Origin of the sequence: Prevotella disiens, from assembly GCF_900454955.1 — a bacterium.
Taxonomy (GTDB): domain Bacteria; phylum Bacteroidota; class Bacteroidia; order Bacteroidales; family Bacteroidaceae; genus Prevotella; species Prevotella disiens.
This window is the reverse complement of record NZ_UGTL01000002.1, coordinates 346029-403699: the sequence shown is the minus strand read 5'-3', so window position 1 is coordinate 403699 and position 57671 is coordinate 346029. Positions and strand designations below refer to the sequence as shown.

Annotated in this window: 47 protein-coding genes and 1 pseudogene (2 of these 48 cut by a window edge); 10 read left to right on the top strand and 38 right to left on the bottom strand. The window is 41.4% G+C overall.

The features are described 5' to 3' along the window. The 5 genes and pseudogenes from DYI03_RS12185 to DYI03_RS12165 form a co-directional block, all read right to left on the bottom strand. Nucleotides 1-747, bottom strand: partial view of an McrB family protein gene (locus DYI03_RS12185; protein WP_244916363.1) — the beginning only. 858 nt of this gene lie to the left of the window's left edge; only the first 747 of its 1605 coding nucleotides appear in the window; its start codon is at nucleotides 745-747; the stop codon falls past the left edge of the window. Between the two features lie 2 nt (nucleotides 748-749). Next, nucleotides 750-1466, bottom strand: coding sequence for a hypothetical protein (locus DYI03_RS12180; protein ID WP_021668217.1), 717 nt, complete (start codon nucleotides 1464-1466; stop codon nucleotides 750-752). Continuing rightward, complete coding sequence (locus DYI03_RS12175) at nucleotides 1466-2704, bottom strand: DNA cytosine methyltransferase (RefSeq protein WP_021668218.1); 1239 nt, start codon at nucleotides 2702-2704, stop codon at nucleotides 1466-1468. Before DYI03_RS12175 ends, DYI03_RS12180 begins: the two co-directional genes overlap by 1 nt. Before the next feature lie 47 nt (nucleotides 2705-2751). After that, nucleotides 2752-3090, bottom strand: a pseudogene (locus DYI03_RS12170) (BRO family protein); the annotation flags it as partial. Beyond that, a complete protein-coding gene (locus tag DYI03_RS12165) occupies nucleotides 3087-3311 on the bottom strand; it encodes a helix-turn-helix transcriptional regulator (RefSeq protein WP_004337895.1) in 225 nt (74 codons plus the stop codon). The pseudogene DYI03_RS12170 and the gene DYI03_RS12165, both read right to left, overlap by 4 nt. Before the next feature lie 418 nt (nucleotides 3312-3729). Here DYI03_RS12165 and dapA point away from each other — a divergent pair, with 418 nt between their 5' ends. Together dapA and DYI03_RS12155 are read left to right on the top strand one after the other, a co-directional pair. Then, a complete protein-coding gene (gene dapA, locus DYI03_RS12160) occupies nucleotides 3730-4617 on the top strand; it encodes a 4-hydroxy-tetrahydrodipicolinate synthase (protein WP_004356187.1) in 888 nt (295 codons plus the stop codon). A 174-nt stretch (nucleotides 4618-4791) separates the two neighbouring features. Beyond that, nucleotides 4792-5133, top strand: coding sequence for a hypothetical protein (locus DYI03_RS12155; protein ID WP_025064714.1), 342 nt, complete (start codon nucleotides 4792-4794; stop codon nucleotides 5131-5133). A gap of 159 nt (nucleotides 5134-5292) precedes the next feature. Here the strand turns inward: DYI03_RS12155 and DYI03_RS12150 are convergent, their stop codons facing one another. The 5 genes from DYI03_RS12150 to rho form a co-directional block, all read right to left on the bottom strand. Further along, the gene (locus tag DYI03_RS12150; RefSeq protein ID WP_004356218.1) at nucleotides 5293-5673 is read right to left on the bottom strand and encodes a hypothetical protein; all 381 of its coding nucleotides are present in this window, start codon (nucleotides 5671-5673) and stop codon (nucleotides 5293-5295) included. Between the two features lie 23 nt (nucleotides 5674-5696). Further along, a complete protein-coding gene (gene ribH, locus DYI03_RS12145; RefSeq protein ID WP_004356200.1) occupies nucleotides 5697-6173 on the bottom strand; it encodes a 6,7-dimethyl-8-ribityllumazine synthase in 477 nt (158 codons plus the stop codon). Nucleotides 6174-6184: 11 nt separating this feature from the next. Further along, entirely contained in the window at nucleotides 6185-6859 is a 675-nt protein-coding gene (locus tag DYI03_RS12140; RefSeq protein WP_004356198.1) for a YfgM family protein, read from the bottom strand. Nucleotides 6860-7103: 244 nt separating this feature from the next. After that, nucleotides 7104-10193: a thiol protease/hemagglutinin PrtT gene (locus DYI03_RS12135; RefSeq protein WP_172462605.1), complete on the bottom strand. Its 3090-nt coding sequence runs from the start codon at nucleotides 10191-10193 to the stop codon at nucleotides 7104-7106. A 1199-nt stretch (nucleotides 10194-11392) separates the two neighbouring features. Then, the gene (gene rho / locus DYI03_RS12125; protein ID WP_025064716.1) at nucleotides 11393-13465 is read right to left on the bottom strand and encodes a transcription termination factor Rho; all 2073 of its coding nucleotides are present in this window, start codon (nucleotides 13463-13465) and stop codon (nucleotides 11393-11395) included. A 761-nt stretch (nucleotides 13466-14226) separates the two neighbouring features. Here rho and DYI03_RS12120 point away from each other — a divergent pair. Continuing rightward, a complete protein-coding gene (locus DYI03_RS12120) occupies nucleotides 14227-15174 on the top strand; it encodes an IS30 family transposase (protein ID WP_115367873.1) in 948 nt (315 codons plus the stop codon). Nucleotides 15175-15677: 503 nt separating this feature from the next. On the opposite strand, the gene DYI03_RS12115 is transcribed toward DYI03_RS12120, so the two are convergent. The 4 genes from DYI03_RS12115 to DYI03_RS12100 form a co-directional block, all read right to left on the bottom strand. After that, entirely contained in the window at nucleotides 15678-16379 is a 702-nt protein-coding gene (locus DYI03_RS12115; protein ID WP_021670197.1) for an ABC transporter ATP-binding protein, read from the bottom strand. Nucleotides 16380-16704: 325 nt separating this feature from the next. Further along, nucleotides 16705-18093, bottom strand: coding sequence for a DUF5687 family protein (locus DYI03_RS12110; protein ID WP_021669815.1), 1389 nt, complete (start codon nucleotides 18091-18093; stop codon nucleotides 16705-16707). A gap of 7 nt (nucleotides 18094-18100) precedes the next feature. Continuing rightward, nucleotides 18101-18475 carry a hypothetical protein gene (locus DYI03_RS12105; protein WP_004356196.1) on the bottom strand — a complete coding sequence of 125 codons (375 nt, stop codon included), beginning with the start codon at nucleotides 18473-18475 and terminating at the stop codon, nucleotides 18101-18103. A gap of 186 nt (nucleotides 18476-18661) precedes the next feature. Then, nucleotides 18662-20404, bottom strand: a complete 1743-nt coding sequence (locus DYI03_RS12100) for a phospho-sugar mutase (protein WP_004356215.1) — start codon at nucleotides 20402-20404, stop codon at nucleotides 18662-18664. Between the two features lie 136 nt (nucleotides 20405-20540). Here DYI03_RS12100 and DYI03_RS12095 point away from each other — a divergent pair, with 136 nt between their 5' ends. Continuing rightward, entirely contained in the window at nucleotides 20541-20831 is a 291-nt protein-coding gene (locus DYI03_RS12095; RefSeq protein ID WP_021669813.1) for a DUF4491 family protein, read from the top strand. A 112-nt stretch (nucleotides 20832-20943) separates the two neighbouring features. Beyond that, on the top strand, nucleotides 20944-21414 hold the full coding sequence (rlmH, locus tag DYI03_RS12090) for a 23S rRNA (pseudouridine(1915)-N(3))-methyltransferase RlmH (RefSeq protein WP_004356208.1): 471 nt from the start codon (nucleotides 20944-20946) through the stop codon (nucleotides 21412-21414). Nucleotides 21415-21499: 85 nt separating this feature from the next. Here the strand turns inward: rlmH and hemG are convergent, their stop codons facing one another. The 16 genes from hemG to DYI03_RS12010 form a co-directional block, all read right to left on the bottom strand. Further along, nucleotides 21500-22867 (bottom strand): protoporphyrinogen oxidase, encoded by a 1368-nt coding sequence (gene hemG, locus DYI03_RS12085; RefSeq protein ID WP_025064609.1) that lies wholly within the window; start codon nucleotides 22865-22867, stop codon nucleotides 21500-21502. Nucleotides 22868-22926: 59 nt separating this feature from the next. Next, on the bottom strand, nucleotides 22927-24294 hold the full coding sequence (gene hemN / locus DYI03_RS12080) for an oxygen-independent coproporphyrinogen III oxidase (RefSeq protein ID WP_025064608.1): 1368 nt from the start codon (nucleotides 24292-24294) through the stop codon (nucleotides 22927-22929). Then, nucleotides 24266-25513, bottom strand: a complete 1248-nt coding sequence (locus DYI03_RS12075; RefSeq protein ID WP_021669810.1) for an MFS transporter — start codon at nucleotides 25511-25513, stop codon at nucleotides 24266-24268. The genes hemN and DYI03_RS12075 overlap by 29 nt, the downstream gene beginning before the upstream one ends. Nucleotides 25514-25567: 54 nt before the next feature. After that, nucleotides 25568-27631 (bottom strand): TonB-dependent receptor, encoded by a 2064-nt coding sequence (locus tag DYI03_RS12070; RefSeq protein ID WP_021669809.1) that lies wholly within the window; start codon nucleotides 27629-27631, stop codon nucleotides 25568-25570. A gap of 295 nt (nucleotides 27632-27926) precedes the next feature. After that, nucleotides 27927-28871: a hypothetical protein gene (locus DYI03_RS12065; RefSeq protein WP_004356201.1), complete on the bottom strand. Its 945-nt coding sequence runs from the start codon at nucleotides 28869-28871 to the stop codon at nucleotides 27927-27929. Between the two features lie 119 nt (nucleotides 28872-28990). Then, nucleotides 28991-30259 carry a phosphoribosylamine--glycine ligase gene (gene purD / locus DYI03_RS12060; RefSeq protein WP_021669806.1) on the bottom strand — a complete coding sequence of 423 codons (1269 nt, stop codon included), beginning with the start codon at nucleotides 30257-30259 and terminating at the stop codon, nucleotides 28991-28993. A gap of 161 nt (nucleotides 30260-30420) precedes the next feature. Continuing rightward, nucleotides 30421-32634: a S9 family peptidase gene (locus tag DYI03_RS12055; protein WP_036870428.1), complete on the bottom strand. Its 2214-nt coding sequence runs from the start codon at nucleotides 32632-32634 to the stop codon at nucleotides 30421-30423. Continuing rightward, nucleotides 32624-34111, bottom strand: coding sequence for a THUMP domain-containing class I SAM-dependent RNA methyltransferase (locus tag DYI03_RS12050; protein WP_025064607.1), 1488 nt, complete (start codon nucleotides 34109-34111; stop codon nucleotides 32624-32626). The genes DYI03_RS12055 and DYI03_RS12050 overlap by 11 nt, the downstream gene beginning before the upstream one ends. Before the next feature lie 269 nt (nucleotides 34112-34380). After that, complete coding sequence (locus DYI03_RS12045) at nucleotides 34381-34851, bottom strand: hypothetical protein (RefSeq protein ID WP_021669803.1); 471 nt, start codon at nucleotides 34849-34851, stop codon at nucleotides 34381-34383. After that, on the bottom strand, nucleotides 34838-35050 hold the full coding sequence (locus DYI03_RS12040) for a type II toxin-antitoxin system antitoxin (RefSeq protein WP_021669802.1): 213 nt from the start codon (nucleotides 35048-35050) through the stop codon (nucleotides 34838-34840). Before DYI03_RS12040 ends, DYI03_RS12045 begins: the two co-directional genes overlap by 14 nt. Before the next feature lie 2 nt (nucleotides 35051-35052). Beyond that, nucleotides 35053-36024, bottom strand: coding sequence for an SPFH domain-containing protein (locus DYI03_RS12035; protein WP_021669801.1), 972 nt, complete (start codon nucleotides 36022-36024; stop codon nucleotides 35053-35055). 241 nt (nucleotides 36025-36265) lie between these two features. After that, nucleotides 36266-36814, bottom strand: coding sequence for a CinA family protein (locus DYI03_RS12030; RefSeq protein WP_021669800.1), 549 nt, complete (start codon nucleotides 36812-36814; stop codon nucleotides 36266-36268). Between the two features lie 39 nt (nucleotides 36815-36853). Continuing rightward, nucleotides 36854-37876 carry a tRNA (adenosine(37)-N6)-threonylcarbamoyltransferase complex transferase subunit TsaD gene (gene tsaD, locus DYI03_RS12025; RefSeq protein ID WP_004357626.1) on the bottom strand — a complete coding sequence of 341 codons (1023 nt, stop codon included), beginning with the start codon at nucleotides 37874-37876 and terminating at the stop codon, nucleotides 36854-36856. Between the two features lie 207 nt (nucleotides 37877-38083). Then, nucleotides 38084-38944: a type I methionyl aminopeptidase gene (gene map, locus DYI03_RS12020; RefSeq protein WP_021669799.1), complete on the bottom strand. Its 861-nt coding sequence runs from the start codon at nucleotides 38942-38944 to the stop codon at nucleotides 38084-38086. Between the two features lie 150 nt (nucleotides 38945-39094). Next, complete coding sequence (glmM, locus tag DYI03_RS12015) at nucleotides 39095-40486, bottom strand: phosphoglucosamine mutase (RefSeq protein ID WP_021668283.1); 1392 nt, start codon at nucleotides 40484-40486, stop codon at nucleotides 39095-39097. Nucleotides 40487-40545: 59 nt separating this feature from the next. Beyond that, nucleotides 40546-41184 (bottom strand): DUF4827 domain-containing protein, encoded by a 639-nt coding sequence (locus DYI03_RS12010; protein ID WP_021668284.1) that lies wholly within the window; start codon nucleotides 41182-41184, stop codon nucleotides 40546-40548. A 112-nt stretch (nucleotides 41185-41296) separates the two neighbouring features. Here DYI03_RS12010 and DYI03_RS12005 point away from each other — a divergent pair, with 112 nt between their 5' ends. Further along, the gene (locus DYI03_RS12005) at nucleotides 41297-43684 is read left to right on the top strand and encodes a TonB-dependent receptor (protein ID WP_115367979.1); all 2388 of its coding nucleotides are present in this window, start codon (nucleotides 41297-41299) and stop codon (nucleotides 43682-43684) included. Between the two features lie 339 nt (nucleotides 43685-44023). Here DYI03_RS12005 and DYI03_RS12000 read toward each other — a convergent pair whose 3' ends face one another. Then, nucleotides 44024-44827: an MBL fold metallo-hydrolase gene (locus tag DYI03_RS12000; RefSeq protein ID WP_021668403.1), complete on the bottom strand. Its 804-nt coding sequence runs from the start codon at nucleotides 44825-44827 to the stop codon at nucleotides 44024-44026. 266 nt (nucleotides 44828-45093) lie between these two features. Between DYI03_RS12000 and DYI03_RS11995 the strand changes: the two genes are divergently transcribed. After that, on the top strand, nucleotides 45094-46131 hold the full coding sequence (locus tag DYI03_RS11995) for a YeiH family protein (protein WP_004357620.1): 1038 nt from the start codon (nucleotides 45094-45096) through the stop codon (nucleotides 46129-46131). A 338-nt stretch (nucleotides 46132-46469) separates the two neighbouring features. On the opposite strand, the gene rpmA is transcribed toward DYI03_RS11995, so the two are convergent. Beyond that, nucleotides 46470-46760, bottom strand: coding sequence for a 50S ribosomal protein L27 (rpmA, locus tag DYI03_RS11990; protein ID WP_004357646.1), 291 nt, complete (start codon nucleotides 46758-46760; stop codon nucleotides 46470-46472). A 17-nt stretch (nucleotides 46761-46777) separates the two neighbouring features. Continuing rightward, complete coding sequence (gene rplU, locus DYI03_RS11985) at nucleotides 46778-47095, bottom strand: 50S ribosomal protein L21 (RefSeq protein WP_004357680.1); 318 nt, start codon at nucleotides 47093-47095, stop codon at nucleotides 46778-46780. A 683-nt stretch (nucleotides 47096-47778) separates the two neighbouring features. Between rplU and DYI03_RS11980 the strand changes: the two genes are divergently transcribed. Next, complete coding sequence (locus DYI03_RS11980) at nucleotides 47779-48315, top strand: cob(I)yrinic acid a,c-diamide adenosyltransferase (RefSeq protein ID WP_021668400.1); 537 nt, start codon at nucleotides 47779-47781, stop codon at nucleotides 48313-48315. A 478-nt stretch (nucleotides 48316-48793) separates the two neighbouring features. Here DYI03_RS11980 and DYI03_RS11975 read toward each other — a convergent pair whose 3' ends face one another. Further along, nucleotides 48794-49474: an OmpA family protein gene (locus DYI03_RS11975; RefSeq protein ID WP_021668398.1), complete on the bottom strand. Its 681-nt coding sequence runs from the start codon at nucleotides 49472-49474 to the stop codon at nucleotides 48794-48796. A gap of 265 nt (nucleotides 49475-49739) precedes the next feature. Here DYI03_RS11975 and proS point away from each other — a divergent pair, with 265 nt between their 5' ends. Next, the gene (gene proS / locus DYI03_RS11970) at nucleotides 49740-51221 is read left to right on the top strand and encodes a proline--tRNA ligase (protein WP_025064604.1); all 1482 of its coding nucleotides are present in this window, start codon (nucleotides 49740-49742) and stop codon (nucleotides 51219-51221) included. Between the two features lie 1595 nt (nucleotides 51222-52816). After that, complete coding sequence (locus DYI03_RS11965) at nucleotides 52817-53299, top strand: hypothetical protein (RefSeq protein WP_021670139.1); 483 nt, start codon at nucleotides 52817-52819, stop codon at nucleotides 53297-53299. Between the two features lie 142 nt (nucleotides 53300-53441). On the opposite strand, the gene DYI03_RS11960 is transcribed toward DYI03_RS11965, so the two are convergent. The 4 genes from DYI03_RS11960 to DYI03_RS11935 all read right to left on the bottom strand — a co-directional run. Further along, nucleotides 53442-54785: an MATE family efflux transporter gene (locus tag DYI03_RS11960; protein WP_021670138.1), complete on the bottom strand. Its 1344-nt coding sequence runs from the start codon at nucleotides 54783-54785 to the stop codon at nucleotides 53442-53444. 1199 nt (nucleotides 54786-55984) lie between these two features. Next, nucleotides 55985-56638, bottom strand: coding sequence for a DUF4230 domain-containing protein (locus DYI03_RS11945; protein WP_021668424.1), 654 nt, complete (start codon nucleotides 56636-56638; stop codon nucleotides 55985-55987). After that, complete coding sequence (locus DYI03_RS11940; protein WP_036869805.1) at nucleotides 56622-57302, bottom strand: DUF4230 domain-containing protein; 681 nt, start codon at nucleotides 57300-57302, stop codon at nucleotides 56622-56624. Before DYI03_RS11940 ends, DYI03_RS11945 begins: the two co-directional genes overlap by 17 nt. A 50-nt stretch (nucleotides 57303-57352) precedes the next feature. Further along, nucleotides 57353-57671: the final stretch of a peptidylprolyl isomerase gene (locus DYI03_RS11935; protein WP_025064797.1), read on the bottom strand. It continues 365 nt past the right edge of the window; 319 of the gene's 684 nt are visible here — the last part of the coding sequence; its start codon lies off the right edge, out of view — the gene reads right to left on this strand; the stop codon is at nucleotides 57353-57355.

The following is a 57671-nucleotide window of genomic DNA, read 5'->3' as shown; positions in this document are numbered from 1 at the left end:
GAATTTCAAGAACTCACCTGCCACGAACTCCGCCTTTCCACTGACACGGCTCACATAACCAATCAAGTCACTTGAGTCATGCCAATTTGGCTTCACCTGCACCATCTGGAAGTTCTTTGGCTTTTGTGCCTTATATTCATCTGTGCCTTCTTCCCAACATGCTCTTGCCAGCTCTCGTACTATTCGGCTTTTACCTGTTCCGGATATTCCGGCAAGCAGGAGAAAAGGTTTGGACTTGATGGCGGTGATATAGGGGCGATAATAATTATATATAGAATCTGCTAAGTCAAATCCTTTTCGAGAATTTTCTTGGTAGGATATTTCTAATCCATTGTTAAACAAACAAATAAAGTTGTCATATAACAACTTAGGAACATAATACAAGTTATATTCTTTTGAATTCTTTTTGTATAGAGCAAAATAATCTGTCAGATTAGATGTGGTTAAATGTAATTTGTTGATAAAGAAGTCTTTTATCTGCGAATGACCATTTTCTCCATTTGCATAAGCTTTTCTATCACCACGAGTATTGACGTCTGACAATTTAAGTTCAATTTTAGTATTATCAAGGGATTGTTGAGAATTACTCAAAGCCTTAAAGGTTAATTGTAAAGTTATCTCTTCAATAGAATTATCTATTTCAAAGAACTCTTGACACCAACCTTTGCCCATTTCGAATTGTTTGCCACCATTATCAACTAAATCATTAGCTCTAAAACGTTGTGTCTTTAAAGAATTTGCATTCATATTTATAATAATTTGCCCCATTGTTCTGCCACAGCTTTGGCAAAACCAGGGAATGTTTTACTTCTAAGCCTTCTTCTTTCTTCTGTAGATATTTTGGTGTTAAAAGAATCAGAATACCACTTGGGCAAAGAACGCCCACTTGACAGTACGACACGCTCACCCGGGTCAACTATGTCCGTTGGCACCAATGGCGGAAGATTGTGTAGCCATAAACAAGTCTTTTTGGAAGCGGAATCGCCAAACCAAAAAGGTTGAACAATTTGGTCTGGCTTACGATAAACTGTATTCATGCAACCTACAGGGTTTTCGATAGCCCAACGCTTTACGTTCGTTTTTGTAAATTGCATAAAGAACTCTTCTGCTTCCGTTTTCATCTTTCTTCTACCTAAATGATGTGGATGCTCCCTTCGTTGATCTATAGGCAAATCTGCATCATCTGGATGGTATAGCCATCGAGCACCACTTACAGATAAATATGTACAAGGTGGATGAGCTATCATCAAGTCCCATTCTTCACCATTTGGCAAAAAATATTCCTCCCCATTTTCTAATTTTCCACCATGATTTGGAATTACCAATAAAACATCTTGCATAAAATGCCATTCTGGATGTCCACCGCTGCATTCCAAAATATCACAACTGTACGCATTATGTCCTTTTTCTCTGAAAGCTTTACATATTGCTTGGCTTTCTTCACATGCTATTAATATATTTGCCATTATTGACTAATTACCGTATATATAGATTCTGCTATTGCTTTTGCAAAATTGACAGGCACTGCATTACCTATCATTTTATAGCAATATGCCTTATTTCCAATAAACTCAAAATCCTTTGGAAAAGACATCAACATTGCAGCCTCTCGTATTGTTATAAATCTTGCTTGTTTAATATCTGGATGGATGAACATAAATCCATCCTTTTGTAGATGAGCTACTACAGTTGGAGAAGGTTTGTTCCACTCTAAATTTCTATATTTCCGATACAAGGTTTTTTTTTCTGTAACCTTTTCATAGAAATCTATAGCCTCTTTTTGAGAACATTTATTCATATCATTTGCAATCCATTCTCGAAATACATTGATGTCCCGAGAACTACAATGCCGTGGCATATGAAATATATCGGAGCTATCTGTAGCATAATGAGAAACATTTTTTCCTTTAACCTTTTCTATTTTGTCCATAGGATAAATAGGAGGGAGATTGCCTATTGCATCTCTTACTGTATAATGTTTTGAACTCTTATTCTTTGATAAAGCCTTATAGAATTTCTCTATCGAGAAATCTGAATCTATCTTAACACCACATAATATAACCCTCTTCCTGTTTTGTGGCACAGAAAAATCATATGCATTATAAACAGCTTCTTTGAATTTATCAGGGCTTAGAATTAAATATCCTATATCTGTAACAGCTTTATAAATACGCTCAACAACAGGTTTTCCTCCTGGTTTTGCACTTAGCATACCTGTCACGTTTTCGAAGATAAAAGCTTTTGGTTTTATTTCATCCACAACTTTAACAAAACTCTCAAACAAATAATTTCTATAGTCATCTTGCATAGAGTTTTTGTCAGTTGCTCGTCCGTGAATAGAATATGCTTGACAAGGAGGACCTCCAATTATTAAATCAATAGTCTTTTCATTAAGCATATGTTTTAATCCCTTTTGAGTTTCTTCCGAATTATACTTTGCATATTGTTTTATGGATTCTTGTGTCCAATTGCCATATAGTAATTCATCAGTTCTTTGAATGTCAAAAAGGATTACCCTCTTTTGTGCTTGCTCACAGGTTTCATTCCATTTTTTGACAAGGCGATTTCGCAGAGTCTGTACCATAGGATATTCCCATTCTATATGAGCCAATCCCTTAAAATGTCCAGATTCCAAAAAGCCTTCAGACAAGCCACCACAGCCTGCGAATAAGTCTATAAATGTATATTGCCTTTTTTTTACCATTATTATTATTCAGCCCAATCTTTAAATTTATCTCTCACTACCGGCAAAAAATTGGTTTGTGCAAATGCGATTTGTGGTTTACGAGGGTCGCCATTTTGAGCGACAAGGTAGCAAGCATAGCGTGTTAGCATAATGTCATCTATCTGACGCTCAGCACCAGAACCGATAACAACCATTTTATTGACGTCAATAAAATGGTCTTCTACATTTTGTCCTACATTTACACACGCTTCTTTGGCTTTGTTTATTACCTTTGTGAAATTTTGCCAAAGTTTATATCCTAACAGAGAACACAAATCTCTTGCACTCCAACATTCTACATCATTGAGAGCGCATGACACTTGTTCAAACTGAGAGAACAATGCTTGTATTTCTTCTTTTTTCATTTTGTTTCGTTCTTGAATTCTTCGAACCGCACTAAGTCGGTCAGTTCCACGTCTAATATTTTGGCAATCTGCATTAGATTACCTAAATCAGGCTGACTTGAATTGGTGCACCATTTTGATATGGTTGTTTGGTCTTTACCTAATTGTTCAGCCAACCATTTGTTTGTCCGCTGCTTTTCTGCAAGAACTACTTTTAGCCTATTTAAATTTTTACTTGCCATATAGTAATCATTTCTCTTGGCAAAGATACTGCTAATTTCTTTATATAAAGAAAATCTAAATAAAATTTATAGCTTATTTGCAACAAAATGAATTAAATTCTATTATTAAGCATAGGTAAAAGGCGAAAAGGTGCAATCCTTACGTCCATTGTCCTAATTGAATGTGCTGAGTTTGGATAGATTATGCAGGAGGTGAATTGGATATGTTTGAAGTTGGTGTTGCTTTTGGTTGCCTGGGATATTTGATAGGGTGAATATTAGTCAAATATTTTGTTAAAAAAATTATTAATCTAAAGTAAAAACTTTGCAGATTAAGCTTTATTTGTTATTTTTGCATTATAATAGAGTAGCTTGATTTTTTTGAGTTTGCTCTCAAAAAAGAGTATATTTGGCTGTAAAGCCTTAACGCATAACATTTATGAACAATATTTTTCATGGCTTGGGTATTGCTTTGGTAACCCCTTTTAAGCCGAATGGTGAAGTTGATTATGAAGCATTAAGAAGGCTTATTGATTATCAGTTGGATAATGGAGCTGATTTTTTTGCTATTTTGGCAACCACTAGCGAGAGTCCTTGTTTGTCAGCTGAAGAAAAGGAAACAATAGCGCATACGATTATTGACCATGTTGCTGGTCGTGCTCGTATATTGAAATATTGTGGTGGTAATAATACTGCGGCTGTTGTCGATGAGATTAAGCATGCAGATTGGAAGGGAGTTGATGGTATTCTAAGTATTTGTCCTTACTATAATAAGCCAAGTCAGGAAGGTTTGTATCAGCATTTTAAGGCTATTGCCGAGGTTTGTCCTCTGCCAATAGTGCTTTATAATGTTCCTGGTCGTACGGGTGTGAATTTGAAGGCTGAAACGACGGTTCGAATTGCGAAAGATTTCGATAATATTGTGGCTATTAAGGAGGCATCGGGCAGTTTAGAGCAGGTTGATGAGATTATTAAAAACAAGCCAAAGAATTTTGAGGTGATTAGTGGCGATGATGCTTTGACGTTCCCAATGATAGCAAGTGGGGCGGTAGGTGTGATTTCTGTGATTGGAAATGCTTTGCCAAAAGAATTTTCTCAAATGATTCGCTTAGAATTTAGGGGCGAGTATGAGCCTGCACGTGTCATTCATCATCAGTTTACTGAATTGTATAAGTTGCTTTTTGTTGATGGAAATCCTGCTGGCTGTAAGGCTTTGCTGAATGATATGGGATTGATAGAGAATGTTTTACGTTTGCCTTTGGTTCCTACGCGGATAGAAACTAAGCAGAAAATGAATGAAATAATTAAGAAAATGAGACTCGGTTGAGTCTCTTTTTTGTATGTTTTTTCTTTTTTTTGTTGCGTTTTTCAATAAGTATTGCTACCTTTGCAGTAAAGTAGAAATAAAGCAAATTACGTTTTAATGTATTAACAGTATTTGGGGATTGGTCTTAAAGGACTAAAAGCATAGATGTAGAAAATATAAATGACCCATAGAAAAATGAAATACACTTTTTTTGATAAGATATATTTCTGCGGTGAGATTGATGGTAGTCTGACCGATGGAGTTGCAGCTATTACTTTTCCGATAGCCTTTGCATTGAGTATTCCTCTTTTTCGTATTGGTGAAGTGTGGTCGCTTTTGCCTATTGCGCTGATATGGTTTGCAATGTTTAGGCTTGTTGAGTACATTTATGACAAGCATGGTCGTCGTGGAAAGGTGTTGATTCATTTTCGCGGTTCGAAGTATGATGCCCAAAAGGTTGCTTATCCTTTGCTTTTGTCTTATTGGATTGTGCTGCCAGCGTTAGCTTATGTGGCTCAGCATGTATTTTTGAAATAGGAATTTGTTGTTTATATTGTATTATCCTGCGCAGGCATTTTTTATGTTTGCGTTTTTTTATGCGGTTTTGCTGAGGGTTGATTGAGGATAAATTCCCTTGTGCAGAAATTGTATTAGAAAAAGAAAAGCATCTTCAACACGAAGATGCTTTTTTTATTTTTATCTGCTGATTTCGATGTAATCTGCTTCAAACTCTCTTGGGTGTCGTCCGATGAGAATGGTGTTGAGAAAGCAGTTTGCAACAATTTCTTCTTTTGTCAAATCAACGTTTGAATCTATTTTAATTTCTTTTCCTAAGAGTACGTCCCATGGTCCATTGAAGTTTGAATCGTCGGCTCCGAAGAACATGTCGTTGGTGTCGGGGTCTTGCATCAGTTGATATTGTATATATTTTTTTGATGCTACGGGATTGGTTTTTAGGAGAATATCGTAGGCATGTTGAAAAGCTTTTCTTTGTTTTCTGGCTTTTGGGTACATGACTCCGATGTAGGGGTATATTTCTTCAAATTCGTATGTTTGAAAATATTCTTTTAGCTTCATTCTTTTTGGGAGTTGTTGTTGGTTTAGAATTTAGCCATTTTTATTGCTACGACTGCGCATTCATCGCCTTTGTTTCCGTGTTTACCACCGCAACGGTCTTTTGCTTGTTGTAAGTCGTTTGTGGTAAGGAGTCCGTAGATAATTGGAATTTCCGAGCTTGCATTGAGTCTTGCAATTCCGTATGTTACGCCTTGGCAGATGTAGTCGAAGTGTGGTGTTTCTCCACGAATGACGCTACCGAGCACGATAATGGCATCGTATCCTCCGTTGAGTGTCATTTGGTGTGCGCCGTAAACGAGTTCGAAGCTTCCTGGTACGGTTTTGACGTGTATATTTTCAGGGATAGCTCCGTGCTTTTCGAGTGTTTTTACTGCACCATCGAGCAGTGCTCCTGTGATTTCTGGATTCCATTCTGATACCACGATGCCGAAACACATGTTCGAGGCATCGGGTACGCTTGATAAATCATAATCTGATAGATTGTGTAATGCTGTTGACATTTTCTTTCAGATTAGTTGCTTGCTCTTTGAATGTACTTGTCTATGTCTTGGCTCATTGGTGAGTTGACATATTTTTTCTTGATATCTTGGTATATCTTGAGTGCTTCTGCTTTGTTGCCTTGACTTTCAAGAATGATGCCAGCCTTGCGTAATGCTAATGGTGCAATGCTAAGGTTTATGCCTTCAAATCCTTTTGAGTCAGCCATCTCGGCAGCTTTTTTGAAACTTTCTATGGCTTTATCGTTTTGATTGTTGTTTGCGTAGATGTCTCCGAGTGCCATTTGTGAGGCTGGGCTGATGATTTGGTCGTCAGAAGTAGAGAATTTCTGAATATTATCCAATGCTTTTTTCCAATCTGGCTTTTGTTGGTGTGCGTAGCAGAGTGCCACATAGAGGTTGGCGAGGTTGCCAGCGTCTGTGCTACTATAGTCGCTTTGTACTTTTTGGAAGCCTTTGAGTGCTTGGTCGAATTGTTGTGTTTGGAACAATTGTTGTGCTTTTGCTAATTCTGTGCTTGCTTCAGCTTCGCGTGGTTCTGATACATAATTTTTGTAAAGGAAGATACCTGCTACAACAATGAGGATTGCTACAATAGCGATTAAGGCTGTCTTTCCATACTTTGCGAAGAAAGCTTCCGATTTGTTGAGGGATTCTTCGTATGTACCCTCTGCTTTTTTGTTTGCCATTTTTATTTTTTCTTTTTTTATTGTTTTCTGTTTTGTGCGTTCTTCCTTTGTTGTTAGGGCTTTGTTTTTGTTGTTTCCCTATTTATGGAAGTTCTTATAACGTGGCAAAATTACAGAAAATCTCTCAGATATTGAAATATATTGTGCTTTTTTTTAACTTTTGCTTGTTTTTGTCGGATTATTGCATTAAAAAAGGTCGTTCCTTTGTTTGGAACGACCTTTTCTATTGTTGTTTAAACTTATATTATTGCAGTACTACTTTCTTTGTTACGATGCCTTCAGCGGTAACGATTCTGATGATGTACATACCATTTTGCAATGGCAAATAGATTGTATTAGCAACATTTGCTGTTGTAAATACTTTTGCTCCAGCGAGCGAATATACCTCAATGCGGCGAATGTTGTTAGCGTTTTCGATGTTGAGTGTTTTGCCATTGAGTGTAACCTTTGTGGTTGCTGCTTGAGTTGCCACTTCGTCTATGCCTGCTGCTGCTTTTGTTGTGCCGATGTAGACGATGCGTGAGCTGTTTCCACCTATTGAAAAGATTTTGTTTTTGGTTGCTGTTGTCTTGTAATCAACATACAATGTATAAGCACCCTTAGGAAGATTGTTTTCTTTCAATGTGTAACTCTTAATTTCGAATGGAATTTCTTTGGTTTCGCCTGCTGCAAAGTTTTCTGCTTTAAAAATCATAGCAGCTATGGTACGTTTACTTCCTTCGGCAGATTTGAATCGTAGGGTAAAGGTTGCGCCTTTTATTTCTTCTTTTGCAGTAAGTTTGAGAACGCCTTTATATGCCTTACCATATTCTAATTCTTCAGAAGGGAGTTTTATTTCATCGCACTTGAGTGCTAAACTTTCATCGGCAACTACTTCCATGATGGTTTCTTTTACAGTTCCGTACATAGGATATTCCTTGCCATTGACAATGAAATATGATGAAAGTTTGTACTTACCAGGATTTAAATTCACCTTACCGCCATAGATTTGCTTTAGCGTTCCGAGTTTAGCGTATTCTGATTCTGAAACTTTAGCGAGTTCAAAGGCGAAAGCAGGGTTTTCAATGTTTCTTGCTTTGATAACCAATATAGCCTTGCCAGCTGCACCATAGTTGCATGCATCTTGTTTAAGACCGATAGTTTCGCCTTGTTTCACTACTGAATTAAACTCTGTACTTGTCTTTGTAAACCAAAGATAGTCGCCTTCTTGACTGAAGATAGGAGTGCTTACTTCTTCTTTTACCTCAAGAACGTTTGCTTCTGTAAATACAGGTTTAAAGTAATCGCCCTCCCAAAGTTTTTCTCTTTCTTCGTAGCGTTTCTTTTCTTCTTCCGTAGCATTATCTTTGAGCGGTTTTTGAATGTACTTTTCAAATGCTATTACGTTATATTTTCCAGCTGGCATTTCGTCAGGGAGTGTGCATAACAAGTTGATAGTCTTTGTGCTATTGTCGTAAACTTGGTGGAAATTCTTTGTATCGTCTTCGTGTACATAGTAAGACTTTTTTGCATCGTTTATGTCTGTAAACTTCAACCAGATATGGTTTATGATGAAGTCGTTGCTATTGTTTTTCAATACCAATGTGAATTTACCGCTACCTTTTGCGTGGAGGTCGCAGCTTGTTGTGATAGGCTTCAAGAGCTCTACGTTTGGTTTTGGTTCGTTTATTGAAATTGCAGTGATGACATTGTCTTGAACCGTTGCAATAGCAGCATTTGGCAAGTTGTTAGGACTTGGTATGAGTGTCCATTCAGCATCGCCTGTTGCTTTTACAGCGAATTGAATTCTGTAATCTGTTCCGTTTGGAACGTTGTTTACATATTTCGAAACCCATAAAGTCTTCATACCGCCATCTGTTATGAGTTTATCGCCAAACTTAGCAGCTGCAAATGATTTATCTTCTTCTTTGAGAACATTTACAACTTTTCCGTTCTTATCTACCAAAACCAATGCTACTTTTCCTGTGAAAGCATCGCAATCTTCGTTTACAATTCCTTGCATACCCATGATTTCTCCGTTTAGCTCGATTACAGAAAGGCGTGTTGCTCCGAAGATAGACCAATGTTTTTTTCCGACAGGTGTTTGTGGTTTTTGAATACCGATGATGATTTCTTGTTGAAGGTTATAGCCACCGCCATTTGCACCGATACCGAGGTCGTATGGATTGAGTGCATTTACATGGAAATAGCCGTTGCTTTTTCCTGACCACCCCCAGTTAATGTGAACGTAACCAGCGTCATCGTAGCCGTCGCAAACGAATGCGTGTCCGCCTTTTCCGTCTTCGTTAGAGGCAGAATAGAACACAGGACGACCAGCATCGAGTTCGTCAGTAATCATTTTCATCCATTGTGGGGTAGAGTAGTATTCACGTTTTTTGTATGAAATACCGTTGTCGTAACCAAAGTTATGCACCAAAGCACCTGTTACTGCTTGTGAGAAAGCACCTGCTTCGCCGCTTGGCATGAACGACATATAAACGCTATAAGCTGCCATGCTACACAAAGTGGAAACTTGTTCGTTTTCTGTTTCATCAGCATTGTCTTCTTCACAACGTTCTGGCATCTTTGTCCAATCGAATGTTGTTGCGCCAAAGTTTGGTGAGTGTTTTTTTCCGAGGTTGTCGGTGTAGGTCATTGTGCCTTTACCAACTGTTGGATATTTGTGGAAACGCATGATTTGCGACATTGCTGTTGCCACGCAACCTACATAATAGTTGGTGTTTTTATTGTCAGTAGTAGGTTTTTTGGCAGGCATTTTACCATTGAAGGGTTTGCCTTGTCCCCATTGAATTTTGTCCAACAATGGAGCTACTTTTACGTTTCCTTTTGGTCCTACGAGAGGGTCGTCTGGAACATAGTTTGTTGAGCCTGTTCTTTGAACGTTGTTTACGAGTGTTGAAAACATTTTCATCATGGTTACGACATTCGATGGAGCGTCTTTAAGGTCGAAAGAGCCTGTGTCGCTGTAACCAATAATATTGCCTATGGAGCTTTCTCCTGATACAATTACGAAACCTCCGTTATTTTCTGCGTTGTAAACATAGAATGGAGCGTAATCAGCAGAGGTTGATGTGCTGAGCAAGAGTGATTGCGGCATTTGCTTAAAGCGTGCCTTTACTCTACGATTTTGCTTTTTTGCTAAGAATGCTTCGGCAATTTTTTGTGCCTCAGATTTTGTTACTTTGTCTGCCAAAGCTGGCATAACGAGCATAGCAAATAGCAGTAAAAGACTAAACGATTTCGTTAAGCCACACGAAGCATGCAAATGAGTGAAACGAAATTCGCACATGCTCGTGGCGAGAAATCGCACTTTGAAAAAGAATGATTTTTTCATACTATTTGTATTTAAATTGATGATTAGGTTATTCTTTTCTATATGTCAATGATGTTTAGGTTTGACAATTATTTCTATTTTATGATATATGCCTCGCAAATATAGCCTTTTATTCTCGGAAATGCGCAAGAATATTCTGTTAAAATTCATTTGCTTTAATGTTTTAACTTTTTTAAAGGTTTTAGTGAGCGTTTGGGTAGAATGTTGGGTCTTTTTTTTCTATTTCATTCCTTTCTTTTTTTTGTTGATTAATGTTCTTTTTCAAGTTCTATTTCTCGCCACGAGCATATACAAATTTCGCTTTGCTCTTTTGCATGTTTCATCTGGCTTAACGAAAACCTTCTCTTTTAGAGTGCAAAATAGCTGCTTTCTGGCAAGTTATGATACTTTGTAGGGGCGGAATTTATTCCGTTCCTCTCCGCAAATTTTAGTGTATTAGGAACGTGATACGAGTTGTTGAGCAAAGCGAAAAAATCACGCCCCTACAAAGTATCATTGCTCGAAAGGTTCTATTTCTCGTCACGACCATGTTTAAATTTCGTTTTGCTCTTTGGATAAGATATAGCTGCACTCAACAAATTGAAAGTAAACTTTCTTTGTTCTCGCTTGCAATATCTTTTGCATGCTTCGTGTGGCTTAACGAAATCGTTCTCTTTTAGAGTGCAAAATAGCTGCTTTCTGGCAAGTTATGATACTTTGTAGGGGCGTGATTTTTTCGCTTTGCTCAACAACTCGTATCACGTTCCTCTCCGCAAATTTTAGTATATTAGGAACGTGATAAATCACGCCCCTACAAAGTATCATTGCTCGAAAGATTCTATTTCTCGTCACGACTATGTTTAAATTTCGCTTTGCTCATTTATATAGTTCGTGTGGCTTAACGAAATCGTTCTCTTTTAGAGTGCAAAATAGCTGCTTTCTGGCAAGTTATGATACTTTGTAGGGGCGGAATTTATTCCGTTCCTCTCCGCAAATTTTAGTGTATTAGGAACGTGATACGAGTTGTTGAGCAAAGCGAAAAAATCACGCCCCTACAAAGTATCATTGCTCGAAAGGTTCTATTTCTCGTCATGACCATGTTTAAATTTCGCTTTGCTCTTTTGCATGCTTCGTGTGGCTTAACGAAATCGTTATAAAAAAAGAGCTGTCTCTTCACAGAGATAGCCCTTAAATAGATTATATAATGAAATTGATAGGTTTTATCCGTTCATTGACAAGAGGAACTCGTTGTTGTCGTTTGTTTTCTCCATGCGGTCGTGGATAGAGTCCATGGCTTCGATAGGGGTCATGTCGGCAATGTACTTGCGTAAAATCCACATACGGTCTACGGTTGTCTTGTCTTGTAAGAGGTCGTCGCGACGTGTGCTTGATGCAACAAGGTTTACAGCAGGGAAGATGCGCTTATTGCTCAATGAGCGGTCTAATTGCAATTCCATGTTACCTGTACCCTTAAATTCTTCAAATATCACTTCGTCCATCTTTGAACCAGTGTCAATCAGAGCGGTTGCAATGATGGTGAGCGAGCCTCCACCTTCTATATTACGGGCTGCACCGAAGAAACGCTTAGGCTTTTGTAATGCGTTGGCATCGACACCACCTGTCAAAACCTTGCCCGAAGCTGGTGCTACGGTGTTGTAAGCACGAGCCAAACGTGTGATAGAATCGAGGAAAATCACTACATCGTGTCCGCATTCTACCATTCGTTTTGCCTTTTCGAGTACGATACCTGCGATTTTCACATGGCGTTCGGCTGGTTCGTCGAATGTAGATGCGATAACTTCAGCGTTTACTGTGCGAGCCATGTCGGTAACTTCTTCAGGGCGTTCGTCAATGAGCAACATCATGAGGTAAGCCTCTGGGTGATTGGCTGCTATGGCGTTGGCAATGTCTTTCATCAAAATGGTTTTACCTGTCTTAGGTTGTGCCACAATGAGTGCGCGTTGTCCTTTACCGATAGGTGAGAAAAGGTCTACAATACGTGTTGAAAGATTGGTTGTTTTAGGGTCGCCACAGAGTGTGAACTTCTCTTCTGGGAAGAGTGGGGTGAGGTGTTCGAAAGAAATGCGGTCGCGTACTTCTGACGGAACACGTCCGTTTATTTTGTCAAGGCTTGTTAGTGGAAAATACTTTTCGCCTTCGCGTGGAGGTCGAACGTGGCATTCCACAACATCACCTGTCTTCAATCCGTTTTGTTTGATTTGAGTGGCAGGAACGTAAACATCGTCAGGCGAAGAGAGATAGTTGTAATCGCTTGAGCGCAAGAATCCGTAACCATCAGGCATTACTTCCAATACGCCGTTTGCTTTGATGATGTCTGTGAAATCGTAAGCAGGTGTATTTTGCTCTTGTGGTGTAGGTGTTGGGAAGAAAGTTGCTGGGTTGGTGTCTACCATTTTAGTTGGTCGGTCGAACATATCGTAGGTTGGCACTGCTCCTTGGTCTTCAATTGGCAAATCAACCACTGTGATAAAGTCTGTTCCGTCGCCTGGGTCGCCTTCCCATACTCCGTCAGCTATGGCTTCTTGCATGTCTTGTGGGTTTGTCGCAATGGCTTGTGCTGCTTCGTTTTGCTCGTTATGAGCGTTTACTTTGGCTTGCAATTGCGCTATCAAGTTGTCGCTTTGTTCGCTATTTTCTGGGTTTGTATTTTCTGTATTAGCGAATTGTGCTTCGGGAATAAAGTCGGTATTTTCCGTTTCCTTTGGCTCGTTTGTTTCCGTTTCGGCTACAACTTCTGTTGTTTGAGCTTGTTCTGTCGTTTCTGTTGCTGTATTTTCTTCTTCAGCAACGATGTTGGCTGTTTCTTTTTCTTCTTTAGCCTTTCTTGTAGTTCTGCGTTTTGGTGTTGTTTCCTCCACCTTTTCCGTGTTTTCTACGTTTTCTTCTGTTTCTTTTTTGGCTTTTGAACGTTTTTTGGTAGCTTCTTTTTCTTCCTGTTTTGGTTCTTCGGCTACGGTTTCTTCCTCTGGCATGTCTTTAAACAAGCTTGGTTGTTGCACTCCTGCAGGCTTATTTTTTTGTACATCAAAGTTTTCGCCTTCTTTTCCTCGTACGGTATATACTTTATCAGGCTCTTTTTTAGCTATCCTTGTTCTTTTGCGTTTGTTGGTTCCTAATGGGTGCGATGCCCCTACGTCCATTGCCTGTCTGTCTAATATGGCATAGATAATGGATTCTTTGTCGTCGGACTTTTTAAAATCCGCTTCAATGTTTTTAGCGATATTCTCCAATTCGGGAATATCTTTGCCTAATAATTCTTCTTTGCTGAACATAAATGAATATGTATGTTTTCGAAATTTTAATCTTTTGTGGGGGATAAAGTTTATAGAACATAAACTCTATGTGTTTAAAACGACTGCAAAGGTAATGTTTTTATTTCGCTTAACAAAAATTTTTCTTGCTTTTTATGAAGGAAATGATGAAAAATTTCCCACAATGCCTACATTTGCTTATACCTATTTATATTTACTTCACAAAAAGCATTTATTTTGCATGCTTCGTGTGGCTTAACGAAATCGTTCTTTCCCAAGTTCGATTTCTCGCCACGAGCATGTACAAATTTCGTTTCACTCATTTGCATGCTTCGTGTGGCTTACGAAATCGTTCTCTTTCAAGTGCAAAATAGCTGCTTTCTGGCAAGTTATGATACTTTGTAGGGGCGTGATTTATCACGTTCCTAATACACTAAAATTTGCGGAGAGGAACGTGATAAATCACGCCCCTACAAAGTATCATTGCTCGAAAGGGTCTATTTCTCGTCACGAGCATGTTTAAATTTCACTTTGCTCATTTATATGCTTCGTGTGGCTTAACGAAATCGTTCTTTTTCAAGTGCGGTTCGTAAGTTCAATATAGAACTGCAACAAAATATGGCGTAACTCTTAATAATCTATGCCATAAAACACCGAGGGGTTTGGGGGCGAGTAGCCACCAAGATAGCCGCCGCCAATAGTGAATAACAACTAGCAATACGATAAAAAAGAAAAGGAGACTCTAACGAATCTCCCTGAAATCAATTAATTTTGTATTGCTTATGTATAAACAACTGACTTCGGGGCAAAGATACACAATTTCTATCTTACTCCAAAAGAAAACACCAAAAAGTGAAATAGCAGAGTTAATCGGGGTAGACCGTAGTACGGTTTATCGTGAAATAAAACGCAATAGTGGTAAACAAGGTAAATATAATGCGGAGACAGCCCAAGCTAATGCTGTCTATCGAAAGCATCGTAATCCTGGCAACCATACTATAAAGAAAGAAGTATGGAAGGAAGTAATCCGTTTATTGGTAGAAGAACAATGGTCTCCCGAACAAATCTCTAACGTATTGAGAAAAAGAGAGATGAAGATTTCTTATGAAACTATTTACAAGCTAATCCGCAAGGATAAAAGAAATGGAGGCTGCCTTTATAAGTACTGTCGATACAGGCTAAAACACAGAAACAGACCTGTTGGGGGTAAGCGTACAACAATCCTAAACAGGACGTCTATTGCTGAACGACCAAAAGAAGCTGACGGGACAAGATTTGGCGACTGGGAATTGGATACTATTGTTGGAAAAGGAAACAAAGGAGTTATCGTTACGCTCGTAGAGAGGCAGACGAACTATATCCTCATAAGAAAGTCGAACAAAGGAAAGGATGCGGACGAGGTTGCAGATATAGTTGTAAAACTATTGATGCCATTTAAGGATACCCTCAAAAGTATAACTACAGACAATGGTACAGAGTTTGCAAATCACCAGTATATTACAAAGAAATTAGGCGTTACGGTCTATTTTGCCGACCCACATTCGCCGTGGCAGAAACCGCTCATTGAAAATCAAAATGCATTAATAAGGCAATTCATACCAAAGGGAACAGATTTTGACAACATAACACATCAACAAAATGCAAAAATACAATATAAAATTAACACAAGACCAAGAAAAAAATTGGATTATAAGACACCACAAGAATGCTTTTACGGCAATATAGTGTAAATTTGCACTTGCTAGTTGAATTCACCGTTTGTCAGGTAGATGAGTTATTTTTACAAAATCAAAAATTGCTTTCGGAAATGAAAATCTATGCTTTTGCAAGAAAAAACAGCCTATTTTTGGAGTCAAAACAGCCTGTTTCTTTTTGTAAATTAGTAAGATAATTAGTCTTGTCAGTGGTGCTAAAAAAGTTCTTTTCCAAAGTGCGATTTCTCGCCACGAGCATGTACAAATTTCGCTTTGCTCTTTTGCATGCTTCGTGTGGCTTACGAAATCGTTCTCTTTTAGAGTGCAAAATAGCTGCTTTCTGGCAAGTTATGATACTTTGTAGGGGCGTGATTTTTTCGCTTTGCTCAACAACTCGTATCACGTTCCTAATACACTAAAATTTGCGGAGAGGAACGTGATAAATCACGCCCCTACAAAGTATCATTGCTTGAAAGGTTCTATTTCTCGCCACGAGCAAGTTTTGAATTCCTCTCCCTGCGGAGGGGGTAGGAGAGGCTTTATTGGTTAAAATAATCTTCCATTTCGTGGGTGGCTTCTTGGTTTTCGTTGTTCATATCTTTGATGATTTTACCTTTCTCCATGAGTACTACTCGACTGCAAATTTCTGAAATGAAGTTGAGATTGTGGCTCGAAATCAACACGGTTGTGCCATATTTTTGGTTCACTTGATGAATAATTTTGGCAATATTGATTTGTGATGAAGGGTCAAGATAGTTGAAAGGTTCGTCTAATATCAATAATTCGGGGCGCACAATCATTGCTCCGATGATACCAATTTTCTGACGATTGCCTTCCGAAAACTCACGAATGAGTTTGCCTGTACCCAAAATTTCATCACGCATAAGGGGCATAAATTCTTGCAAACGCTCCTCTAAGGTTTCGCTATCAATGTCGTAAGCATCGGCAATGAACTGGAAAAATTCTTCGGGTGTATAGAAATCTATCAAAAAACTCTTATCCACGAACGAACCCGTATATTGTTTCCATGCAAAATCCTCATTGACAGCATTTCCATTCGACAACACTCTACCCTCGTTTGCCTTGATAAGGTCGAGCATTAAACGCATCAACGTGGTTTTTCCTGCACCATTATTGCCCACTAACCCAATGAGTTGTCCGTCAGAGATGGTAAATTCGGGTATGTCGATAACGGTATTTTCACCGTAAATTTTCTTTAAATTTTCTATCTTTATTTCCATAATCGGTTTTCTTTTCTGTTAAAATTCGGTTTTCTTTTTCAAAGTGCGATTTCTCGCCACGAGCATGATTAAACTGCATTTCATTCCGTTTGCATGCTTCGTATGGCTTAACGAAATCATTCTCTTTTAGAGTGCAAAATAGCTGCTTTCTGGCAAGTTATGATACTTTGTAGGGGCGGAATTTATTCCGTTCCTCTCCGCAAATTTTAGTGTATTAGGAACGTGATAAATCACGCCCCTACAAAGTATCATAACTCGAAAGGTTCTATTTCTCGCCACGAGCATGTTCAAATTTCGTTTCACTCATTTGCATGCTTCGTGTGGCTTAACGAAATCGTTCAAAATGCTTGTATCGTTTGGCTATGAAGCGTTGAGCAATGCGTTTAATAAAGTAGCGATGCCCACTGATGCCTATCATGCCCACGACGAGCATTATCGTACTTGCCACCCAAAGGGGAAGGAAGATGAAAAGCAACATAGGCGCAAACATAAACGTGAAGACTAAGGCAAAGGCACTGCCCGAAAAGTTAGCCCCCTGTGTGTTAAACTTGCCTGAAGCATTAATGTCCAACGCCTTATTGGTAAAACAATAGGTAAGCATTCCCACGTTTACAAAGCCCAAAGAAAGTGTCAAAGCAGCAAAATAGGTGTAAAAGTATTCCACGAGCGGATACATAAACAAAAGGGGAAGCATCAGCAAAGCCGTTACAAATGTAGCCGTACAACCGAAATAATACTTGCGAAGGAGGAGTTTTTCAACACTAATAGGGCGCGACCATATACCGTCAAAGTAAGCTCCCTCAATAGCAAAAGTCTGTTGCAAGATGAGTTCGCCACCGCCTACTATTCCAAAATAGAACCAAAAGGCATCTAAATCTATCGTGTCGCTTTCGCCATGTACACTTAAATAGGCTTGCACGATGAAGATAAGAGGAAAGAAAAGAATCATTTTCAATCGTTTGCCTCGTCTGTATGGGCGCATTTCGATGAAGAACCACGAGTTTTTATTGTTGAATTTCTTATGTTTTTCCTTCTTGTTTTGACTTTCATCGTATTGTGGAAGGAAGTTTAAATACTTGATACAGAGCAGCAAAGCCACAGTGTTCAAGACGAAGAAGTAAAGGTAATGTATGCCCCATCCCATTCCAAAGATGTTGAACGAATGGAACAAAGTTATGGGTTGCCATACCAACCAGCCCACGATGATAGCCATTTTATATTCCCACCCCTTTGCTTTGCGGAAGGTGGTAACGGCAAGCGAATTGACAAACGACACCATAAACAGCAAAAGGGCTGACAGAAGGGCAACAAGTGGCGGCGCAGCAAAGAAGAGGAACACAGCCAACGGCAAAGACCACGAGAGATTGAAGAAGTCGAAAAAGGTGGAAATCATCACAAATTTATTCCACGTTTCTTCCTTTACAGGTCGGGTTTTCAGATAGTTATCCATAATTGCCGAATCGTCTTTGAGGAGCAATTTGGTTATAAAATCGGGCAAAATCAATGAGGCAGCCATGATTGGCACCACCATTGCCCACTCTATTTTGTCGAGTAAACCTATCATGGTGGTTTTCATTCCGTCGGAAATGCCCAACCATGACGAGAGGATAACAACTAAAAAGATAGCGTAAAAGTAAAGGGTAAGAAAGAATTTTACCCATTTAAATTCACGTTTTTTCTTTATAAAGTATAATTTTAATAATGTTTTAAGCATGATTTTTTCACGAATTAGCTTCTTTATTTTCCCATTCTTCCCACGCTTTCATAGCATCTTGCCATGAGGTTTGCTCTCCGCTCGCCACGGCTTCTTGCGTTCTTTTCGCTTCATCACGAGCTTTGTCCCTTGCTCGTTTGGCTTTCATATCGGCAATGGTTTGGTCGTCAAGAATTTCTATTGCCCCACGCTGGATAGCCGCTTGCAACTCCGCTTCGCCAAAGGCTTTACCTGGTTGGTTGAAATCAGAAATATTAAATTCGTAATCGACACGCAAATCGTGGCGTACCAACTTCTGTTGGTAGCGATTGCCAGCATTTTTCAGGCGCAAAAGTTTAGCAATACCTTTTATTTCGTCGGCAGAAAATTTGGTTCTTCCCATAGGCTGTCTTATTTTTTTCCCCACAAATATAATGAATTATTCAGGAAAAGGGCGCATTTTTTTTTATATTTTTGCATGAGAAAAATTAAGAGAGCATGAAAAAAGGAAACCCACCTTGATAATAGAGGTGGATTTCCTTTATTTTAGAGTTACGATAACGCTTTGAAGCGCTACGTTTAGCCTGTTTTAAACGCCTAATTGTTTGCGAATGGCTTCAATTTTTTCGTGAGCACGAGCACGGCAGGCAGCATAATCGGCAGCAGTTTGCATCTTGTCCTTGATTTCAAGATAGAACTTAATCTTTGGTTCTGTTCCTGAAGGGCGTACACTTACCTTATTGCCGTCTGTGCAGAACCATTGCAATACGTTGCTGGTGTCAGGCATTTCGAGTTTTGTTTTGTTGCCTTTGTCGTCGATTGCTTCGAGCGATTGGAAGTCTTTCCATAGACAAATCTTGCTGCCAGCGAGTTCTTTTGGAGGGTTGGCACGGAAATCGCACATCATTTGTTGAATTTCTTCTGCTCCGCTCTTTCCTGGTCGTTCTACGTTGATTGTAAATTCTTCGCTGAATCCATATTCAAGGTAGATGTCCATGAGGAGGTCGTAGAGAGTTTTGCCCTTATCTTTTGCGTATGCGCAAATTTCTGCTAAGAGTGAGCAAGCACTTACAGCGTCCTTATCACGATTGAAGTCAGATGCCATGAAGCCGTAGCTTTCTTCGCCACCACCGATGTAGTTCTTTTTGCCTTCTGAGATAGCTATTTCGTGGGCAATCCACTTGAACCCTGTGTAGCAATCGCGCATTTCGATGTTTTGTTTCTTGGCAATTTCAGCAATCACTTCGGTTGTAACGATAGTCTTTACGATGTAGTCTTTTGGTGTCATTTTGCCCAATGCTTGGCGATTGGTGATGATGTACCAAAGGAAGAGCAAGCAAGTTTGGTTACCATTGATGAGAATCCACTCACCATTGCTATCCTTACAAGCCATACCTACACGGTCAGCGTCAGGGTCGGAAGCCATTAAGATGTCGGCATCAATCTTTTTCGCATCACGAAGTCCGAGTGTGAGTGCTTCTGCAATTTCTGGATTTGGACGGTCTACGGTTGGGAAGTTTCCGTCTTTTACCATTTGTTCTTCTACGCAGTGAATGTTTGTGAATCCCCAATCGCGCAATGCCTTTGGAATCATGACACGTCCTGCTCCGTGCAATGGTGTGTAAACGATGCTAAGGTCGTGCTGACGCTTGATAACTTCTGGGTCGATGCAAACAGTTTTTACCATTTCGAGGTAAACTTTGTCTACTTCTTCGCCGATGATTTCAATGAGTTCTTTGTTGCCTTCAAACTTCACGTCTTCGATTTTCACGAGGTTCACTTGTTCAATGATACCCTTGTCGTGTGGTGCCAATACCTGTGCGCCATCGTCCCAGTAGGCTTTGTAGCCGTTGTATTCGCGTGGGTTGTGGCTGGCTGTGATGTTTACACCGCCTTGTGTCTTGAAGTGGCGAATAGCAAATGAGCATTCTGGTGTTGGTCTCATTTCCTCGAATAGATATACCTTTATTCCGTTAGCCGAGAAGATGTTGGCAACGGTTTCGGCAAAGAGGCGTGAGTTGTTGCGGCAGTCGTGGCAAACGACAACCGAAATTTGTTCTTTGTCTTTGAAATTTATCTTGAGATAGTTGGCAAATCCTTGTGTTGCCATACCTACGGTGTAGATGTTCATGCGGTTTGAGCCTGCGCCCATGATTCCACGCAAGCCACCAGTTCCAAACTCAAGGTCTTTATAGAATGATTCTACGAGTTCTTCTTTGTTCTCGTTGTCTATCATTGCTTTTACGGCGTTGCGTGTTGCTTCGTCGAAAGCTGGTTTTAGCCATTCATTGGCTTTTTGTTCACACTGTGCGATAAGTTCTTTATTTTGCATAGTTACCTGATTAAAATATTTTTTAGTGGGGCAATGTCCCCCTGTCTTTTCTGCAAAAATACGATTTTTTTTGCGAATATAGGTCTATTTCGTGATATTTTTTGTATTTTTGTATTCTCTATTTAAAACGATAACGATGGATTTTAACTTTGAAGGGGTAATTTTAGCTGTTTGCACCTTTCTTATTATAGGACTTTTGCACCCAATTGTCATTAAGTGGGAGTATTATTTTGGTACGCATGGTTGGTGGATTTGGCTGGTTAGCGGCGTGGTTTGTTGCGTTTGTGCTTTGTTCGTAGCCAGTATCTTTTGGTCTGCGCTGTTGGGCGTTACGGGTGCATCGCTCTTATGGGGCATTGGCGAACTTTTTGAGCAGGTGAAACGTGTCGAAAAAGGCTGGTTCCCGAAAAATCCTAAGCGGAAATAGGAGGAAGTTTTTTGGGGGTTGGGGGACTAGTCTGACTAGTCAAACTAGTCAAACTAGTCAAACTAGTCAGACTAGTCCCCCCAAAAATCATTTTATCAATATTCTTGTGCTTATGAAAGTAACTTTAATTCTTGTGGGAAAGACCACCAACGATATTTTTGTGCGTGGAATTGCTGATTATGTTGAGCGTATTTCGCATTATTTGCCGTTTACTATCACGACTATTCCCGAACTAAAAAACACGAAAAAGCTTTCGGAAGCACAGCAAAAGGAAAAGGAAGGCGAGCTGATTTTAAAGGAAATACAAACTGCTGATACGGTGGTCTTGTTAGACGAACATGGAAAGGAATTTCGTTCGGTAGACTATGCCGATTGGTTGCAAAAGAAACAGAACACAGCCAAGCGGTTGGTCTTTGTTATTGGAGGTGCTTATGGGTTTTCTAAGGCGGTTTACGACCGTGCAAACGAAAAGATTTCTTTGTCGAAGATGACGTTTTCCCACCAAATGGTGCGCCTTATTTTTGTGGAACAGTTGTATCGAGCTTGCACTATCATCAAAGGCGAGCCGTATCATCACGAGTAAAGCGTCCGCCTTACGTCTTTTTTCTTTCTCTCTTGCCTCTTTTCTCTCTTACCTCTTACCTTCCTCCTAAGTTTCGCTTAAAACTTTACAATTGTGCTGCAATGTTGGTCGCTTGCTTGATGCGGTCAGCCATTCCAATGCCTCCGTGCAGATTTCCTCCGATGATTAGCCCTGGATAAAGTTTTTGCAACTCGTCAATAGCCGCAAAACGGTCGCCACTATTCTTTTCGTATTGAGGAATAGCATGCTCATGTCGGAAGATGCGAAGGGCAGCAATGCCAACCGATTCGGGGAATTTCAACATACGATGCAGCGCATCTTCTACGATAGCAGTGAGTTCGTTGTCGCTCATTTCCAAATATTCGGGGTGTCGAACACCGCCCATAAAGAACGAGAGTAACGCTCCGTGTTCGGGACAGCGGTTTTCGAAGCACGCAGACGGATACAAAATACCGAGTATTTTTTGGTGTTCGCAAGAAGGAATCAAACCTCCAAAGGCGTTCAGCTCCACCCCCTTTGTGTCGTTTATGCCCACACTCACTTGAATAACGGGTGCATAATGAAGATTATTTACCCTTGCCATCAACGCCGATTCCACGAAAGGAAGCAACGTTGGGAGGGCGTATGCTCCGCACGTTGTTACCACTTTATGACAATTGAGCGTATGAATCGTGCCATTTTTGTCGGCATATTCCACCTGAAAACCTGCTTTCGTAGGGCGCACAACAACATTTTGCGCATGGGTAGTGATGTTGTTTGCTCCGATGCCTTTGCCCAAAGCCTTTACCAACTGCGACTGTCCGCCTTGTGCAGAGAATACCTTTTTAGTCGCTAAACGGTCTCTTTCGGACTTCGTTTCCTTAGCTTTTGCTATTCCGCCTTTGATGAAACTCCCATAGTTTTGTTCCAAATTATAAAGTTTAGGCAACGCATAGCGTGTAATCAATGTGTGAGGATTTCCAGCATAAATGCCTGATAAGAAAGGGTCTACGGCATAATTGAGAAACGATTTTCCCATTCTTCGCACCACTAAGTCGGCGACTGTTTCGTCAGGCTCGGTGCCTTTGCTTCTGAAAGGTTCGCCCAAGAGGCGAATTTTGTCGGCAAAGGAAAACAACGGCGTGCGAATACCACTCACCAAACCCGAAGGCAGTGCGTGGAAACGATTGCCTTTCCATATCAATCTGCGTTTTGCCGACTCACGAGCAGTCTCTAAACGACAGTCTTCTTTCAAATCTTCAAAGAGTTCAGCCACTTCTGGATAAGACACAACGCCCGTGTTGGGGCCGCTTTCCATGGTAAAACCGTCTACATGATAGGTTTGCATCACACCGCCAATGTGGTTGGCTTGCTCTATGACGTGTACTTTTCGCCCCTTTTGGTGCAAGCGAAAAGCTGTGGTAAGCCCCGTAAGTCCTGCGCCAATGATGGCTATTTCGCAATGTTCTTCCATCTTTTTTGCCGTTTTTTCCATGTTTTTCAGTCTTGTTTCCTCCATGTTAGTCTGTTCCATTAGATTGGTTTTGAAAACTTTTTCTCCGAATTTATCATCAATGGGTCAAGTGCTGCCACCACATTTCGCACGAAAGGCGACCCAAATTCGGTCATCGAAAGGGCATCTTCGCCGAGAACGAGCAGTCCATCGGCTTCCATTTCCTTGAGTTTGTCAAGGTTATAGTTCACTGCACCCTTCACTTCATCGACCGAAACCGATAGTCTTGCAGCAATTTCCGACCATGAAAAATGATAATTACACATCATTGCCTCAATCACTTCACGCACAATTTGTTCTTGACGTGATAGGGCATAGCCTCGCTCAACGTACAAACGGTTGTCGTGAATGGTGTCAATGTAAGTGCGAATGTCGCGCCCATTTTGCGCATAAGCAGTGCCTAACTGACTGATTCCAGTTACTCCAAAGGCATAAACCTGTCCCGTTGTGCGCAAAGTGCAATAGCCTTGAAAGTTGCGATGCAACTGTTTGTTCTTCAAAGCGATATTGAGTTCATCGTCAGGCAAAACGAAATGGTCCATTCCGATGCCTTGATAACCTGCCTGGTGGAGTACGTTTGCGGCTCGGCTATACATTTCTTGCTTGTCGTCGCCTGCTGGTAATCCCAATTTTTCGAGTATCTGTTGGCGTTTGTGAACCCAAGGCACATGCCCATAACTGAACGTTACGAGGCGGTCGGGGCGCAAGTTAGCCGCTTGTTCTGCCGTCTTTTCGAACGACAAAGGGGTCTGATAAGGCAGTCCATAGAGTAAATCCATGTTGATATTGGCACCCGATTCACGCAGCAACGACACGATTTCGCCCACTGGAAGGAGCGATGGACGACGATTAACTGCTTTGAGTACTCGCTCGTCAAAGTCTTGAATGCCAAGACTGTAACGTGTGAAACCACATTGAACCAACTGCTCCCAATCCTCAATGGTCAGATAACCAGGGTGGCATTCAATGGCTATTTCAGGTTTATCAATGACAGGCATCAATGAAAGCAGATGGTCGTTGAGTTCCTTGATGTAGTTTATAGGGATAGCCGTTGGGCTTCCGCCACCATAATGGATTTGCGAAATTTTCCTATTTCCGTCCAAACGAGCTGCCACCAAGTCTATTTCTCGGTGCAACGCATCGACATATTCTCTCACTACATCATCGTTCATCATCGCATAAGAGTTGCAACCACAATAATGACAAAGGTGGCGACAAAATGGAATGTGCAAATAAAACGACACCAAAGGTTGGTGTTTGTCGTGGTTGGAACGCTCGATAGCAGATAAAAACGCATCAGCCGACAAATCATGGAAATAATTTGCAGGCGGATAACTGGTATATCGTGGAACGGGAATATTATATTTTTCGAGCAGTTGGAGATTCATTTTTATCTTTTTTGAATAGCGTTAGAACATAAAATAACGATGCCACAGCCACCAATAGGGTTGTAAGGAACAAGACGTGGTAGGAAAAACTATCGGCAACCATGCCACTGGCAATCGCCATGAGCATTCCGCTGATGTGGGTAAGGACGGTTTGAATGGTAAAATCGGTACCCTCACGACCCTCACGCACCTTGTTCATTGCCGAAGTATAGACCACAATCGTGGCACAGCCGTAGCTACTCCACAGCAATACAATGCCGATGCAAACCAAAAGTAGGGTAGGTTCTACGTAAGACAGCACCACAAAATAGAGCGTTGTTAGGAAAGTGAAAACAGCCATGACGATGCGCGCCCGATAAAGTCCCATGCGGCGTATCCAAAGTCCACCAAAAAACGAGGCGATGAACGCCATACCCGTACCTAAAAGTCCGCTCATCATGCCGATTTGCTTCATGTTGTAGCCATTGTCCACCAAATAAGGGCGCAACATTGACAAGATACCAATGAGCGAGGCATAGTAAAGAAGCAAAAAAACGATTTGCTTCCAAATGCCTTTTTGCGAGAAAAACCACACGAAATCAGATAGTTTCGCTCGTTGTGCCTTAGGCTTTTCCGTAATGGTTAGTTTCCGATTGAACATCAAAGGGATAAGTGCCATTAAGACAAAGGCTGCCAAACAAGGCAGCACAACGTGCCAGCCGTAGCGATGAAGTACCATTAAAAGAATGCCACTGCCCACTAATGTACCGCCAAAACTGCCCATCGACTGCATACTATTGACCATGCTTTTGTCGCTTTTCTTGAAGGAAAGCACTGCCAACGAGTCGGTAGCAATGTCTTGTGTACCTGAAGCCACCATCGAGAGTATCACCAAAGCGATGATGAGGTAAATATCTGTGCGAATATCGAACCACCCCAAGCACAGCAAAATAGCGGCGTAAGCCAGTTCCGACGATATGATGCAACGTTTGTAATGCCCCATTGTGAGCAAATGGCGGTCTAAAACGGGCGCCCAAAAGCACTTCAATATCCACGGCAATTTTACGAGTTGCAAGAGTCCGATGTCGGATAGCGAGAAATGATTTTCACGCATCAGCACTTGCAATGCCGTGGATAAGAAGCTCGAAGGTATGGATTGAGCCACATAGAGAAAGAAGAATGTGCCGAGGGTCAGCGCATCTGCTTGTGCAAAAGATTTTATGGATACCCTATTCCGCATTTTTTCTTTTTAGATGGGGCTATATTTTATGGTGATATTTCTTAAAATTCACCTTTAGAAGCGCACGATGAGCGATGTGCCAAAGCTCATTGGTTTGCCCAATTGTGCGTAATAAGCCGACGACTTAAAGCAATAAGTTGAGTAAGTGGTGTCGGTGAGGTTCTTGCTCCATAGTTCCCAAGAGAAGATGCCACGGGTGGCACTAATCTTTGCATTGAGTAGTGCATAGAAATCTTGCGATACGGCATTGTCTTCCGTCCAGTATATTTTGCCAACTCCTGTCATTCCGCAGCTGAAAACCACCTCGTCAACGATTTTATTGTTGCGTGGAACGAGCGTATAACTGGCATTTACACCCAAAGTGTTGCGTGGAACCATTGGGAGAAGGTTGTGGGCGTAGTTTACTTTTTCGTTCTTTTGGTAATCTATGAAGCGTGCATAGGTGTAACCGTAGCTCATTTGGAGGTTCAAACCCTGTATAGGTTGGGCTGAGAGCGATACTTCCACACCTTTGCTGTCGGAGTGTCCTGCATTGTGGAGAATGTTTCCCACGCCAGGAACGGTGAGATTGACTTGTTGGTTGCGCCAATCAATGTAGAACAAAGCCACTTCTGCCATGAGTTTTTGGTTCAAAAGTTTGATTTTTGCACCTACTTCGTAGTTCCAATTAAACTCTGGGGTGTAGGTACGTTCGTCGTCGGTGCGGAAAGACTGATTGAAGCCGCCTGCTTTGTAGCCTCTTGTTACCGAAGCATAGAAGAGATTTTGCTGGTTAGTCAGATATTGCAATGCAAATTTTGGTGTAATCTGACTGAAATGCAAGCTACTATGAAAATCTTTCAACACCTTTCGTCCGTCGTTGGTAGTGAGTTGGTAGGCGTCTTTGTGATAATCTTGTTTGGCATATTCATAGTCGAAGCGCAACCCCAAGGTGGCAGAAAGTCCTTTCCAAATGTTGTAAGACGACTGATGATAAAGCGCAAAGGCATAAACAGGGATTTTGCTTGTGGCAGGTTGCCCTTGATTTTTCTTAATATATTGTGTCTCAACGTTGTTATCGATGTTTTGTATCATGCCGAAAGCACCTACAATCCACTGATAGCGGCTGTTGTCATTCGATTTGAGGGTGAACTCTTGGCTCGCCATGTTCTGTTTGATTTTGTTGCGCACAAAGAAAAAGTCTTGTGGCATGAAATCTTGGTCAATGCCTTGGCTGTCTTTGATGAACTGATAAGACGTTTGACTGTTGAAACTGAAATGCTCACCATCGTAACGAGCGTTGAGCCCCGAAGTAGAGATAAGTCTGTGGTAGGAACTGAAACGGTTATAGTTCACGTTTGCCACCTCATTGGTTTCTTTGTTGTAAGTTCCGTATGGATAGCCCCCTTGGTCAGAATAATTGAGCATAGAGTTCAGGCGGAAAAACCAATTGTCTGCTGGTCGCCACAAAAGGTTGATGCGTCCAAAACCTTCATCAATTCCGTCGGCTTTCTTGCCTGTAGCCTCGTTGGTAAAGAAACCTTGATTGTGGTGATAGCCGCCCGCAATGGAAAAACCAAACTGAGACGAAAGTTTGGTGTAGTTGGCTGCTTGAACGGTAATGTCGTTTTGACTTCCGTAACCTATCTTTAAGTGAGAACCTTGGTAGGCAAAAGGCGAAATGGTGTGTACGTTGATGATACCGCCAATGGCATTGCGACCGTAAAGCGTACCTTGTGGACCTCGGAAAACTTCCACATCGGCAACATCAGAGAGGTCGATGTCGAACGCTGAATTTTCGAAATGAGGAATGCCGTCAACATAGAATCCTACCGCAGGACCTTTGGTTTTAGCACCAACGCCACGGATATAAACGGGTGTGTTTTGCTTTGAACCATAGTCGGGCATAAAGAAATTGGGCATTACTGCCGTTAATTCTTTAAGACTGTTCAATCCTTGGTTGCCAATCAGTGTAGCGTTTGCCACAGAGATAGAAGAAGGCGTCAGATTGTGTTTGTTTTGTTTGAACTCAGTTATTGTTACTTCGTCTAACTCGATGTGCTTCGATACCGTTGTATCGATTTTTTCGGGCGGTGTTGCCATCGTTAATCCCGCAATGAATAAAATGCTCGTTAACATTGTTGCGAAAGGTGTAAAATATTAATGTTTTGTAATCGGCTGCAAAATTACTAAGATTTTATAAAAAATAAAATCCTCTTTTATGAGGATTTATTTAGGGTGGGAGCATGGCAGATTTGCCCATGTGGCACTGCTTGTTTTTTCTAGGGGGCTAGTTTTTTCTAGTTTTTCTAGTTCTCCTAGTTCTCCTAGTCCTCCTAGTCCTCCTAGTTTTCCTAGTTTTCCTAGTTTTCCTAGTCTTCCTAGTCTTCCTAGTTTTCCTAGTCTTCCTAGTATAGGGACGTGTTTTTAGGTCTTATCTGAGGAAATTGAGCGAGTTGATAAGGTTGAAAACCATAATAACAATCGTTCCAAGTAGCAAAAGCTTGAACACAAAGTTGGTGAGTTTGGTGTGGGTCAAAGCGATGAAATGCGCTAAAAGAGGGGAGGTTGAGGCTATCATGATACCCAATAAGGCATCGTAATGTTGGGGTTGAAGGAAAAGGCTGATGATAGCAGCAGAATTGATGGTTATGAACATTCCATAAAGCATGCGGTTTCTGATGCTATCGCTGCGCTTTTGACGTATAAAATGGGTCGTTCCGATGATAGCACAGAGAATAACCCATAGTGCAGTAACGATTTCGCCAATCGAGAGAATGCCGTAATCGAAGAATTTTTCAAATACGATTAAGTTTCCGAAATGGTCGATAATGCTCTGCAAATCGCCTAAATAAAGCTTTACACCGATTGCCACAATGTTGGGCAATAGTATGCCAAAGAGGGACGAAACATAGTTTTTTGCGCTCGGTGCTAAGAGGTTTGTCGCCATTAAAATCCATAGAATAGGCAAGAAATAAAAGGTTTGCACCCACACAATGCTGCTCAGTCCAAAGCACAAAAAGGCATAAAAAGTCCAACCTGGTGAATGAAAATCTTGATAGCAACGGAAAATACAAGTGTAGAAACCCACAATGCAAAGCACAATAATGGCTGCTCGGTAGGAAATAAATTGGAAGGTTGCCATCGTTGTGAATGCCATATAGCAGCACGAAACCATGCGACTGTAAATGCGAATGAGCGCATTGGTGTTGTTCAACTCCATCATCAAGAAGGTGGAGAAGAGCATACAGAGCAGCGAGGGAAGGACGTAGATGTTGGTCAATGCCACTGCCGACCACACCGCAATGGCGCAAACGGACATAATGGTGAGCGACCAACGACTCTCTGCAATGATATTTTGAATGCGCTTTTGTGCCATTTTTCTTTTTAGTTTTTCTAGTTTTTCCTAGTTCTCCTAGTTTTTCTAGTTTTTCCTAGTTTTCCTAGTTTTCCTAGTTTTCCTAGTTCTCCTAGTTTTTCTAGTTCTCCTAGGAAAAACTACAAGTCTTTGCCGATGTCTTTTCTGAAATATTTATCCTTAAAATCTATCTTTTCGGCTTCTGTGAAACTCTTTTTCAAGGCTTCGTCTTTGTTAGTTCCGTAGGACGAAACGGCGATAACACGTCCACCATTGGTTACGATGTTGCCGTCTTTCAAGGCTGTACCGCTGTGGAAAACTACTGAACCGTCTACTTTTTCGATGCCTTCGATGGTGTAACCCTTTTGGTAACTACCAGGATAACCGCCACTTACAAGCATTACGCAAACGGCTGAACGGTCGTCAAACTCTACCTTACATTCGCTGATACTGCCGTTGGCAACTCCCTTGAAAAGGTCTACAATGTCGCTTTTGAGGCGCAACATGACCGTTTCTGTTTCTGGGTCGCCCATGCGGCAGTTGTATTCTATCACCATAGGGTTGCCCTCTACGTTGATAAGACCGAAGAAAATAAAACCTTTATAGTCGATTCCTTCTGCTTTCAAGCCGTCTACAGTAGGTTTGATGATGCGTGTTTCCACCTTGTCGAGCCATGCCTTGTCGGCAAAAGGAACAGGCGAAACACTACCCATACCGCCTGTGTTCAAACCCGTATCGCCCTCGCCAATGCGTTTATAGTCTTTGGCTTCAGGGAGAATTTGGTAGTTTGTGCCGTCGGTAAGTACGAAAACTGAACATTCAATGCCCGAAAGGAACTCTTCGATAACTACTTTTGCCGATGCGTTTCCGAACATTCCGCCCAACATTTCCTTCAATTCTCGTTTGGCTTCTTCCAAAGTTGGAAGTATCAAAACTCCCTTTCCAGCAGCCAATCCGTCGGCTTTCAGAACGTAAGGAGCTTTCAATGTTTCCAAGAATTTCAAACCTTCGTCGATGGTAGTACCGTCGAAAGTTTCGTAAGCAGCCGTTGGAATGTTGTGTCGCTTCATGAAAGCTTTGGCAAAATCCTTACTACCTTCCAACACTGCACCAGCCTTTGAAGGGCCAATAACGGCTATATGTTGGGTGGTTTCATCGTTTTTGAAGCTGTCATAGATACCATTTACCAATGGGTCTTCGGGACCTACAACCACCATATCGATTTGATTTTCAATTGCAAAAGTCTTCAATCGGTCAAATTCATTCACCCCAATGGCTACATTTTCGCCACAATCGGTTGTACCTGCGTTACCAGGGGCAATGAATAACTTATCGCATTGTTGGCTTTGTGCAATCTTCCATGCTAAGGCGTGTTCACGTCCGCCGCTGCCTAAGAGTAGTATTTTCATAAAATAAAGAGCCTTCCCCAACCCCTCCGTTGGGAGGGGCGTACATATTTTCTATGCTTAAGGAAGTATTTTTTTATTATTCTATTATTATTTTTCCTTGATAATGAGCCTTTTACTGCTGCCCATTTCTTTTATTTTCAACGACTTTCCTACTCTTTTTATTAACGAGTAGGGGTGTTGAGCGGCTTCAAATAATCTTCAAAATATTGTGTAATGCGGTCGTGTAGATGCACACTTTGGTGTCCACGCATGTTGTGTGGTTCGCCAGGATAGACGAAGAAGTCAGGTTGTGTGCCTACTCCGATACATGCTTTGAGGAAAGTGAAGCAATGTTGTGGCAACACCACAGGGTCGTTCAAACCTGTAATGATTTGCAATTTGCCTTTTAAGTCCTTTGCTTTCTTCAAGAGCGATGTCTTTGCATAACCCTCTGGGTTGGTTTGTGGAGTGTCCATGTAGCGTTCGCCATACATTGCCTCGTACCATTTCCAGTCGATTACAGGCCCACCTGCTACACCTACTTTGAAAGTTTCAGGGTAGTTGGTCATCAAAGAAATAGTCATGAAGCCACCAAACGACCAACCATGTACACCGATGCGGTCTGCATCAACGTAAGGGAGTGATTTCAAATAGTTTACACCAGCCATTTGGTCGCGCATTTCAACTTGTCCTAACTGGCGGAAGGTAGCTTGTTCAAAGGCTCTGCCACGATTTTCGCTACCACGGTTGTCAAGAATGAAAAGCAAATAGCCCTTTTGTGCCATGTAAGTTTCCCATGGACGTGAGCCATAGTTCCAACTTGCATCAACGTTGTGGGCATGAGGGCCACCGTAAACATACACAACGGTTGGATATTTCTTATTAGGGTCGAAACCAATAGGCTTCACCATGCGCCAATAAAGGTCGGTTTTGCCGTCGTCAGCTTTTATCGAACCCGATGTAAATTCAGGGATATTATAGCCTGCCCATGGATTTTTTGCAGTGAGCCAGTTCTTAATTTCAGGCTTATTTCCGATGGATACGATGTCTATTTTGCGTGGTACGTTTGGTTCAGAATAGTTGTCTACCAAGTAGTTACCACCTTCGCTCAATCGTGCATAGTGGTATCCACGACCATTATCCAACAAGGTGCGCTTTCCGTTTGCCACGTTTACGCTCCATGTGTTGCGCTGAATAGGACTGCATTCGTTAGACACATAGATGATAGACTTTGCCTTTTCGTTGAAGCCGAGTATGTCCATGACAACAAAATTGCCTTTGGTAATTTGCTTCAACTCCTTGCCGTCCTTATTAAAAAGGTAGAGGTGGTTGTAGCCGTCCTTCTGACTTTGCATCACAAATTGGTTGCTGTTCCAAGGCAAGAAAAGGATAGGGTGGCTTGGTTCAACATATTTTGCATCAGTTTCGTGGTAGAGTTCTGCAATTTTATCGCCTGTTTGTGCATCGTAAGAAACCAAATGGCAATCGTTTTGGTCGCGGTTCAACTCAAACATATAGATGGTTTTATTGTCGGGGCTCCACTGTATGTTGGTGAAATAGCGGTCGGTTGGGTCGCCAGCTTTGAGGTAAACGGTCTTTGAAGTATTGATGTCGTAAACACCTACGGTAACCTTATGAGAGGTTTCGCCAGCCATTGGGTAAGGAGTTGGCTCTGGTGTTGCCATGCGAGATTCACCCTTTTTAGGTGTCCAATCTACTTCTTGAACATTGATAAGTGGGAAATCGGTTACCATGCTTTGATCCATGCGATAGAAAGCAAGGCGTTCGCCGTTAGGACTCCAATACAATCCGCCTTTAATTCCGAACTCATCACGGTGTACCGCTTGTCCGTAAACGATGCTACGAGAGCCGTCAGAGGTTAATTGCTTGGTTTGTCCGTTGTTAGAAACGTAGAGTTGATTTTCTAAAACGTAAGCCAATGCACCAGAAACAGCGTTGCGGTCGGCTGCTTGCGCCTCTGTAACGTTTTCAAAACGCTGCTCTATTTTCTTTGTTTTAAAGTTTACGAGCAATGTTTCTTTGCCTGTATTCACCTTTACAACAGGCTTTTTGGCATCAGGAAAAGCAATGCTATAAAGCGCACGAACCTTGCTTTTGCTATCTCCGAGCCATGCGTTTAAGTCGCTAAGTGTGAAGAGTGTTTGCTCTTTCAGCGTCTTTGTGTTCACAATTGTGCATTGTTCTTTGTCCAATCGAACCAATTGGTCGCCCCACCATGTAGTGTAGCGAGTTTCAGCACGCATTTTTTGAAAGTTTTTACCTCCGAAATTAAGTTCTTCGAGTGTAAATTTTTTCTGTGCCATGATGTTTGTAGGTTGTGCAAAAGCCATGAATCCAGCTAATATTGCCCCCACCATTAAAGTGTTAGTCTTCATTTGTATCAAAATTTTTATATCGGTTTTTACCACCTTTGCCACCTTTGTCAAACTTCTTTCCACCAAAGTTTTTCTTTCCTTTGAATGATTTATAGTCATCGCCAAAGCGGTCGTCGTCGCCAAAGTTTCTGCGTGGCTTTCTTTTCTCGTTGAATTTCTTTCCAAAATCGGGTCTTTCATGTTCGAAACTATGGAAAGTGAACGAGCGAATATCGCCCTCTTCGTTTGATTCGGTATCGTCTAAGCGTTTTTTAAATTCACGATTTTTCTTGAAACGATGCTTCTGCGCCATTTCTTTCTTCTCGTCTTCGGTCTTTACAATGCCTCCTTCGGCACGGAACTCGTTGAGTTTGCCGTCGAACATTTGGTATTTTCTGAACTCACATTCCAACGAACCGTTGTAAACAGGGATTTTAATGCTTGGCTTTAATCCTATTTCGCGGAAACATTCTTCACGATAAGAAAGAATCCATGCCTCGTTGCCCATGAACTGATGCTTTAAGCGTTCGCCTATCATCTTGTAAGTTCCCAACAAGTTAGGGGTTGAGATGCGTTCGCCGTATGGTGGATTCATCACAATGATGCTCTTGTCCTTTGGTTGCGTAAAGTTCTTGAAATCTTTATGCTCAATGGTGATGTTTTTCGAGAATCCTGCTGCTGCAACGTTAAGCTTTGCCGTGTTTACAGCCTTCATATCGGTGTCGTAACCATAGATATGGTGGGTAAATTCTCGTTCTTCCGACTCGTCGTTGTAGATGCTATCAAACAAATCTTGGTCGAAATCAGCCCATTTTTCAAATGCAAACTCTTTGCGGAATACGCCAGGCGAAATGTTTCTTGCGATGAGTGCCGCCTCAATAGGTAATGTTCCTGAACCACACATAGGGTCAATGAAATCGGTTTCGCCCTTCCAGCCTGTCATAAGAATCATGCCCGCAGCCAAAACCTCGTTCAATGGAGCTTCAACGCTTTCTTGTCGGTAGCCACGGCGATGCAATGATTCTCCACTTGAGTCTAAGGAAAGTGTAGCCTTGTCTTCGGCAATGTGAATATTTAGTCGAATGTCAGGGTTGCTCACCGAGATATTTGGTCGTGTTCCTGTATTTTCACGAAATTGGTCTACGATAGCGTCCTTTACTTTATAGGTTACGAATCGTGAGTTTTTGAACTCTTCTGAGTAGACAACAGAATCGACAGAGAATGTTTTCCCTTTGAGGATATACTTGCTCCAATCGATTTTCCTTACCTCATCGTACATATCTTCCGCACTATTTGCTTTAAAGTGTGCGATTGGTTTTAGTACTCGTATAGCCGTATGCAACTGGAAGTTAGCTCGGTACATCATTTCTTTGTTACCTGTGAACGACACCATTCGTCGTCCTATTTGCACGTTGTTAGCACCCAGTTGGGTGAGCTCCTGAGCCAAAACCTGCTCAAGTCCCATAAAGGTTTTGGCAATGAGTTCAAATTCTTCCATTAATTTGTTTGTTGAAATGCTGTCAATGTTTCTACTGCCAGCTTTTTTATGTTTATATTTGTTGATTATTGTTTCTCTTTCATGTTTTTCGCCCAATTTTTTTCATTGGTTGGAATCTATGTGCAAAGATAATGATTTCCATTGAAAAACAAGTATTATTATAAAAAAAACAGCCTTACGCTGCAGAATAGTTGAGCATAAGGCTATTTTTTTGAGGATACACCTTCATAGACAAGGTGTGTAAGTCATAGGAAAAGAATGTTTACAACCTATTGTTTTTCCTTTTTTTGTACTGCTTTTTCGACCTTTTTCACTTCTTTATATTTTCGGTCAATGTAAATCTTCGTGCCGAGGAACATGACTATAATGCTCGTACCCAAAATTTTATCTATGGATGTGGGCAGTTTTATTAGTGAAAGGACTGCTATGCACAGGCATAGTATGCCATCTTCTAAACCCAAGATACGAAAAAATTTACTCGTTGCAATGAGTTGTTGCATTGTCTTTGGCTGGTAGTGGCTTCTTATCCAACGTGCACCGGGACGATAAGCCGAATAGAACATAAAGGTAGATGCAAGGGACAAGAGGCTGATAGTGATAAATTTTTCTGCGCCTAATCTGCCTTTTGCTACGGCTATGCTCACAATAATCCATGAGAAAAGTGAGCAAAGGGCTGCCACTATCTCAAAGATTGTACTTTGGCGAGTACGTCTAAGTCTTACGTTTTTAAGATTTGTCATTGTCGTTTTCCTTTTCTTTTGCTACGCTTTTCTTTTGTTTTGGCAGACGACGTGCCTTTCTAAGTGCTTCTGTGATAATCCACTGCAGCTGTCCGTTGGTAGAACGAAACTCGTCTGCCGCCCATTTCTCGATTGCTGCCATGGTGTCGGCATCAACACGGAGAATGAAACTTTTTGTGTTATTATCTTTTTTTGCCATTATTACATATTCAACGTGCCTGAATTTACAACGGGTTGGGTTGATGTTTCGCTACAAAGTACCACCATAAGGTTGCTTACCATAGCTGCTTTTTTGTCTTCATCGAGTTCCACAATGTTCTCATTGTCGAGTTTTTTCAATGCCATATCGACCATTGAAACAGCTCCTTCGACAATCTTTTCACGTGCTGCAATCACGGCACTGGCTTGTTGGCGGCGCAACATTACGGCAGCAATTTCTGGTGCATAGGCAAGATAGTTGATGCGTGCTTCAACAATTTCTATACCAGCCATATCCAATCGTTCGTCAAGGGTTTGCTCTAAGAGTTTATTAATTTCTTCGCTATTCTCTCGAAGGGTTTGTGTGATGGTTTCATCGTCCATATTGTCGTAAGCGTATTGACCTGCAACATGGCGCAAAGCAGCATCGCCTTGAATCTTAACGAAACGTTCGAAAGCCAGCATAAGGTCGCTCACCTTGTTGGTAATGGCTTCTTCGTTGCCCGACTTTGCCATTGTCTCTGAGTCAATTTCAAAGATAGCTTTGTAAGAATCCTTCAATCGCCAAACGAGCATCATACCTATCATGATAGGGTTACCGTTTTTATCGTTCACCTTGATAGGATCTGCATCAATGTTTCTTGCACGGAATGACATTTTTTTCGTGTTGATGAATGGGTTTACAAAATGAAATCCCACTTGTGTAAACGTACCTTTATATTCGCCGAAGAACATCATTACACGTGCTTCGTTAGGTTCGACTCTTATAAATCCGCAACATAGAAGGATAAACAAAATAATTCCCATCACAGCACCGCCCAAAAGCAAAACTCCAGTGGTAGTTTTGTCGGCATCTAATTCAATAAATCCGTAAACTGCGGCAGTAATTGAACCCAAAAGGGTAATAAGGGTTAGTGTGAGCATGAGAAATCCGTTGAGGATAGTTCCTTTGAATGCAAATTCTTTTTTCTCCATAGTTGTATTGTTTAAAATTAGTTCTTAAAAAATAATATCATTTTGATATTGCAAAGATAGTATTTTTTGTTTTAAAAACAATCTATTTTGAACTAAATTTTATCATCTTTTAACTATTAAGTCAGACTAGTCAGACTAGTCCCGACTAGCTACCCACAAAATAGGTTGTTTTCATACATAAAACCCATTGTTTTGATGGTCAAAACAATGGGTTTTATGTATTTTTCTGTTTATCCGCGCTTTACAACTTTACGCCTGTCATTTCAGCCACATCGGTTTCGTCGTTGTTAGTTTCGGGTGCTAACTTCTCGGTGAGGAAATCGAGCATGAGGCGAATGGCTTTGTTGGTGGCAATGGCAAGATTGATGTCGCGACCGAAGTCTTCTGTGAGTTTCATCGTGCGTATTTCGTTCTTGTCGCCATAGCCAATCCATATTGTGCCAACAGGAATTTCGGCTGTGCCGCCACCTGGTCCAGCTGTTCCTGTAACCGAAATGGCATAGTCTACGTTGAGCGCACGGATAGCACCGCTTACCATTTCGCGTGCTACCTGTTCGCTTACGGCAGTGTGTTCCTGCAAAGTTTCAGCCTTTACACCCAATAAATTCATTTTGGTTTCTTCGCTATACGACACGATGCCGCCTTTGAAATAATTCGATGCACCAGGTATGGCAATGATGGTTTCGCTGATGCGTCCGCCTGTGCAGCTTTCTGCCGTACCGAGTGAGAAGCCTGATGCGTAAAGAAGGTCGCCTATTTGGCGTGATAATATTTTGCTTTCAAATTCCATTTTCTATGTTTTGTCGCTTAAAAGAGGGGTTAAAAAAAATTATTCAAAAGTTACCTTACTAAAAGCAGGCATATCGATAGTGGCAAACTTTCCGTCTTGATATTTGAAAGTTCCTACCATGGCTATCATGGCTGCGTTGTCGGTGGTGTAAGAGAATTTTGGAATATAAATTGTCCACCCGAAACGTGCCGCATGGTCGTGGAAAGCATTGCGCAAACCATTGTTTGCCGAAACGCCACCTGCTACTGCAACGTGCTTAATGCCAGTATCTTTAACGGCTTTGCGGAGTTTCTTCATCAAAATATCAACAATGGTAAATTCAAGACTTGCCGCAAGGTCTACCTTATGGTTTTCTATGAAATCGGGGTCGTCCTTTATCCATTCACGAAGATTGTAAAGGAACGATGTTTTCAGTCCCGAAAACGAATAGTCGTAGCCTGCAACGTTAGGTTCGGCAAACTTGTAAGCCTTTGGATTGCCTTGTCGTGCGAGCTTATCGATGATAGGCCCACCTGGATAACCTAAGCCCATGACTTTCGAACATTTGTCGATTGCCTCGCCTGCTGCATCGTCTATGGTCTGACCCAACACTTCCATATCGTTGTAAGCATTCACCTTGACAATCTGAGAGTTACCGCCCGAAACGAGCAAACAGATGAAAGGGAAAGGAGGTTGGTTGGTGTCGTCGTCGCTTTCCTTGATGAAGTGGGCGAGAACATGACCTTGTAAGTGGTTTACATCGATGAGCGGAATGCCCAATGAGCGTGCAAAACCTTTGGCAAAGCTAACGCCAACGAGCAAACTACCCATTAAACCAGGCCCACGAGTGAAGGCTACGGCTGAGAGTTGTTCTTTGGTGATACCTGCACGCTTAATGGCTTGGTCTACAACGGGTACAACGTTTTGCTGGTGAGCGCGTGAAGCCAATTCAGGTACTACTCCTCCGTAGGCTTTATGCACATCTTGCGAAGCCGTTACATTGCTCAGTATCACGCCATTGCGCAATACTGCTGCACTCGTATCGTCGCAACTGCTTTCTATTCCTAATATATATGTGTCCATAATAAATTTCTAAAAGAGACTCTCCCCAACCCTCTCAGATGGGAGAGGGGGTGGTGGCTAATGCCCTTGCTTGTAGGGGCGTGATTTATCACGTTCCTAACACTCTAAAAATAAGCTATTTTGCTGAATAGGAACGTGATAAAATCACGCCCCTACGAGCAAGAAAATTTGCACTTCCACTCCCAACGGAGGGGGGTGGGGGAAAGCTTAATAAGTTAAAATCTCCAATCCCGTTTCGGTCATGAGGAAAGTGTGTTCCCATTGAGCCGAAGGGAGTTCGTCGCCCGAAATGATTTCCCACCCGTATGGGTCTTCGGCATCGATGAAAACTTTCCATGTGCCTTGGTTAATCATTGGTTCGATGGTGAAAACCATGCCCGGTACGAGCAACATACCTGTGCCACGATGACCATAATGGGTTACTTCTGGTTCTTCGTGGAATTGGTTTCCTACGCCGTGTCCGCAAAGGTCGCGCACAACACCGTAGCCATATTTATCGGCATGCTTCTGAATGGCATGACCGATGTCGCCCACAAACGAGTAAGGTTTGGCTGCTTCCATGCCCACTTCAAGGCATTCTTTGGCAACACGCACCAATTGTTCCTTTTCGGGGGTAGTTTTTCCCATGATGAACATACGACTTGCGTCTGCGTAATAGCCGTCAAGAATGCAGGTCATGTCCACATTGATGATGTCGCCTTCCTCTAAAACGTCCTCTTTCTTAGGGATTCCGTGGCACACAACTTCGTTGATGCTGGTGCAAACACTCTTTGGGAAACCTTCATAGTTAAGGCATGCTGGGATAGCATTGTGTTCTTTGCAGAACGCCATGCATATATCATCGATTTCTTGGGTATTCATGCCTATATGAATGGCGTCAGCTACAGCGTCCAAACAGCCTGTGTTGATGACGCCAGCACGGCGAATGCCCTCAATTTGTTCGGGAGTTTTAATGAGGTTGCGGGTTGGAACGAGCTTTCCTTTCTTCTCAAACTCCATTATTTTTTTGTCCATTTCGGTGGGTTCTTGTCCCGGAAGACAGTGCCACCTCTTTTTCTTTAATATCATTTGTTGTTTGGTTTTAAAATTTTGGAGGGGGACGAGTCGGACGGGGCAGACTCGTCTGACAGGTCTGATTGATTTTGCTGATGGGGATTTGTTGGAGTTGTCGGATCAGTCAGACTGGTCCGACTGGTCCGCGACTAATCCCTCAACCGCTTACTGCATATCATAAACCACCTGCATGAGCTTTTTGCCCAATTGGTCGGCTTCTTCCATTGAGCCTGCCTCGCTATAAACACGGATAATAGGCTCGGTGTTCGATTTGCGAAGATGCACCCAAGCGGTTGGGAAATCGAGTTTTACTCCGTCAATATCGGTTACTTGTACGTCTTTTTCGTTGCCATAAAGTTCCTTAACCTTAGCAAGAATAGCATCAACATCGGTTTCTGGAGTAAGGTCGATGCGGTTTTTGGCAATGAAATATTCAGGGTATGTCTTGCGCAATTCGCTTGCTTTCAATCCTTTTTGAGCCAATGAACTGAGGAAAAGCACGATGCCTACCAAAGCATCTCTGCCGTAATGGCTTTCAGGATAGATAACTCCGCCATTGCCTTCGCCACCGATGACAGCACCTACTTCCTTCATTTTGGTGGTAACATTTACCTCGCCCACTGCTGAAGCATAGTATTTTCCGCCATGTTTTTCGGTTACATCACGCAAAGCACGGGTTGAAGAAAGGTTGCTAACAGTGTTTCCTGCCACATGGTCGAGAATGTAATCGGCTACGGCAACAAGGGTATATTCTTCGCCAAACATCACGCCGTCTTCACGAATGAATGCCAAGCGGTCTACGTCAGGGTCTACCACGATACCGAGGTCGTATCCGCCCTTTTTCATTTCGTCCATGATGCCACCGAGATTCTTCTCGATTGGTTCAGGATTATGAGCGAAATTGCCTGTTGGTTCGCCATAAAGTAAGGTATATTCTACGCCAATTTGGTCTAACAATTTAGGAAGAATCACGCCACCAACCGAGTTTACAACATCGACACATACACGGAATTTGCGTGCTTTAATGGCTTCTAAATCAGCTAATTCAAGTGCTTTTACAGCATCAATGTGGCGTTGGTCGAACGAATTATCCTCTCTGTAACTACCGAGATTGTCTACATCGGCATAAAGGAAACTCTCCTTTTCTGCAATATCGAGTACGGCAGCACCGTCTTGAGCCGTAAGAAATTCGCCTTCATGGTTCAATAATTTCAGTGCGTTCCATTGTCTAGGATTATGCGAAGCAGTGATGATGATGCCACCGTCAGCCCCTTCCATGCGCACAGCAAGTTCGGTTGTAGGTGTTGTTGCCAATCCAATATTAACCACATCAACCCCAATTCCCATGAGCGTACCGCAGACTACGTTCTTCACCATTTCGCCCGAAATGCGTGCATCACGTCCTACTACAATTTTAAGTTTCTTGTTTGGGTGTTGGCTTGCGATATAAGTAGCGTAAGCTGAGGTGAATTTTACAATGTCAAGTGGGTTCAATGTGTCCCCTGTTTGTCCGCCAATAGTGCCGCGGATACCTGAAATAGACTTAATTAGCGTCATGAATGATATAATTTTAAAGCCACGACAGCGGCTTGCAGTCGTGGCGTATGGTTGTTTTTTTATACTCCTCTTTGGTACGTTATGTCATAAAAACAAGCGTAAACGTTGTCGCTTGCATGTTTATGACCTTGGCTTGAAGGCACGATAAGGCGCACATGTGCCAACTTATCGTCTGGCTTTGCGATGCGTCCTAAGTTGATATAGGTAAGTGGAACAAGCCAACCTGAAGGCACCATGGTGTTGCGGTAAGCTCTCTTCATTACGCTTGAACTTGCGTCGAAAGTAGCTGTGAATGTGCCACTTGTATTGGTTACCATCATTTTATCTACCATTCCGTCCCATGCTAAGGCACGGTTGGTGAGTTGAACTGTATCGGTGAGCAAGTTGGTTTCGTCGAAACGGCAAAGCACGGTGGCTGTTTCGCCTTTCTTTAGCTTTTCTCCTGACCCTTCATTTACAATTTGCATGTAAACACCGTTATTGTTGAACTTCACATATTGGTGCTTTGTCGTGTCAGTTTTATAGCCTTGATTGGCAAATTGCGATTCCGAAATCACCGTAATTTTGTGTTTATTGATGAATGCATCGATTGATTCTGATTGGCGTTCCAATTGTTTGGCATACGATTCGTTCTCGTTACACGATGTAATGGTGATTGCGCCAAGCACCAAAGCCATTAGAAAGAGTATTTTCTTCATTTTATTTATCTTACCTATTAATCTGATTGCAAAGGTAGCAAAAGAAAATAGATTGACAAGAAATACCAGTCGAAAAAATACAATAATCTTTTTAAAGAAACGTTATCATTGCATGAAACAAGGAAAAGTTCGTTTAACGATTATAATGTTCCTCTTTTTGGTGTGTGCTGTACACGCTATGGGACAGTCATTTACGCTGCAAGGCAAAATTTCCGACCAAGAAGGCAACCCTATCGAGTTGGCTTCGGTCATGGTATCATCGCAAGGAAAGATGACTTTGACAAACCTTAAAGGCGAATTTAGTATGCAATTGGAGAGCCAAGACTCGGTGAAAATTCATTTTTCGATGTTGGGTTACAAGTCGAAAGTAAGAGTTTTGCGCCGTCCAAAAGGCAAACAAACGTTGCAAATACAGTTGGCAAGCGACAATCAGATGGATGAAGTGGTGGTAACGGGAAAGGTTACGCAACACGGAACCACCGAAGAAGTGAAAATAGACCATGCTAAAAAGTCGCCGTCCGTATCGGGAAACGTGGTCGAAGAAATCATACAAACCCAAGCAGGTGTATCGTCGCACAACGAACTTTCGTCGCAATACAACGTGCGAGGCGGTACTTTTGACGAAAATTCGGTATATATAAATAATGTGGAAGTCTATCGTCCCTTCCTTGTTCGAAGTGGTCAGCAAGAAGGCTTGTCGGTCATTAATCCCGATTTAGTAGACCATGTAGGCTTCTCGACAGGCGGTTTCGAGTCAAAATATGGCGACAAAATGAGTTCGGCACTCGATATTACCTACAAGCGACCCAAGCGAACCGAAGGCTCAATCACCCTCTCTATGCTCGGTGCGAGCGGCTATTTCGGCTTATCGACCAAGAAACTAACATGGACAAACGGCTTGCGCTATAAAACCAACAAGTATCTCTTAGGCTCATTGGAAACAAAAGGCGAATACAAACCATCGTTCCTCGACTATCAAACCTACCTTTCTTGGCAGCCTTCGAAGCGTTGGCAGGTAGATTTCATTGGGAATATTTCGGAAAATAACTATGAGTTTGAACCCGAAGACCGTGAAACAAACTTCGGTACATTGCAGAATGTGAAGAAGTTTAAAGTCTATTTTGACGGCAAAGAGAAAGACCTTTTTCGCACCTACTTTGGGTCTTTGGCACTGACCAACCACCTTACGCCACGCACCGACCTATCCCTTATCGCATCGGCATTCTCTACCAAGGAGCAACAACGCTACGATATTCAAGGACAATATTGGCTCACCCAAACCGAAACATCGGAAAATTTGGGTGTGGGAACCTATATGCAGCACTCGCGCGACTATCTGAAAGCCGATGTGAAGAGCCTCAAACTCATGGTGCAACAACGTGCTGGCAAGCATAAAATAGAGGGCGCATTCACTTATAAATGGGAAAAAATTAGAGAAAATTCAGCCGAATACGAATACAGAGACTCTGCTGGCTACAATGTTCCGCATACAGGCAACGACTTGAACATGATTTATTCGCTGAGAGCGCGCAACGATTTGAACGCAACACGCATGGAAGCCTACTTGCAAGACACATGGAATTTCCAAACACGCGACTCCATTCCAACGCTTTTCCGATTGAATTACGGTGTGCGCTATGCCCATTGGAGTTTCAACGGAGAGAGTATCGTCTCGCCTCGTGTCTCACTGAACATCACACCAGGCTGGAACCGCAATCTTTCGTTCCGTATTGCGGGCGGACTCTACTATCAAGCACCCTTCTACAAGGAGTTGCGCGACACAACCATGGTCAATGGCGTAACCTACGCCTTGCTCAACAAAAACACGAAGTCGCAAATGTCCATTCATGCCTTGGCGTCCATGAGTTATCGATTCACCATGCTCAACCGACCGTTTAAGTTTACCGCCGAAGCCTACTATAAAGCCATTTCCCGACTCGTGCCTTATTCGGTTGATAACGTGAAAGTTACTTATTATGGCGACAACCAATCGTCGGGACACGCAGCAGGATTAGACCTTAAACTCTTTGGAGAATTTGTCCCAGGAACTGACTCGTGGCTCACTTTCAGTTTTATGAACACCCGAATGAAACTAAAAGACCGCAGTGTGCCGATGCCTACCGACCAACGCTTTGCCGTAAACCTTTTCTTTACCGACTATTTCCCAGGCTCAACACGCTGGCGAATGTCGCTAAAATTGGCTTACGCCGACGGACTTCCATTCTCTGCGCCCCACCAAGAGTTGAGCAGCAACTCCTTCCGTGCGCCTGCCTACAAGCGTGCCGATATAGGAATGAGTTACCGATTGTTCGACAATACAGACGGCAAACGCAAATCAATCTTCCGCAACATCTGGTTGGGACTCGATTGCTTGAACCTCTTTGGCATCAACAACGTAAACTCTTATTACTGGATTACCGATGTAACGGGTCAGCAATATGCAGTGCCAAACTACTTAACAGGTAGACAATTCAATGGAAAAGTAACAATAGAATTTTAGTAAAACGAAATCTTTGAAAGTCAGACACGCCCCCATTTTCAGTTCGTGTCCACCGCTTTAAAATACAAAACAATAGGTTTTGAAACACAAAACAATAGGTTTTCCGTTTCAAAACCTATTGTTTTTATATTGGGTACAGCATGTAGGGGCGTGATTTATCACGTTCCTAACATAGCAAATCGATGTAGGGGCGGAATTTATTCCGTTCCTAACAGCAGCGTAGGGGCGAGATTTTTTGCAAGTTCAACACTCGTATTCCGTCCCACAAAAGCAAATACGGATATATTCTTTGCGGTTAGGAACGTGATAAATCACGCCCCTACATACTTTGCTCCTAAATTATATTAATTCGTAGGTTTCGCTTGGAGTTTTCCGTTTCAAAACCTCGACCATGAAATCCACATCAGCCACCAATCCAACGCTCGCCATTGCCGTTGTTACCGCCTTTCGTGCCAATTCTGGGTGATTGTTCTCGTCGCTTAAATGGCACAACCACACATGTTTAAGGTGGGGCATAGCGTTTTCGACAATCGCTTGGGCGCATTCTCCATTGCTTAAATGTCCTATTTGCGATGCAATGCGTGCCTTCAAATACTTAGGGTAGGGACCTGCTGCCAATTTTTCAGGCTCATGGTTGGCTTCAATCACCAAATAGTTGGCTTGAGAAATAAACTTTTTAATTTCATCAGTGATGTGTCCACAGTCGGTTACAATGGTGAAATTAACTCCCTCGCACTCAATGGAATAGCCAACGCAGTCGCAACTATCGTGTGGCACGGCAAAAGCTGTAACTTTAAACTCCCCAATCTGCTTCGTTTCACCCTTTTCGATGAATCGAACCATAGACGGAGCCACTTTTTTCTTTACACACCAATTCCTATTGATACCCTCGTGAACCATCTTTGTGGCATAAACGGGAATATCATAATCTGTGCTGAGCGACCCCACCGACTTAACGTGGTCGGCATGGTCGTGTGTGATAATTATATTGTTAATCATTGACAGCTGCAAACCATAGCTGTGGAAATGCTTTTTTATAGTTCTAATACCTAATCCACAGTCAATTGCGATGCAATCGGTGTCGGTATAAAGAAGATAGGCATTGCCACTACTGCCACTGCCAAGCGACATGAATTTGAACATTGTTTGATATTTACTGCAAAAGTAACAAAACTATTCAAAACTGCAAAGTATTATGATTACGACTTTTCAATGTTTCAACATTTTTTACCATTCGATACAATGATAAAAAAATAAAAAAAAGATGCAGAAAAACTTGGAAAAAATTACATCGTTTCCTTGTTTTTGAGTACCTTTGTATGGTTTTTTTTTGACAGACTTGCGGTTGCATTTGCAGCATAGCGAGTCTGCCGATTACAGAATAAAAATGATGATAAAAAAAAACGATTATGAAAATTACTGAACAAAGGAGCTCAATGCTCCACGGAATCCTTTTAATGGCACTCTTTTCATGTGCTGCTTTCTATTTAGGCGATATGAGTTTTGCCAAAGCTTTATCGTTCTCGCCGATGATAGTCGGTATTATTCTTGGTATGCTCTATGCTAATAGTTTGCGCAACAATCTGCCTGAAACATGGACACCTGGTATTGTGTTTTGTTCGAAGCGCATTTTACGCATCGGTATCATACTTTATGGCTTTAAACTTACTTTCCAAGACATTACCGCAGTGGGACTTCCTGCTATCATTATTGACGCTATCGTGGTGGTGGTAACCATTGTTTTTGGGCTTTTCGTGGGTAAAATGTTGAAAATGGACCGCAGTATAGCACTGCTAACATCGTGTGGTGCTGCTATTTGTGGTGCTGCTGCTGTTATGGGAGTAGACGGAGCTGTTCGCCCAAAGCCTTACAAAACAGCTGTAGCGGTGGCTACTGTTGTCATCTTTGGAACGCTTTCTATGTTCCTTTACCCTATACTTTACCGAGCAGGTATCTTTGATTTGTCCGACCAACAGATGGGACTTTTTGCAGGAGCAACCATTCACGAAGTGGCACACGTTGTTGGAGCGGGCAATGCAATGGGTGCTGCCATTAGCGACAGCGCTATTATTGTCAAGATGATACGTGTCATGATGCTTGTTCCCGTGTTGCTCGTTATAGCTTTCTTTGTTGCCAAAGATGTTGCTACTCGTGAGAATGCTGACGGAACTAAAACCAAAATTCAAATACCTTGGTTCGCCATTATGTTCTTGCTCGTTATTTGTTTTAATAGCTTGAATTTGTTGCCAGCCGATGTTGTTAAGGGCATTACTACCTTGGATACTTTTCTGCTGACCATGGCAATGACCGCTTTAGGAGCAGAAACGAGCATTGATAAATTCAAGAAAGCAGGTTTCAAACCATTCCTTTTGGCTGCAATCATTTATGTTTGGCTCATTGTAGGTGGTTATTATTTAACAAAATTCTTGGTGCCTGCGTTAATGTAAGTGGGCATCAAATTCTTGAAAGCAAAGCGAATTTTTGCCTATTCGTAGCGAGAAATCGTATTTTGGGGAAAGAATCAATGGTTTTTTCAGATTGATTTTTATAAGATTTTCTTTGCTTTCCCGTTCCGCACAAGCAAATACGGATATATTCTTTGCGGTTAGGAACGTGATACGAGTTGTTGAGCTTGCGAAAAAATCACGCCCCTACATGCCCAAAAACAGGGCTCGTGCAATCTAAATCGTTGGTAATTGTTTATTCATAAAAAGCATAAATCCCAAATTTCCAACGGAAATTTGGGATTATGTTGTTTGTTTGGAATAAGCTTTAATTGCTTTCTTTACGCTTCTGGTGTTACAGTTTTTGCAGCGTATACTTCTTCAGAAAGTACAGAGACCTTGCTCTTGTTGTACTTACCCTTGTGGAAGTAAACGATACCGTCTGTGAGTGCGTACAATGTATCGTCTTTACCTTGTGCTACATTATCACCAGGATAGTGTTTGTTACCACGTTGGCGAACGATAATGTTGCCTGCGATAATTTTTTGACCACCACCAATTTTAACACCTAAACGCTTTGAATGTGATTCGCGTCCGTTCTTAGAACTACCGACACCTTTTTTATGAGCCATTTCTTGTCCTCCTAAATTTAAGCGTTAATTGTTTTAATCTCAACCTGTGTGAACTGTTGGCGATGACCATTCTTCTTGCGACAGTCCTTGCGACGTTTCATCTTGAAGACGATTACCTTTTCACCCTTAACGAGTGGGTTCACAATCTCGGCTACTACTTTTGCACCACTAACAGTAGGTGCGCCAACTGTGACTGTGCCTGCATTGTCGATGAGCAGCACTTTGTCAAACTCAACAGTCTTGCCTTCTTCGGCTTCTCTGATGTGGTTTACGAAGAGCTTTTTGCCTTCTTCCACCTTGAACTGTTGACCGTTAATTTCTACAATTGCGTACATTTTTATTTATTGTAAACGGTTTGACCGATAGGCGACAGAGCATCTTTCCTGTACTTATTCGAGCCTACTCGGCATAAAAACTTTGCAAAAGTACAAAATTTCTTTCGTTTAAGAGGAAGAATGTAAGGTGAAAGATTATTTTTAGGAATAATTAACGAGAATTTCTATTTATATAGGTGTCCGAAAGCAGACATAACGCCAATGGAAGCGGTATAGAAATTTTAATTTTGAGGCTAATTGATGACGATTTTGCATGGTTTTCAAGTTCTCAATGAGTTTCTTTTGCTGGTCGTTTCAATGCTTATTTTTCAAAAATGATAAAGTATGCGCCACCATTGTAATAATATGAAATCGGTACAAACAATAATTTCTTAACAAATAGTAATTTTTTCTTGTTTGGTTAAATTATCAATAAAATTCCGTTTTGTTGGAATTTTACACTGAAAATATTTTGTAGTCTTATAGATTATAACTATTTTTGCAGTGGTAGAGATATTTTATTTATAAAAATAACTCACTCGCTGTGTTAGGATTAAAAACGAGTAGAAAAAAGAATAAACTTTCCAATTGATTTGGACTACCTATTTTTGTTTGAAAAAGTGAAACCATAGCAAAGGCTTAGCGTTGTATTTACAAGTGAAACTTTTCGCTGAGCTTGCGTTTATAAAATTTCATGTATCTTTATGATTACAAGAAAAACAGCAGATTGTGGTCAAATTCACATTTATACAGGCAACGGAAAGGGTAAAACAACCGCTGCTGTAGGGGTAGCTATCCGTGCTTGTATGGCAGGAATGCAGGTTTTTGTAGGTCAGTTCATAAAGCAAATGAAATACAACGAAACGCTCGTTGTAAATTATATTAACAATCTTACTGTCAAGCAGTATGGCTGTGGCTGTATGATTATGCGTGTTCCTAACGAAGAAGACAAAGAAAGTGCGCAAAACGGATTGGCTGAATGTGCAAAAATATTGCGAGAAGGAAAATATGACGTAGTAATACTTGACGAAATTACTATTGCGCTCTACATGGAATTGGTGTCGTTGGAACAGATTATGGAGGCTTTAGAAAATAGAAACAAGAACGTGGAGGTGATTATAACGGGGCGTTATTGCCCCCAAAGCCTTATTGACTATGCCGACCTTGTTACTGAAATGAAGGAAATAAAACATTATTACAATACCAAGGGCTTGCTCTCACGCGATGGTATTGACCATTGAAAGTGGAAAAAAGAAAATATTTAAAATTAGATTTAGTTGTTTTAGTAATAGTATAATAGTTTTTTTTTATTATGTATGCACTTGTGAAAGTGTTCATTACATGGCTAAGAATATCAAAATTTACAGCAATTGCGCCCAAGAAACTTGTTGGCGTAGGGCTGAAACTACATCATGTAGGTAAATTTTGATGTATTAGGGTAACCCCGCTCTTGTTGCTTACATGTGCATGTAGGTGCAAGGGCGGTTTTTTTGATTTCTTCCTAATTCTTTATTTACAGAGAAAAGGGGATTTAAATGAGCTTTTATCTTTTTATATTTAATTTTTTGTACCTTTGCATCAGGTAGCACGCTCTGTTATGCGCTTATTCAATGATATTGAAAGCGAAGAAAGACGATAGACGGTAGAGATTAGAGCAAGGCAACAAAAAAGGCATTCTCTCGAAAAAGAAAGAATGCCCTTGTTTGTAGATTTGAAAAACTATAAACTACCATTGTTTGCCTTGTTTATCATGTCTTGAGAAGCATACATATATACTTCAACACGACGGTTGGCTTGGCTAATGCGCTTGTTTTCAATAGGATTAGCACTACCTAAACCTTCAACAGTGCGAATTTGACCAGCAGGAACTCCTTGTGCGCGCAAGTAAGAAGAAACGGCTGTGGCACGCTTTTCTGACAAAGGAAGATTGATGTTGTCGTTACCTGACGCATCGGTGTAACCTTGAATAGCCACGTCGCAGTCGCGATTTTGCTTCAATACACCTGCAAAGTTGTTCAAATCTTTCTTAGAAGCTGCGCTCAAAGAAGAACTGTTGGTAGCGAAAAGAATACCAGAATCGAAAGTAACCTTAACACAGTCTAAACCGTTGGCGTCCTTTGTCTTTTCAACCTTAGCGTTTTCAACCTTAGCGGCAGTCTGAGCAGCAACCTTATCCATGTGGCGACCGATGATAGCACCTGTTCCAGCACCTACTGCGGCACCGATAGCAGCACCAATCATCGTGCCTTTAGTGTCCTTACCAATAATTTGTCCAATGATACCACCAACTACTGCGCCTGCGCCTGCACCGCCTGCGCCATAAGTTTGTTGATTAGTTGCACAACTTGTAATGAGTGTTGCAGCGCAAAGTCCAGCTGCTATTGTCTTTAAATTTTTCATAATCCAAAAATTTATTTATTAATATTCTTTTAAAATTGATGTTACAGCCTCAAAAAAGTATATCCTAAATTGACTAAAAAACTCGTTAGAGTGCAAGTTCGTACAACAAAGATACAACAATCTTTCGACTTTTTACATTGTATGCCAACTATTTTTTGTAATTTTGCACAAAGATAAGCCGAAACAACCAAACGGCAAAGGGAATTTTCCTAAAACCAAAGGGGTTTTTCCTATAAAACTTAAAAAGAAGAAACAAAACATAACTATGGCAAAAGAACTCAAAGAGCTTACAAAAAGAGCCGAAAACTACTCGCAGTGGTACAACGACTTGGTCATCAAAGCCGACCTTGCCGAGCAATCACCCGTAAGAGGTTGTATGGTCATTAAACCATACGGATATGCAATATGGGAGAAAATGCAAGCACAATTAGACAAAATGTTTAAAGAAACAGGTGCGCAAAACGCTTATTTCCCACTCCTCATACCCAAATCATTCCTCTCTCGCGAGGCAGAACACGTAAAAGGATTTGCCAAAGAATGTGCCGTTGTAACCCACTACCGCCTACGTTCTAACGAAGAAGGTAACGCAGTAGAGGTAGACCCAAGTGCAAAACTTGAGGAAGAACTCATCATACGCCCAACAAGCGAAACAATCATTTGGAACACTTACAAGAATTGGATACAATCTTACCGCGACCTTCCATTGATGTGCAACCAATGGTGTAACGTAATGCGCTGGGAGATGCGTACACGCCCATTCCTCCGCACATCAGAATTCCTTTGGCAAGAAGGACACACCGCACACGCAACACGCGAAGAAGCCGTAGACGAAGCAAAGACTATGCTCAAAGTTTATGCCGACTTTGCCGAACAATGGCTCGCTATCCCTGTTGTACAAGGTGTTAAGAGCGAAAACGAACGATTTGCAGGCGCATTGGATACTTATACCATCGAAGCCATGATGCAAGACGGCAAAGCATTGCAAAGCGGAACATCGCACTTCCTCGGACAAAACTTCGCAAAATCGTTCGACGTTACCTTTCTTAATAAAGAAAACAAACCAGAATACGTTTGGGCAACATCATGGGGCGTAAGTACACGACTCGTTGGTGCGCTCATCATGACCCACTCTGACGACAACGGACTTGTGTTGCCACCAAAGATTGCATCTATTCAGGTAGTCATCGTGCCTATTTTCAAAGGCGCAGAACAATTGGCAGCCATCACTGAGAAACTCCAACCAGTTATCAACGAGTTGCGTGCCAAAGGTATTAGCGTGAAATTTGACAACGCCGACAACAAGCGTCCAGGATTCAAATTCGCTGAATACGAACTCAAAGGTGTGCCAGTGCGCTTAGCAATGGGCGGACGCGATTTGGAAAACAATACCATCGAAATTATGCGCCGCGACACATTGGAAAAAGAAAACGTATCGTTCGATGGAATAGTAGAAAGAATTGAAAAACTTTTAGAAGAAATCCAAGAAAATATCTTCAAAAAAGCACTCGACTTCCGCAACCAAAACATACACGAATGCGACAACTACGAAGAGTTTAAGCAGAAAATAAAAGACGGAGGTTTCTTCCTTTGCCATTGGGACGGAACAAGCGAAACCGAAGAGCGCATCAAAGAAGAAACCCAAGCTACCATACGATGCGTGCCATTCATGTTCGAACAAACAGAAGGCGTAGACATGGTAAGCGGAAAGCCAGCAAAACACCGTGTCATCATAGCACGCGCTTACTAAAAGTTTCCCCCTTTTGGGGGACGAGTCAGGCTTGTTCGACCCGTCCGACCCGTCCAAAAAACTCCCCAAAAGCCCATTCCCAAAACTGAGAATGGGCTTTTTTTGAAAAAAAACGAAAAACCTTTCTTCGTTCAAATAAATATTCCTACCTTTGTAGCACAATTTTTACTTTCAATTTGTCGAGTGTAGCTATATCTTATCCAATAAGTGAAACGAAATTTGCACATGCTCGTGGCGAGAAATCGCACTTTGAAAAAGAAGAAAAATCCGAAACTAATAAAAAATAGGTTCCAATACAAATAAAGATGATAGCCATTTTCTGACGTGAGGATTGGAATAATTGGTAAATTAAATGCTATGATTAAGGTTTCTTGCATGAGAGTAGGAGTTTGCAATAGCAGAAGCGAGGTGTCATAATAGCATCATTTTTGTGCAAAACCTAATCTTTATGCAAAAGATTTTCTCTGTTACTTTTCAAAATACAGAAGAATAAGGATAATAATATATTTTCGTATAATGGTTGCTTCTTAGCAATCGAATTTTTAGTAAGAGTATTGTTGTGAAATAATACATTCTTTAATTCCTCTAAACAGCAAAAACCATAAGTCGTGACGATTTATGGTTTTTTTGTTACGATAAGTTCACGAAAAAATAGGTCAATTGCAACCATGTGTCCAATGTTTCTCTACAGCAATACTCTTTAATATTTTCTCGGATTCAGAGAACAAACTTACAGAAAGTATTTGATTTTGCAAAATAGAAATAAGAAAAATGCATCATCAGACAGTTATTGTCTGTGACGCATTCGAGTTTAGTTGTCTGTTGATTGAGAATTTGATATTCTGTAAATTGAATAACTTGCAGGTCTGTTTTATTAAGTTTAGTCCTTCCTGAATCAATCTTCACTCTCGTGAATTGCTATCTAAAATTATATGCCCCGACGGGCTTTTCTATGTTAAATCCGTTGCAAAGATATACAATAAATTCGTAAAAAAAGTAGTAACAAGTAAAAATCTAAACATATACGATACATATAATTTTTATAAATCATTGAAAATAAGGTGTATAGTTTATTTAAAACCATTTATAAATATTCTAAAAATCTAAATGAAATAATAATAAATATGGTTCATCACTCCAAATTTCGGAAGAACCATTTTATTTTCCCTTTGTAGGGGCGTGATTTTTTCGCAAGCTCAACAACTCGTATCACGTTCCTAACAACCTGCGTATGTTTTGCTTATTAGGAACGGAATAAATTCCGCCCCTACATATTGCCGAGTGCAAAGAAAATTTTATTTTCCGTAGGGGCGTGATTTATCACGTTCCTAACAACCTGCGTATGGTTTTGTTTATTAGGAACGGAATAAATTCCGCCCTTACATATTGCGTATGGCTTATTTATTAGGAACGGAATAAATTCCGCCCCTACAACCTGCGTATGGTTTTGTTTATTAGGAACGGAATAAATTCCGCCCCTACATCTGTGTATCTTTTGCGCTTAGAGAGATGTGTTTTGGCATAATCTTTCAATTTCGTTTTTAATTTCTCTATATTTTTTTTATCTTTGTAGCATAAATCAAAGCTTATTTACAATGAAAAGACTATTATTCTTGATTGCCGCCCTCATTGTTTCAGTGAGCATGGAGGCGCAAACCGATGTAATTTCTGTGAAAGATGCTATTCAAGTTTTTAAGAATAAGACCCTTGCAGCAGGTAAAAAAGTATTGGAAAAGCAAGGATATACTTATAAAGGTGTTTCTTCTGACCAGTTTGGAAAAGATTATAATTGGGTTCGGAACATGGATTTATCGAAAGATTTTTTGCCAACAGCACTTGGCAAAGGTAATTCGAGTTTGTTCATGTTGGCAGTAGATAGTCGTACGGTTTATCTTTACGTCTTCAATCGCAGTGCTTTCGAAGGTTTGAAGGCGCAAGCAAAGCGACTTGGCTATGATATGGGCAAGGCTTTAAAGACTTCGGAAGGTACGATTATTTGTACAAAGGACGAGCAGCCTACGCTAACTTTTATGGAATTGCAGCAGCCTTTGCCTTATTGCATGCAGATAACCGAATAAAATAGAGATTTTTTAGGCTTTTGTTAGCAATAAATAAAGGTGAAAAAATTGTTTTTCCACCCTATTGTAAACAACAATAGGGTGGAAAAATAGTAACGAAAGCGTTTGTTTTAGGCTTTTACATTTACTTTGTGCGCAAAATTTACGCTATTTCCTTGAGTTTTTTATTGAAATAATACCGATAAAGCAGACCTGCGATGGTCAAACCGAATGGGAATGCCCACCAAATTCCTGTTACTCCCCAGTGGAAATGAATACCCAATACATAGCCAATTGGCAGACTTATCATGAAGTAAGCTATGAAAGCGGTTGGTACTAAGGGTTTTACATACGACAAACCACGCATGGCATTGCCGTAAGCACATTGCAATCCGTCGCCAATTTGGTAGATCATTAGCGGCCAAATGAGTTGCGAAACCATTTTCCAAACGGCTTCGTTGTCGGTGAAAACGGCTCCAATGCTGTTGCGATAGATGAAGACAGGCACGGCTACGATAAAGGCAATCAAGAGAATAAGGTGGAAACCAGCCGTTGAAGAGAGCCGCACAGCTTTGTAATCTTTCTGTCCTAAGAAGTAGCTGACACGCACGGCGAGGGCTGCCCCCATACCATAATAGACCATGTAGAATAGTTGTGAAATGGAAAGCATGACTTGATGAGCTGCCAAAGCCTTGGTTCCAATCCACCCCACCATGACAGAGCTGAGGCTGAAGGCGGCAGTTTCCATGCCCATTTGTAACGAAAGTGGGAATCCAATGCGCACCAATAGCGTGAGGTCTTGGCGGTTTACGGGTTCTGCGAAGAATCCTTTTCGATAAACTTTGTAGTGTTTTGATAGGAAGAAGATGGCAGCAAAGACGATAGCCATCATGATTCTTGAAAACATGGTGGAGAGTCCAGCACCATAAAGTCCTAATTCGGGCATACCAAATTTGCCGTAAATTAGTGCATAATTACCCACAATATTCATCAAGTTTCCGCCTATCATAATCCACATTGGGGTTTTTGTGTTGGTGATTCCGTCGGATAATTGCTTGAAAGTATTGAACCACGACACAAAAGGCAAGGAAATAAGATTGACAATAAAGTAGGGGCGCATGAGCGGCAAAAGTTCTTCGGGCTGTCCAAGGTTGCCAAGATTGAGGTAGAGTAGGGTCATAATCCCTACTAAAAGGGCAGCTAAAAGCGTGTTAGCCACGAGGGCATTTTTCAGCATTCCACCTATTTTGCTATTTTCTTCTCGTCCAAAAAGCGACCCAACCAGTGGGGTTAGTCCGTAGGAAAAGCCCATTCCAAAAACTAAGACCAACACAAACATATTATTGACGAATGCTGCCGCCGCAAGTTCCGTTGTGCTGTGTTGTCCAATCATCAGCGTGTCGGCCAGTCCTAAGACGATGGTACCGATTTGTCCGATAATAATGGGTGTTCCAAGTTGTATAAGTGCCTTGTAATGAGCGTTGTATGGTTTCAGGTTCATGTTCATTTTTGTATCCTATTTGTTTATTTTTTTACTTTATTTTATTCCTTTTGTTTGTCTATCGATTTATTCTCAATTCAAAACAGGCTGTTTTCGTGCGCAATATAGCCTGTTTTTCGCTGCAAAACCGCCTGTTTTATTTTTTTTGATGGGGAGATGCAATGCCAACTGGTGGTTTTTGGGGTTCATTGTGTCCTAATCTTTGTCGTTTGTGAGTTGCTATTTTTGTGTAGCAGGTTCTTTTTTAAAGTGCAAAATAGCTGCTTTCTGGCAAGTTATGATACTTTGTAGGGGCGTGATTTATCACGTTCCTCTCCGCAAATTTTAGTGTGTTAGGAACCAATTCTTGTTGTCGTTTTTGTTCTTCCTTCACGTTCCTCTCCGCAAATTTTAGTGTGTTAGGAACGTGATAAATCACGCCCCTACAAAGTATCATTGCTCGAAAGGTTCTATTTCTCGCCACGAGCATGTACAAATTTCGCTTTGCTTATTTGTATGCTTCGTGTGGCTTAACGAAATCGTTCTCTTTTAGAGTGCAAAATAGCTGCTTTCTGGCAAGTTATGATTCTTTGTAGGGGCGTGATTTATCACGTTCCTCTCCGCAAATTTTAGTGTGTTAGGAACGTGATAAATCACGCCCCTACAAAGTATCATTGCTCGAAAGGTTCTATTTCTCGCCACGAGCATGTACAAATTTCGCTTTGCTTATTTGTATGCTTCGTCTGGCTTAACGAAATCGTTCTTTTTCAAAGTGCGATTTCTCGCCACGAGCATGTACAAATTTCGCTTTGCTCATTTGTATGCTTCGTGTGGCTTAACGAAATCGTTCTCTTTTAGAGTGCAAAATAGCTGCTTTCTGGCAAGCTATGATACTTTGTAGGGGCGGAATTTTTTCGCTTTGCTCAACAACTCGTATTCCGTTCCTCTCCGCAAATTTTAGTGTGTTAGGAACGTGATAAATCACGCCCCTACAAAGTATCATTGCTCGAAAGGTTCTATTTCTCGCTACGAGCATATACAAATTTCGCTTTGCTCATTTGTATGCTTCGTGTGGCTTACGAATTCGTTCTTTTTCAAAGTGCGATTTCTCGCCACGAGCATATACAAATTTCGCTTTGCTCATTTGTATGCTTCGTCTGGCTTACGAAATCGTTCTTTTCCAAAGTGCGATTTCTCGCCACGAGCATGTACAAATTTCGCTTTGCTCATTTGTATGCTTCGTGTGGCTTACGAAATCGTTCAAATTCCACGCGCACCCTTTCAAATCCCATTCCTTTGAGTAGTTTCTCCATTTGGTAGCGTGCGTTTTGCTCTGTTGTTTCTATGTTTTTAGCTGTGTAACAGCGGTTTAGCATTTTTCGATAAGCCTTGTTGTAAAGGCGTTCACGGTCGGCTGGTGTCCAATTTCCGTCTTCAAAAAACGATTGCGACCTTGTTTCGTCTATGAAATTTCGGTCGAGCAATTCTACCGCTGGCAGGGTTGCCACCACCACCGAGTCGCCCTCTACACGCAACCATTTTGGTTTTGCCTTGTGCAGGTCTATTCCGAAGCGCAATGTGCCGTAATAAATTCTAACTAACTCCTTGTCAGAGATAAAACGGCGTGCAACGGTATCGACAATTTCTTCATCGTTAATGGCTAAAAACTCCCATTGCCCAATTTCTTGAATGGATTGGATTTGCTGCGGAGTAATGTCGATGCGGTCATTGACACTCATTTTTATGGAATTATCCTTGTTGATGTAGCCCACCAAGGCTATTCCGCCCCCGATGAGCAAGGCTATCGCAAGGATTGAGAGCCACACAATTTTTGAAATGCCTCGTATAAAGCGCAGAATACTGTCAATTATTTTGTCCATTTCCTTTTGGGTTTTCTAAAATTCGAGTGATGTCAGCCGTTGTAAACTTCTTGCGGAAGCTAATGGTAATGTCGCTTTCCTTGTAGCCTAATTGGCGTAACATAGGGAAAAGTTGGCGTGCAGCACTTTGTCGTGCACTCTCTATGATGCCCATTTCTGTGATGGAACCCACAATTTGCTGCCTTCCTTGCTGCTCGTAGTGGGTCATTTCAGCATCAGAAAAGTTGCGTCGAGTGAGTGCAACATGTTTTTTCACCTCCTTGTGGTCTACCTTTGTGCTTGTGATAACGATGCGAGGGTCTGGCAAAGTAATTGTAATTTTGCCGTTTGCCTCGTGTTTTACGTTCTCTTCCGAGAAGTCTGAAAAGTCGATATAAGCCTTAATGACAGCGTCTAATGGTATGGCTACACGGCGTTCGCCCATGGGTAAATTCACAGAAAATTGCTTGTTCATGAAACTTCCGTCCACTTTCATTTTGTCAGAGTGGGTAATGATTTTGTGGATATGATACTCTGAGGTGTAAAGGCGTGATGTTTTTTGCACCCTTTCTATGAGCATCGGGATTGTGTCCAATGCTTTGGGTGCAGAAGGGGTGGCTTTGGGCTTGCTACATGCGGCAAATGCCATGATTCCCATGATGAGATAAATAATTTTTTTCTTCATTAATTTATGCCATAGCGTTTGTATGAACATTATTAGCGTGGGTTTTCGTTTTATTTTATCACGGTTGCTTTCACGATTCTGATGTCATTTATCGGGCGGTCGTTGTCGTCTGTGGTAGCGGTTTGGATACGTTCCACAATGTCAAGTCCTTCCAACACTTCGCCAAAGACCGTGTACGAGCCGTCAAGGTGAGGCGTACCGCCTACGGTTTTGTAAATATTGCCAATTTCGGGGGTTATTTTGATTTGTCCGTTGGTATATTTGTCGATACGTTCTTGCGCCCAAGCGAGTTGATTATCAGAGAATTTTCTTCCCCATACAATGTAGAATTGTGTAGCCGATGATGCCCTTTGTGGGTTTACATCGTCG

Coding starts and splice junctions, on each gene's coding strand:
- DYI03_RS12115 (WP_021670197.1), bottom strand. CDS start 16,379: ATGGAAATAAAGATAGAAAATTTAAAGAAAATTTACGGTGAAAATACC.
- DYI03_RS11995 (WP_004357620.1), top strand. CDS start 45,094: ATGAAAATTACTGAACAAAGGAGCTCAATGCTCCACGGAATCCTTTTA.
- DYI03_RS12175 (WP_021668218.1), bottom strand. CDS start 2,704: ATGGTAAAAAAAAGGCAATATACATTTATAGACTTATTCGCAGGCTGT.
- glmM (WP_021668283.1), bottom strand. CDS start 40,486: ATGACGCTAATTAAGTCTATTTCAGGTATCCGCGGCACTATTGGCGGA.
- hemN (WP_025064608.1), bottom strand. CDS start 24,294: ATGAATCTCCAACTGCTCGAAAAATATAATATTCCCGTTCCACGATAT.
- DYI03_RS12045 (WP_021669803.1), bottom strand. CDS start 34,851: ATGACAAATCTTAAAAACGTAAGACTTAGACGTACTCGCCAAAGTACA.
- proS (WP_025064604.1), top strand. CDS start 49,740: ATGGCAAAAGAACTCAAAGAGCTTACAAAAAGAGCCGAAAACTACTCG.
- DYI03_RS12040 (WP_021669802.1), bottom strand. CDS start 35,050: ATGGCAAAAAAAGATAATAACACAAAAAGTTTCATTCTCCGTGTTGAT.
- DYI03_RS12000 (WP_021668403.1), bottom strand. CDS start 44,827: ATGTTCAAATTCATGTCGCTTGGCAGTGGCAGTAGTGGCAATGCCTAT.
- DYI03_RS11975 (WP_021668398.1), bottom strand. CDS start 49,474: ATGAAAAATTTAAAGACAATAGCAGCTGGACTTTGCGCTGCAACACTC.
- ribH (WP_004356200.1), bottom strand. CDS start 6,173: ATGTCAACAGCATTACACAATCTATCAGATTATGATTTATCAAGCGTA.
- DYI03_RS12070 (WP_021669809.1), bottom strand. CDS start 27,631: ATGTTAACGAGCATTTTATTCATTGCGGGATTAACGATGGCAACACCG.
- DYI03_RS12050 (WP_025064607.1), bottom strand. CDS start 34,111: ATGGAAGAATTTGAACTCATTGCCAAAACCTTTATGGGACTTGAGCAG.
- DYI03_RS12055 (WP_036870428.1), bottom strand. CDS start 32,634: ATGAAGACTAACACTTTAATGGTGGGGGCAATATTAGCTGGATTCATG.
- DYI03_RS11945 (WP_021668424.1), bottom strand. CDS start 56,638: ATGGACAAAATAATTGACAGTATTCTGCGCTTTATACGAGGCATTTCA.
- DYI03_RS12150 (WP_004356218.1), bottom strand. CDS start 5,673: ATGAAGCTAAAAGAATATTTTCAAACATACGAATTTGAAGAAATATAC.
- rho (WP_025064716.1), bottom strand. CDS start 13,465: ATGTTCAGCAAAGAAGAATTATTAGGCAAAGATATTCCCGAATTGGAG.
- DYI03_RS12165 (WP_004337895.1), bottom strand. CDS start 3,311: ATGGCAAGTAAAAATTTAAATAGGCTAAAAGTAGTTCTTGCAGAAAAG.
- DYI03_RS12030 (WP_021669800.1), bottom strand. CDS start 36,814: ATGGAATTTGAAAGCAAAATATTATCACGCCAAATAGGCGACCTTCTT.
- rplU (WP_004357680.1), bottom strand. CDS start 47,095: ATGTACGCAATTGTAGAAATTAACGGTCAACAGTTCAAGGTGGAAGAA.
- rpmA (WP_004357646.1), bottom strand. CDS start 46,760: ATGGCTCATAAAAAAGGTGTCGGTAGTTCTAAGAACGGACGCGAATCA.
- DYI03_RS12010 (WP_021668284.1), bottom strand. CDS start 41,184: ATGAAGAAAATACTCTTTCTAATGGCTTTGGTGCTTGGCGCAATCACC.
- DYI03_RS12095 (WP_021669813.1), top strand. CDS start 20,541: ATGGATTTTAACTTTGAAGGGGTAATTTTAGCTGTTTGCACCTTTCTT.
- DYI03_RS12120 (WP_115367873.1), top strand. CDS start 14,227: ATGTATAAACAACTGACTTCGGGGCAAAGATACACAATTTCTATCTTA.
- DYI03_RS12135 (WP_172462605.1), bottom strand. CDS start 10,193: ATGAAAAAATCATTCTTTTTCAAAGTGCGATTTCTCGCCACGAGCATG.
- purD (WP_021669806.1), bottom strand. CDS start 30,259: ATGAAAATACTACTCTTAGGCAGCGGCGGACGTGAACACGCCTTAGCA.
- DYI03_RS12140 (WP_004356198.1), bottom strand. CDS start 6,859: ATGGCAAACAAAAAAGCAGAGGGTACATACGAAGAATCCCTCAACAAA.
- DYI03_RS11980 (WP_021668400.1), top strand. CDS start 47,779: ATGATTACAAGAAAAACAGCAGATTGTGGTCAAATTCACATTTATACA.
- DYI03_RS12035 (WP_021669801.1), bottom strand. CDS start 36,024: ATGGAGAAAAAAGAATTTGCATTCAAAGGAACTATCCTCAACGGATTT.
- DYI03_RS12155 (WP_025064714.1), top strand. CDS start 4,792: ATGAAATACACTTTTTTTGATAAGATATATTTCTGCGGTGAGATTGAT.
- DYI03_RS12110 (WP_021669815.1), bottom strand. CDS start 18,093: ATGCTTAAAACATTATTAAAATTATACTTTATAAAGAAAAAACGTGAA.
- DYI03_RS12065 (WP_004356201.1), bottom strand. CDS start 28,871: ATGGCACAAAAGCGCATTCAAAATATCATTGCAGAGAGTCGTTGGTCG.
- DYI03_RS12100 (WP_004356215.1), bottom strand. CDS start 20,404: ATGCAAAATAAAGAACTTATCGCACAGTGTGAACAAAAAGCCAATGAA.
- tsaD (WP_004357626.1), bottom strand. CDS start 37,876: ATGGACACATATATATTAGGAATAGAAAGCAGTTGCGACGATACGAGT.
- rlmH (WP_004356208.1), top strand. CDS start 20,944: ATGAAAGTAACTTTAATTCTTGTGGGAAAGACCACCAACGATATTTTT.
- DYI03_RS12105 (WP_004356196.1), bottom strand. CDS start 18,475: ATGGGAAGAACCAAATTTTCTGCCGACGAAATAAAAGGTATTGCTAAA.
- DYI03_RS12005 (WP_115367979.1), top strand. CDS start 41,297: ATGAAACAAGGAAAAGTTCGTTTAACGATTATAATGTTCCTCTTTTTG.
- DYI03_RS12075 (WP_021669810.1), bottom strand. CDS start 25,513: ATGCGGAATAGGGTATCCATAAAATCTTTTGCACAAGCAGATGCGCTG.
- DYI03_RS12180 (WP_021668217.1), bottom strand. CDS start 1,466: ATGGCAAATATATTAATAGCATGTGAAGAAAGCCAAGCAATATGTAAA.
- hemG (WP_025064609.1), bottom strand. CDS start 22,867: ATGGAAGAACATTGCGAAATAGCCATCATTGGCGCAGGACTTACGGGG.
- DYI03_RS11965 (WP_021670139.1), top strand. CDS start 52,817: ATGAAAAGACTATTATTCTTGATTGCCGCCCTCATTGTTTCAGTGAGC.
- DYI03_RS11940 (WP_036869805.1), bottom strand. CDS start 57,302: ATGAAGAAAAAAATTATTTATCTCATCATGGGAATCATGGCATTTGCC.
- dapA (WP_004356187.1), top strand. CDS start 3,730: ATGAACAATATTTTTCATGGCTTGGGTATTGCTTTGGTAACCCCTTTT.
- DYI03_RS11960 (WP_021670138.1), bottom strand. CDS start 54,785: ATGAACATGAACCTGAAACCATACAACGCTCATTACAAGGCACTTATA.
- map (WP_021669799.1), bottom strand. CDS start 38,944: ATGATATTAAAGAAAAAGAGGTGGCACTGTCTTCCGGGACAAGAACCC.